At 62.4% G+C, this 57671-nt stretch carries 47 protein-coding genes, 1 tRNA gene and 5 pseudogenes (1 of these 53 running past the window's edge); 17 read left to right on the top strand and 36 right to left on the bottom strand.

Translation table 11 applies throughout. The features are described from left to right. Both G4Z14_RS16360 and G4Z14_RS16355 read right to left on the bottom strand, forming a co-directional pair. Positions 1 to 406, bottom strand: the 5' portion of a protein-coding gene (locus G4Z14_RS16360; RefSeq protein WP_164627640.1) for a DUF4411 family protein. 80 nt of this gene lie to the left of the window's left edge; 406 of the gene's 486 nt are visible here — the first part of the coding sequence; it begins with the start codon at positions 404 to 406; its stop codon lies beyond the left edge, outside the window. After that, entirely contained in the window at positions 406 to 1659 is a 1254-nt protein-coding gene (locus G4Z14_RS16355; protein WP_164627638.1) for an ImmA/IrrE family metallo-endopeptidase, read from the bottom strand. Before G4Z14_RS16355 ends, G4Z14_RS16360 begins: the two co-directional genes overlap by 1 nt. Positions 1660 to 2311: 652 nt before the next feature. Here G4Z14_RS16355 and G4Z14_RS16350 point away from each other — a divergent pair. Continuing rightward, positions 2312 to 2893, top strand: a complete 582-nt coding sequence (locus tag G4Z14_RS16350; protein ID WP_321573066.1) for a hypothetical protein — start codon at positions 2312 to 2314, stop codon at positions 2891 to 2893. A gap of 29 nt (positions 2894 to 2922) precedes the next feature. Here G4Z14_RS16350 and G4Z14_RS16345 read toward each other — a convergent pair whose 3' ends face one another. Next, positions 2923 to 4191 carry a tyrosine-type recombinase/integrase gene (locus tag G4Z14_RS16345; RefSeq protein WP_164627636.1) on the bottom strand — a complete coding sequence of 423 codons (1269 nt, stop codon included), beginning with the start codon at positions 4189 to 4191 and terminating at the stop codon, positions 2923 to 2925. Positions 4192 to 4281: 90 nt separating this feature from the next. Here G4Z14_RS16345 and G4Z14_RS16340 point away from each other — a divergent pair, with 90 nt between their 5' ends. The 11 genes and pseudogenes from G4Z14_RS16340 to G4Z14_RS16295 all read left to right on the top strand — a co-directional run bounded on the left by G4Z14_RS16340 (position 4282) and on the right by G4Z14_RS16295 (position 17882). After that, positions 4282 to 4422, top strand: coding sequence for a hypothetical protein (locus G4Z14_RS16340; RefSeq protein WP_164627635.1), 141 nt, complete (start codon positions 4282 to 4284; stop codon positions 4420 to 4422). A 426-nt stretch (positions 4423 to 4848) separates the two neighbouring features. Further along, complete coding sequence (locus G4Z14_RS16335) at positions 4849 to 5004, top strand: transcriptional regulator (protein WP_321573065.1); 156 nt, start codon at positions 4849 to 4851, stop codon at positions 5002 to 5004. Continuing rightward, positions 5001 to 5264 (top strand): hypothetical protein, encoded by a 264-nt coding sequence (locus G4Z14_RS16330; protein ID WP_227751815.1) that lies wholly within the window; start codon positions 5001 to 5003, stop codon positions 5262 to 5264. The genes G4Z14_RS16335 and G4Z14_RS16330 overlap by 4 nt, the downstream gene beginning before the upstream one ends. After that, the gene (locus G4Z14_RS16325) at positions 5261 to 5656 is read left to right on the top strand and encodes a VRR-NUC domain-containing protein (protein ID WP_164627633.1); all 396 of its coding nucleotides are present in this window, start codon (positions 5261 to 5263) and stop codon (positions 5654 to 5656) included. Before G4Z14_RS16330 ends, G4Z14_RS16325 begins: the two co-directional genes overlap by 4 nt. Further along, positions 5653 to 6615, top strand: a complete 963-nt coding sequence (locus tag G4Z14_RS16320) for a helix-turn-helix domain-containing protein (protein ID WP_164627631.1) — start codon at positions 5653 to 5655, stop codon at positions 6613 to 6615. The genes G4Z14_RS16325 and G4Z14_RS16320 overlap by 4 nt, the downstream gene beginning before the upstream one ends. A gap of 62 nt (positions 6616 to 6677) precedes the next feature. Next, positions 6678 to 7082 (top strand): annotated as a pseudogene (locus G4Z14_RS18980) (DNA cytosine methyltransferase); the annotation flags it as partial. A 49-nt stretch (positions 7083 to 7131) separates the two neighbouring features. Continuing rightward, positions 7132 to 7785, top strand: a complete 654-nt coding sequence (locus tag G4Z14_RS18975) for a DNA methyltransferase (protein ID WP_227751814.1) — start codon at positions 7132 to 7134, stop codon at positions 7783 to 7785. Beyond that, positions 7782 to 8444, top strand: coding sequence for a hypothetical protein (locus G4Z14_RS16310; RefSeq protein WP_164627627.1), 663 nt, complete (start codon positions 7782 to 7784; stop codon positions 8442 to 8444). The genes G4Z14_RS18975 and G4Z14_RS16310 overlap by 4 nt, the downstream gene beginning before the upstream one ends. Positions 8445 to 8535: 91 nt before the next feature. Further along, a complete protein-coding gene (locus tag G4Z14_RS16305) occupies positions 8536 to 11409 on the top strand; it encodes an SNF2-related protein (protein WP_164627626.1) in 2874 nt (957 codons plus the stop codon). A 33-nt stretch (positions 11410 to 11442) separates the two neighbouring features. Continuing rightward, a complete protein-coding gene (locus tag G4Z14_RS16300) occupies positions 11443 to 14565 on the top strand; it encodes a DNA methyltransferase (protein WP_164627624.1) in 3123 nt (1040 codons plus the stop codon). Beyond that, positions 14565 to 17882 (top strand): DEAD/DEAH box helicase family protein, encoded by a 3318-nt coding sequence (locus G4Z14_RS16295; RefSeq protein ID WP_164627622.1) that lies wholly within the window; start codon positions 14565 to 14567, stop codon positions 17880 to 17882. The genes G4Z14_RS16300 and G4Z14_RS16295 overlap by 1 nt, the downstream gene beginning before the upstream one ends. A 411-nt stretch (positions 17883 to 18293) precedes the next feature. Here the strand turns inward: G4Z14_RS16295 and G4Z14_RS16290 are convergent, their stop codons facing one another. The 9 genes from G4Z14_RS16290 to G4Z14_RS16250 form a co-directional block, all read right to left on the bottom strand. After that, positions 18294 to 19427 carry a fumarylacetoacetate hydrolase family protein gene (locus G4Z14_RS16290; protein WP_164627620.1) on the bottom strand — a complete coding sequence of 378 codons (1134 nt, stop codon included), beginning with the start codon at positions 19425 to 19427 and terminating at the stop codon, positions 18294 to 18296. A 13-nt stretch (positions 19428 to 19440) separates the two neighbouring features. Beyond that, on the bottom strand, positions 19441 to 20931 hold the full coding sequence (locus G4Z14_RS16285) for a sugar ABC transporter ATP-binding protein (RefSeq protein ID WP_227751813.1): 1491 nt from the start codon (positions 20929 to 20931) through the stop codon (positions 19441 to 19443). Positions 20932 to 20992: 61 nt separating this feature from the next. Further along, the gene (locus G4Z14_RS16280) at positions 20993 to 21973 is read right to left on the bottom strand and encodes a sugar ABC transporter substrate-binding protein (protein ID WP_164627618.1); all 981 of its coding nucleotides are present in this window, start codon (positions 21971 to 21973) and stop codon (positions 20993 to 20995) included. Between the two features lie 35 nt (positions 21974 to 22008). Continuing rightward, the gene (locus tag G4Z14_RS16275) at positions 22009 to 22974 is read right to left on the bottom strand and encodes an ABC transporter permease (RefSeq protein WP_164627616.1); all 966 of its coding nucleotides are present in this window, start codon (positions 22972 to 22974) and stop codon (positions 22009 to 22011) included. A gap of 24 nt (positions 22975 to 22998) precedes the next feature. Beyond that, positions 22999 to 23775: an enoyl-CoA hydratase/isomerase family protein gene (locus G4Z14_RS16270; RefSeq protein WP_164627614.1), complete on the bottom strand. Its 777-nt coding sequence runs from the start codon at positions 23773 to 23775 to the stop codon at positions 22999 to 23001. A gap of 2 nt (positions 23776 to 23777) precedes the next feature. After that, positions 23778 to 24905, bottom strand: a complete 1128-nt coding sequence (locus G4Z14_RS16265) for a carbohydrate ABC transporter substrate-binding protein (RefSeq protein ID WP_227751812.1) — start codon at positions 24903 to 24905, stop codon at positions 23778 to 23780. Continuing rightward, positions 24902 to 26110: a CaiB/BaiF CoA transferase family protein gene (locus G4Z14_RS16260; RefSeq protein ID WP_227751811.1), complete on the bottom strand. Its 1209-nt coding sequence runs from the start codon at positions 26108 to 26110 to the stop codon at positions 24902 to 24904. The genes G4Z14_RS16265 and G4Z14_RS16260 overlap by 4 nt, the downstream gene beginning before the upstream one ends. Further along, complete coding sequence (locus G4Z14_RS16255) at positions 26107 to 26826, bottom strand: SDR family NAD(P)-dependent oxidoreductase (protein WP_321573064.1); 720 nt, start codon at positions 26824 to 26826, stop codon at positions 26107 to 26109. The genes G4Z14_RS16260 and G4Z14_RS16255 overlap by 4 nt, the downstream gene beginning before the upstream one ends. 62 nt (positions 26827 to 26888) lie before the next feature. Next, on the bottom strand, positions 26889 to 28067 hold the full coding sequence (locus tag G4Z14_RS16250; protein WP_164627610.1) for an aldose 1-epimerase family protein: 1179 nt from the start codon (positions 28065 to 28067) through the stop codon (positions 26889 to 26891). Positions 28068 to 28309: 242 nt separating this feature from the next. On the opposite strand from G4Z14_RS16250, the gene G4Z14_RS16245 reads away from it, so the two are divergent. Continuing rightward, positions 28310 to 29311 carry a LacI family DNA-binding transcriptional regulator gene (locus G4Z14_RS16245; RefSeq protein WP_164627608.1) on the top strand — a complete coding sequence of 334 codons (1002 nt, stop codon included), beginning with the start codon at positions 28310 to 28312 and terminating at the stop codon, positions 29309 to 29311. 283 nt (positions 29312 to 29594) lie between these two features. Here the strand turns inward: G4Z14_RS16245 and G4Z14_RS18970 are convergent, their stop codons facing one another. Both G4Z14_RS18970 and G4Z14_RS16235 read right to left on the bottom strand, forming a co-directional pair. Further along, on the bottom strand, positions 29595 to 30335 hold the full coding sequence (locus G4Z14_RS18970; RefSeq protein WP_227751810.1) for a molybdopterin cofactor-binding domain-containing protein: 741 nt from the start codon (positions 30333 to 30335) through the stop codon (positions 29595 to 29597). Between the two features lie 844 nt (positions 30336 to 31179). Then, entirely contained in the window at positions 31180 to 32187 is a 1008-nt protein-coding gene (locus G4Z14_RS16235) for a Gfo/Idh/MocA family protein (RefSeq protein WP_227751809.1), read from the bottom strand. 152 nt (positions 32188 to 32339) lie between these two features. On the opposite strand from G4Z14_RS16235, the gene G4Z14_RS16230 reads away from it, so the two are divergent. Continuing rightward, positions 32340 to 33560 (top strand): ROK family transcriptional regulator, encoded by a 1221-nt coding sequence (locus G4Z14_RS16230; protein ID WP_164627602.1) that lies wholly within the window; start codon positions 32340 to 32342, stop codon positions 33558 to 33560. Here the strand turns inward: G4Z14_RS16230 and G4Z14_RS16225 are convergent. The 19 genes and pseudogenes from G4Z14_RS16225 to G4Z14_RS16135 all read right to left on the bottom strand — a co-directional run bounded on the left by G4Z14_RS16225 (position 33548) and on the right by G4Z14_RS16135 (position 52518). After that, positions 33548 to 34453: an ROK family protein gene (locus tag G4Z14_RS16225; protein WP_164627601.1), complete on the bottom strand. Its 906-nt coding sequence runs from the start codon at positions 34451 to 34453 to the stop codon at positions 33548 to 33550. The genes G4Z14_RS16230 and G4Z14_RS16225 overlap by 13 nt on opposite strands. Further along, positions 34450 to 35241, bottom strand: coding sequence for a 6-phosphogluconolactonase (locus tag G4Z14_RS16220; RefSeq protein WP_164627599.1), 792 nt, complete (start codon positions 35239 to 35241; stop codon positions 34450 to 34452). The genes G4Z14_RS16225 and G4Z14_RS16220 overlap by 4 nt, the downstream gene beginning before the upstream one ends. Beyond that, a complete protein-coding gene (locus G4Z14_RS16215; RefSeq protein WP_164627597.1) occupies positions 35238 to 36113 on the bottom strand; it encodes a sugar phosphate isomerase/epimerase family protein in 876 nt (291 codons plus the stop codon). Before G4Z14_RS16215 ends, G4Z14_RS16220 begins: the two co-directional genes overlap by 4 nt. A 20-nt stretch (positions 36114 to 36133) precedes the next feature. Beyond that, positions 36134 to 36973 (bottom strand): carbohydrate ABC transporter permease, encoded by an 840-nt coding sequence (locus G4Z14_RS16210; protein WP_164627596.1) that lies wholly within the window; start codon positions 36971 to 36973, stop codon positions 36134 to 36136. Between the two features lie 3 nt (positions 36974 to 36976). Further along, the gene (locus tag G4Z14_RS16205; RefSeq protein WP_164627595.1) at positions 36977 to 37867 is read right to left on the bottom strand and encodes a carbohydrate ABC transporter permease; all 891 of its coding nucleotides are present in this window, start codon (positions 37865 to 37867) and stop codon (positions 36977 to 36979) included. Beyond that, on the bottom strand, positions 37864 to 38883 hold the full coding sequence (locus G4Z14_RS16200) for an ABC transporter ATP-binding protein (RefSeq protein WP_164627594.1): 1020 nt from the start codon (positions 38881 to 38883) through the stop codon (positions 37864 to 37866). Before G4Z14_RS16200 ends, G4Z14_RS16205 begins: the two co-directional genes overlap by 4 nt. A gap of 72 nt (positions 38884 to 38955) precedes the next feature. Next, positions 38956 to 40179 carry an ABC transporter substrate-binding protein gene (locus G4Z14_RS16195; protein WP_227751808.1) on the bottom strand — a complete coding sequence of 408 codons (1224 nt, stop codon included), beginning with the start codon at positions 40177 to 40179 and terminating at the stop codon, positions 38956 to 38958. 316 nt (positions 40180 to 40495) lie between these two features. Continuing rightward, positions 40496 to 41068, bottom strand: a pseudogene (locus G4Z14_RS16190) (IS3 family transposase); the annotation flags it as partial. A gap of 385 nt (positions 41069 to 41453) precedes the next feature. After that, positions 41454 to 42254, bottom strand: a complete 801-nt coding sequence (locus tag G4Z14_RS16185; protein ID WP_164627592.1) for a 3-methyl-2-oxobutanoate hydroxymethyltransferase — start codon at positions 42252 to 42254, stop codon at positions 41454 to 41456. Position 42255: 1 nt separating this feature from the next. Then, positions 42256 to 42570 (bottom strand): MocE family 2Fe-2S type ferredoxin, encoded by a 315-nt coding sequence (locus G4Z14_RS16180; RefSeq protein WP_164627591.1) that lies wholly within the window; start codon positions 42568 to 42570, stop codon positions 42256 to 42258. Positions 42571 to 42573: 3 nt separating this feature from the next. Continuing rightward, positions 42574 to 43677, bottom strand: a complete 1104-nt coding sequence (locus G4Z14_RS16175) for a fatty acid desaturase family protein (protein WP_164627589.1) — start codon at positions 43675 to 43677, stop codon at positions 42574 to 42576. Positions 43678 to 43691: 14 nt separating this feature from the next. After that, positions 43692 to 44879, bottom strand: coding sequence for an aldose 1-epimerase family protein (locus G4Z14_RS16170; RefSeq protein ID WP_164627587.1), 1188 nt, complete (start codon positions 44877 to 44879; stop codon positions 43692 to 43694). 55 nt (positions 44880 to 44934) lie between these two features. After that, positions 44935 to 45849, bottom strand: coding sequence for a sugar phosphate isomerase/epimerase family protein (locus G4Z14_RS16165; RefSeq protein WP_164627585.1), 915 nt, complete (start codon positions 45847 to 45849; stop codon positions 44935 to 44937). Between the two features lie 14 nt (positions 45850 to 45863). After that, a complete protein-coding gene (locus tag G4Z14_RS16160) occupies positions 45864 to 46955 on the bottom strand; it encodes a Gfo/Idh/MocA family protein (RefSeq protein WP_164627583.1) in 1092 nt (363 codons plus the stop codon). A 15-nt stretch (positions 46956 to 46970) separates the two neighbouring features. Beyond that, positions 46971 to 47972, bottom strand: a complete 1002-nt coding sequence (locus tag G4Z14_RS16155; protein ID WP_164627581.1) for an ABC transporter ATP-binding protein — start codon at positions 47970 to 47972, stop codon at positions 46971 to 46973. Between the two features lie 3 nt (positions 47973 to 47975). Beyond that, positions 47976 to 49064 carry an ABC transporter ATP-binding protein gene (locus G4Z14_RS16150; RefSeq protein WP_164627579.1) on the bottom strand — a complete coding sequence of 363 codons (1089 nt, stop codon included), beginning with the start codon at positions 49062 to 49064 and terminating at the stop codon, positions 47976 to 47978. After that, positions 49061 to 49960, bottom strand: coding sequence for a carbohydrate ABC transporter permease (locus tag G4Z14_RS16145; RefSeq protein ID WP_164627577.1), 900 nt, complete (start codon positions 49958 to 49960; stop codon positions 49061 to 49063). Before G4Z14_RS16145 ends, G4Z14_RS16150 begins: the two co-directional genes overlap by 4 nt. Then, complete coding sequence (locus G4Z14_RS16140) at positions 49957 to 50817, bottom strand: carbohydrate ABC transporter permease (protein ID WP_164627575.1); 861 nt, start codon at positions 50815 to 50817, stop codon at positions 49957 to 49959. The genes G4Z14_RS16145 and G4Z14_RS16140 overlap by 4 nt, the downstream gene beginning before the upstream one ends. A 105-nt stretch (positions 50818 to 50922) precedes the next feature. Then, positions 50923 to 52518: an extracellular solute-binding protein gene (locus tag G4Z14_RS16135; RefSeq protein ID WP_164627573.1), complete on the bottom strand. Its 1596-nt coding sequence runs from the start codon at positions 52516 to 52518 to the stop codon at positions 50923 to 50925. Positions 52519 to 52874: 356 nt separating this feature from the next. On the opposite strand from G4Z14_RS16135, the gene G4Z14_RS16130 reads away from it, so the two are divergent. After that, positions 52875 to 53879, top strand: a complete 1005-nt coding sequence (locus tag G4Z14_RS16130) for a LacI family DNA-binding transcriptional regulator (protein WP_227751807.1) — start codon at positions 52875 to 52877, stop codon at positions 53877 to 53879. Between the two features lie 158 nt (positions 53880 to 54037). After that, a pseudogene (locus tag G4Z14_RS16125) lies at positions 54038 to 54387 on the top strand (transposase); the annotation flags it as partial. 37 nt (positions 54388 to 54424) lie between these two features. Here the strand turns inward: G4Z14_RS16125 and G4Z14_RS16120 are convergent. After that, a pseudogene (locus G4Z14_RS16120) lies at positions 54425 to 55285 on the bottom strand (IS3 family transposase); the annotation flags it as partial. Between the two features lie 81 nt (positions 55286 to 55366). Here G4Z14_RS16120 and G4Z14_RS16115 point away from each other — a divergent pair. Beyond that, positions 55367 to 56452, top strand: coding sequence for an IS110 family RNA-guided transposase (locus G4Z14_RS16115; protein ID WP_227751806.1), 1086 nt, complete (start codon positions 55367 to 55369; stop codon positions 56450 to 56452). Positions 56453 to 56683: 231 nt separating this feature from the next. Here the strand turns inward: G4Z14_RS16115 and G4Z14_RS16110 are convergent. Next, positions 56684 to 56947 (bottom strand): annotated as a pseudogene (locus G4Z14_RS16110) (transposase); the annotation flags it as partial. 600 nt (positions 56948 to 57547) lie between these two features. Beyond that, positions 57548 to 57624: transfer RNA gene (locus G4Z14_RS16105), tRNA-Met, on the bottom strand. Positions 57625 to 57671 lie beyond the last annotated feature (47 nt).

Here is a 57671-nt window from a genome sequence, read left to right as displayed (position 1 = left end):
GCACCTTCCTATTGGCCCGTTGCTTGGAGGGCTTGGATAACTCCTTCGTAACAACGGTGCGATCCGATTTTCCGAGAGCGTAGGCAACGAGGAACGGGTCTTTGCCGATCTTCTGCATTTCCGTGGCATCAAGATCGGGGGCATAGCCGCTGGCAACAACATGCCGCAGGGATGCGACATCAATACGCTCGCTCAAACGCAGAGCGGATTTCGCATCTTCGCCTTTCAACCAGTCGGCAACTTCGTCCCGTCCAGCCGTAACCTCGTCGGCAATCTCATTCGGAATTTTCACGCGCCCGGCATTCCCACATTCGATTAACCAATCCCAAAACTGCGGAATGCGCTCAATCGGATAATAGTCGGCATTTGCCCGAATCAATGTGTTCGCATCAAGAAGGTAGAGCACTAAGTCGCCTTCCTTCTCTGTGCCCCAGTTCCGAGGCCCAAGACACTAGAAAGCAGAGGCTCAACCGCCCCAGGGCGCACCCCGAGGATTTTCGCAGCTGTGGTATGCGTGACTGCATCCGCCCGAAGCCCATGCCCAACGAATCGCAAGAGCGCATCACCCAACCTGTGCCTCCGGACGATGTAGTAATTCGGCCCGCTCTCGCTGTTCCGGTTTTTCTCTTTATCGTTGGCGCGTTGTCGTTTCCATTGTTCGCCCAAGATGCGTACAACCTCTCCGTAGGTCTCTGCATCGGTCTTCTTCTCGCGCCAAAGGCGATAGGCCGCCATCGCTTTGCTGATATGCCAGTCCCGGCACAGCGTTTCCGCCTCCTGCATTACGGCCTCGATGGTTGCCAATCTGGGAACTCGGGCTAAAGCTTGATCTGGCAGAAGCAACTCGCCCGCAACATCGTTGCAGAACCGTTCTATGCGAGCGTTTGGCGTGTGAGGCTCGGCTGTCGTCGGGAGACCACTTACACCCGTGTTGCCGACGAAGATATGCGCCAGCTCGTGGATCAGTGTGAAAGACCACGCCGCCTTGGCGTCCTGATCGTTTATCACGATCATAGGCGCCAGATTGTCGGCAACTGCGAAGCCGCGAAAAACCTTCGGGGATATCGCAGTATGGTGACTTCCGAGGTCACCCAACAGAATTACGAAGACGCGAAGGGACTCGGCCCTGCGCCGCAACTCGGCAAAAAGATCCTGCGGGTCGCGCATGCCCCTCCGAAAGCCGCGGTCGTCCTCGATTCCGAGAGCAGCCTTGATCCTGCCTGCCGCCTGCTGAATCGGTGTCCTGACCGACAACGTCCCCACGAAGTTGATAGGCTCAGCGTCTTCGTCGTCTTCCATCATGTCGCGTAGGATGCTCTGCCTCGTCCGCACATCCCTGACAAGCGCGTCAAGGCGCGCAGCCTCCTGGGGCGCGACGGGCGTTCGCATTGTCCGGAAGTCCTCGCCCCTGTCTGCCGGGCGAGGTGGCTCTGCCATGTAAAGCGCAAGGAGCGGACGGTGATATGCGGAAGCCATCTTTGCCAACTGCGCTTGGGATGGCGCGCGCTCGCCTGTCTCCATCGCGGCGAGCTTTTCCGCATCCGTGCCGCGCGTGCCAGAAGTCAAACCGATCTTGTGCGCAGCCTCCTCGATGGAGAGCCCCGCCGTCTCGCGCGCCCAGACAAGGACCGCAGGATTGATCGCTTCGTCAATATTCATTCGCCCACTGCAGCGTCACATGCCAAACTAGTATCTTCATTCTCCCTAGATGGGCGTGAAATTCCAGTGAAGAAATCAGTCAATGGATTTTGGTCGGAGGTTCACGGCAATGTGAGTCTTTGCGGCAACCGCTGGCTCAGTACCTGCTTGCCGCCCGTAGGGATAGCTATTCACCCAAAAGCCTCTCCTTCTCCCAGCTGGCGCCAAAGGTCGACTGTAGCTGCAAGTCCTGCAAACCGCCGGTTGCGGTTTTTGTGAGGGGCAAGATCGCGCGCAGACCAAGCATCATTTCGTCCCCATTCGGTACAACTTCCATCGCGAGACCTGGCCGCGGTCGACATCGACGGGAGTCGCGTTAACCCACTACTAACCCTACGGAACCTTATCCACAGCTTCTTTTGCAGCCACCCCCTTGCCTCGAATCGAAGCCGGGTGCAGTCATGCACGTCTGAGGAGAGCAGCCCTCAACCAAGAAGCATAACAGGCTGAAACGACGGCACACCAGGTCGAAGAAGGCGCTTTGGCGTCCTGATCGGCTGTGCCGCTTTTTCCTGTTTTGCACATAGAAAAACCACGGCCAGCAGGCGGCACAGGCACGTTTCCTCCTCTGGTCTCTTTTGAGGACGGATTCATTGTGGCGTTACCACCCCGTGTGTTCTTTACACTTCACGAAGCCTCGGCCCGCTGGGGCTGTTCCATTGCCGACATCGCCGGTTGGGCAGCCGTCGGCAAACTGAAGATCATGACCGGAATCGGTCTTGTGCGCTGCGGCGACAGGATCGTCATAGGCCAAATCACGATCTCTCCCATGGACTTGCAGCCCTTGTTCCGGCGCTGCGGCACCGGGCCGGTCGAAGGGTTGGTGCGGCGGATCATGCCTTCCGATAGCGCGCACTGGCTGATCATTACCGAGCCGCCAACCGGTGTTATCGTCGCGGTGGCCGACATGCTGATCCTGGCGGAAGACGTGTTCGCCTTCGAGGAAGATCACGACATGGTCCGCCGCCCCGCGACCGGCGCCAATGGCGGAACATCCTATGCTTGGGAGGGCATGAATGTCGCTTTGATCCAACGGATCCATGATCGTGGCCTGCCTGCGACGCAAGCAGAACTCATCGCCGAAATGCAAGGCTGGTTCGCCGACCAATCCGACGGCATGAAGATGCCCGACAGCCGCAGCATTCGCAGGCGCATCACGCCGATCTGGCGGGCACTGCGAAAGGAAGATGCCTGAAGGATTGGACGCCACGCTGGGTGTTGGCGTCACGCGGTCTTGCGATCCACCGGCGTGGCATCGGCATCGTGCACCAGCTTCGGGCGCGGGCGGAACATGCTGGCGACGGCATCGACGCCCGCGCGCAGGGGGGAATCCATAAGGTGGGCATAGCGCTGGGTTGTCTGCATCTGGCTATGACCCAGCAATTTGCCGATCATTTCCAGCGAGGCCCCTCCACTGACCAGCAGGGACGCGAAGGTGTGGCGCAGGTCGTGGATCCTGACATCCGGCAGTTTGGCGTCCTTCTGGACGTTGATCCAGAACCGGCGGATTTCCTTCACTGGCTGGCCAGGCGTGTCGCCGGGGAACAGCCACGGGTTGCCCTTTGTCACCACCAGCTGGCGCTGGCGGACGATGGCGGCCACCTCGGCCGAGATCGGGATGCGGTGGATCTTACGCTGCTTGGTGCTGGCGGCGGGCTTTGACCAGCTGCCCAGCTCCAGATTGAACTGTTCAAACCGGGCCTGCCGCACCTCGCCGACCCGGCTGCCAGTCAGCATGCAGAGGCGGATGATCCCCGCCGCGCGCTGGTCCGTGGCGGCGTCCAGCACCTCGGCCAGCCTGCCGATCTCCTCCTGCGACAGGAAGCGTTCGCGCTCGTTCTCGATCCGCTTCTTGAAACCGGAGGCCGGGTTGTCCGTGCGCCACCCCCAGCTGATGGCGAGGGTGAACATCTTGCGCAGCACTTCGCCTACGCGGTTGGCGCGGATCGGTGTCGGCTTTGGCCCCTGCAGCTTGCGCGCCCGGTTGTTGGGCTTTTCCTTTGAGGGCCGCGCCCTGCCCTTGGCGATGATGTTCAGCAGCTTCGCGACATCATGCGGCGTGATTTCCGTCACCAACTTCCTGCCCCAATGCGGGGCGACCAGCTTGGTCAGCATCGACCGCTGGTCGGAGGCATTGGTCTTGGCCAGATGCGGCACATGCTCGGCCAGATAGCGGTCGATCATGTCGCTGAACCGTGGCGCCTCGCGCAGATCGTCGCGCGCGCCCAGCGGATCGCCACCCTCGTCAATCACCCTGCGCAGTTGGCGTGCCCGTTCGCGGGCGGCGGTCACCGTCCATTCCGGCCAGCGCCCGATGGCCATGCGGCGCTGAGCCCCGGCAAAGCGGTAATCCAGATAGAAGGACCGGTTGCCCGACCGGAGGATGCGGATCGAAAAGCCCCGCACCTCGGGGTCGAACACCTGGTAGTCCCGCCCGACCTCGGGCTCGCACTCCCGCACGGATTTATCGTTCAATCGCAGACGCTTGACCATGGATGGCTTCCCCTTTCGCCTGTGACACAGGCGTAGATTCGCAGGCTTATCAAGCGAAGCACGGGGATCAGGGTGGCGGGGAGGCGCAGGGTGGCGCTGAAACGCCGCATCAATGCCACCCCTTGTTTTATTGAGACTTTTGCAAAATCCGCAGCGGGCGCAGCCCGGAAGATGGACCAGTTCGGCGCGGCGCTTGGCACTAAGAACCGGATTCCTGAAGAAATCCTGTAAATCCTCAATGAAATCAGGGGGTGGCGCGGTTTCGGCGCATTAACGCCACCCTGCCACCCCCTGAATGTCCGCAAATGCTGGCAAATGTCGGCCAATGTGGGCGAAGCGCGCCGAACAGGTCAAATCCGATCCGGCGACGGGGTGGCGGGTGACGCTGCAGGGCCTAGAGCCCTCGCGCGGGCGGACGCCTGAACCCCGAAAACTTCAATGAAACAAGGGGTGGCACGCATTGGGCAATTCCAGCGCCACCCTGCGCCTTCCCGCCACCCCAGAGCGCCTGCGCTTCATGACCCCGAGAAATCAGCCCGCGCCGGGCGATGAAGGGGAAACAGAAGATGACGGCAACAGAAACATCGCGGCGATCCGCCGGGCAGGGACTTTTGGGGGGGCTGGATCAGCCGCCTCGACCTTGCGCTGGAGCTTGGCGTGACGGTCGAAACCCTGCGGCGCTGGGAGGCCCAGCGCTTTGGGCCGCCCTGCGTGCGGGCGGGTCGGAAGGTCTATTACCGCCGCGATGGCGTGCACGACTGGCTGCAGTTGCAGGAAGTGCCAAGCCCCCGGCGCGGCGGTGGCCGTCGATGAATGCCCCGCGGCCCCATTCCTTCGCCGCATCGGCCGGTTCCGCCGACTGGATGCACGACCGCTTGATAGAAGCCCGCGGCATCCTGGCCGACCCGACCCGGCACCCGTCTTCGCTGGTGATCATTGCCGCGCGCGTCGTCGTCGGCCTGACCGACGATTCCGCCGAATGCGCCGAGGCCGTCGACATGCTGCACGCTCGTGATCCACGCCCTCTGCATGCCATCGCCGCGTCGATGTTGCAGCACGGCGGTGCCGCATGAACCGCCGCAGTACTCCCGAGGCCGACGCCCAGCGCGCCATCGTCCAGGCGCTGCGCTTTGCGCTGCCCCGCGATGCCATCGTCCATCACTGCGCCAACGAGGTGACCGAGGCCGGGCCGCGCGGCGCCCGTCGCCAGGCGATCCTCGTCGGCATGGGTGTCCATGCCGGTTTCGCCGACCTGATTGTGATCTCCGGCGGCCGGGTTCTCTTCCTCGAGGTCAAGAGCCAGACCGGCCGGTTGCGGAAATCGCAGGAGGTGTTCCGCGACACGGTCGTCACCCAAGGCTTCGGCTGGGCGCTGGTCCGCACCATCGACGACGCGCTGGGCGTGCTCGCCGATCACGGCTTTACAAGCCGCGTGCAGATCCAAGGCCGGAGGGTCGCACGATGAGCCACCGCGCGACCATCTGGGCCATCCAGCAGCGCGGGCTGAAACCCGCCACCAAGATCGTGCTCTGGTTCCTCTGCGACCGGCACAACCCCGACTTCGGCTGCTTCCCGACGCAGGCCCGGCTGGCCGAGGACGCGGAAATGTCGATCTCATCCCTGAACGAACATCTGGCCCGGCTGCAGGAGCTGCGGCTGATCCACCGCGTCCGCACGCATGATCCCCGCACCCACAAGCGACAGGCCACCCGCTACATCCTGGGGTTCGAGGAGGGCTTCCCGCAAGAGCCAACTCCGGAAAGCGGAGACGGGTTCGACGGAACGGAGGAAGAACAGGAGAACGACCCATCTCCGGAATCCGGATACGGAAATGACCCCGGAGCCATCTCCGGATTTTCGGCAAAGCCATCTCCGGATTTTGCCGAAAGCCATCTCCGGAATCCGGAGACTAACCATGTAAGAGAACCCTTAAGTAAACCTGTAAAGGAGGAGGAGGGCGCGCGAGCCTGCGCAGCGATCTCGGATCAGGTTTTCGGGGAACTGCTCGACGCGCTGGGCCTCGATCCCGCCGCCCTGCCCGGCTGGTGGCAAGGCTGGCCGCCCCGGCTGCATGTCCAGCGCTGGCACGACGAGCTAGGGCTGACCGAGGCGGAGATCGTCGCGGTCGCCGAGGCCTCGCGCCAGGATCACCCCGAACCGCCCGATGGGCCGAAGGCGCTGGACCGCGCCATGCAGCGCGCCGCCCAACGCAAGGTCGAGGATACCGGGCGGAATCGGCGCAAGCCGAAAGCCCCACCCACCCCGGCCGCACCGCCGATCACCGATCTGCCCGCCTTCTATGCCGAGTTGGTCAACGGCGACCGCTACCTGCCGGTCAGCGCGATCAGCAACACGATGCGCGACGCCATGCTGGCCCGGGGACTCGTCACCGAGGATCGCCTTCGCGAACGGGGGATCCGGTGAATGCCCTGGTGTTTCGTCCCCGGCACGGATTGTCCCTCTGTGCAGGCGGCGGAGGCCTGGATATGGGCCTCATGCTCGCCGAGCCCGGCTTCCACACCCGCGCCTTCGTCGAATGGGAGGACTGGCCACGCGCCGTTCTCATCGCGGCCCAGCGCGCCGGGTATTTCGCCCCGGCCCCAATCTGGGATGATCTCCGCAGTTTCGATGCCCGGCCGTTCCGCGGTGCCTTCGACGCCGTCCTCGCCGGATATCCCTGCCAGCCCTTCAGCGCGGCAGGAAAGCGCGCTGGCGCCAATGATCCCCGCCACCTCTGGCCAGAGGTCGCCCGGGTCATCGGGGAATGCCGCCCGGAATGGGTCTTCCTCGAAAACGTCAGTGGCCATGTCACCCTCGGGCTTGAGACCGTCCTGCGAGAACTTTGGGGGCTGGGCTACACGCCTGCGGCGGGCCTGTTCAGCGCGGCAGAGGTCGGCGCGCCGCACAAGCGGCTCCGCATCTTCATCCTGGCCCACACCGATGAGCCTGCATCCCGGCACGGATCGGTACAACCCGGCCGGGAACAGCGACTTCACGAGGAAGGCCGAGGCGCTGGCGCTGGGCATCACCAACTGGTCGACGCCCAAGGCGACGGACGGCGCGAAGGGCGGCCCGGGTCAGAGCTATGGTTCGGGCGGGACGCCTCCCTTGCCAGCGCAGGCGGCGCAATGGCCTACCCCAGCGGCGCAGAACTGGAAGGGCAGCAGCGAGGCCAGCATCACCCGGGCCGATGGCAAATCCCGGATGGACCTCCTGCACTACCGGGCGGAGCAAGGCTTCACCCGCCCGGCCCCGGCGATCATGCTGGATGGGCATCGGTCCTCGCCACACGCCCCGATCTCGCGCCCGCTTTGGGCTTCGATGATTGCCTCGCATGGGCGCGTCGTCTCGCGGCGAATCCTCAAGGGCCGGTCGCGGCGGCGGCTGAACCCGCTCTTCGTCGGATGGCTGATGGGCTGGCCCATCGGGCACGCGCTTTGCGCCTGCTCGGCAACGGAGTTCATCCACTGGCAGCAGCGCATGCGTGGCGCGCTCTCGCAACTGCCCATGGCCTCGGGCCCGTGGATCTGGTGGCCGACGGACCAGGCCCAGCGCCCGGCACAGATGACCCTGTTTGAAGGAATGGATCCATGAGTTTTCAGGGAACGATCAGCCGCGCTGGCGGCACCAAGGTCAAGCGCGCGCTGGGCGTGCAGGCGGCGCTGGAGTGGGCGTTCCGGACCGAACAGGCCCAACTGGAACTGCCGCCGCCCCGGGACATCACCGACGAAGGCTTCGGCTTCGGCCTGGAATATGTCCTCCTGAAACGAGCCGCGCTGGGCTGCAAGGTCGACGGCGGCCAGCACAAGATGGGCAGCTACACCCATCCCGACGCCGAGGTGATCGCCGCCACCGTCGCCGGGATTCCCGACAGCCTCGGCGGCAAGCGCATGGCGATCCGGGTGGCGGAACTGGCGCGCGCCGGTCTGACCCCTGACTGGATGCCGGGCGTCGTCCCGCGCTGCGTCCCAGTAGAAACCAAGAACAACCAGCATGGTGAGCGGGCGACGACCATCGTCGTCGGCACCGAACGGGTGAAGACGCGCGGCAAGTGGCGAACGGTCGAGTTGCTGGCTTGCCCGGTCACTTGGCGGCCGCACCCTGAACAGATCGCATCCGCCCGGCGCGGCTATGCGGACTGGTGGCAGGCGCTGAACTGGGTCCGGGATTGGCTGACAGCGGGAGGGATGCTGCGGGATGTCGAGGTGACGGCGGGAATGCCGAAGGTGCGTCCGTGGGGAGATGGGTCATGATGCAGCACAGTTGCGGGGATTCTGACCCGTAGCATTGATCCGTTTGAAAGAATCTCTCGATGCCAACGCCTAGAGCGGCTAACCCTATGCCATGTTCACCGCATATCACAGCAAGTACACCGCCCACGACCTGACAAAGCTGGCGCCTCCAGGTTCCGACGATCAGCTTTCAATGTCGCTATTCGACGCATCAGTGGACCTTAACCCACACCAAATTGAAGCCGCAATGTTCGCTCTGCAATCACCGCTTGCGGAGGGAGCCATTCTTGCTGATGAAGTTGGTTTAGGTAAAACCATCGAGGCCGGAATTGTCCTTTGCCAGAAGTGGGCCGAGCGGAAACGAAAGCTGATCATCATCTGCCCGGCCGCGATCCGCCAGCAATGGGCGGCGGAGTTGACCACTAAATTCAATCTCCCAGCGGTGGTGATCGACGCGCGAACCTATCGCCAAATTAAGGCTGATGGCATTCCGCTCCCCTTGTCGCAGAAACGGATTATAATTCTCTCCTATCACTATGCCGCCAAGCTTCAGGATGAGTTGCGCCAGGTCGAATGGGACCTCGTCGTAATCGATGAAGCCCACAAACTTCGAAATGCCTATCGTCCAAGCAACAGAATCGGGCAGGCATTGCAGCGGGCTGTCGAAGGTCGGAAGAAACTGCTACTGACCGCAACACCACTTCAGAACAGCCTGATGGAGATTTTTGGGCTGACAAACTTCATTGACCCCAACATTTTTGGGGACGCAAATAGTTTCCGCGCGAAGTATGTGAATGCAGGGGGCGATCTTCCAGAACTTAGGGCCAGACTGGCGGATTTCTGCAAGCGGACGCTCCGGAAACAGGTGCTTGAATACGTCAAGTATACCCAGCGCCGTGCCATGACACAGCCGTTCTTTCCCGCAGAAAACGAACAGGCGCTGTATGACGGCATCACCCGTTTCTTACAACGGGAGGACACCTATGCAATTCCATCCCAGCAACGTCATCTGACTGTCCTGATCCTTCGCAAGTTGCTTGCTTCATCCACTCAGGCGATTGCAGGGACGCTCGAAACTTTGCGCGCACGTTTGGAGGCCCTTCGCAAAGGCGAGCCAGTCAAAGGGGACCTCGCGGAAGTCATATCCTTCGAAAACGAGCTTGAGGAGGAGATCTTTGAGGAGTGGGATGACCAAGATGAAACGCTCGAGGTTAGCCCAGACCAGATTGATTACGTCAAGCTTCGGCGTGAGATTGATGATCTCTCGATTTTGATCCAGCTGGCGCACTCCATCCACACTGATACCAAGTCGAAGGCCCTGCTAAAGGCGCTTGAGATCGGCTTCTCAGAACAGCAACGGATGGGTGCACATCGCAAAGCTTTGATCTTTACCGAGTCGCGGCGCACGCAGGACTACTTGCGCGACTTCCTGGAAAGGAATGGGTACGCAGGGCACGTGGTGACCTTCAGCGGTACAAATTCCGACCGCAAGGCGCAGGACATCTATGAACGCTGGGCTGCTGACCCCGCGAATAGGGAACAGATCACAGGGTCGCGGGCAATCGACGTCCGCGCCGCGCTCATTGATGGGTTCCGCGACCGCGCGCCGATCATGATCGCAACAGAGGCCGCTGCCGAAGGGGTGAATCTTCAGTTTTGCTCTCAGGTGATCAACTATGACCTTCCTTGGAACCCGCAGCGGATCGAACAGCGGATCGGCCGCTGCCATCGGTATGGCCAGACCCACGACGTCATCGTTGTGAATTTCCTGAACGAAAGGAACGACGCCGATAAGCGTGTCCACGCCCTTCTGACCGAGAAGTTCAATCTGTTTGACGGTGTTTTTGGCGCATCCGATGAGGTCCTTGGGACGATTGAATCGGGCGTCGACTTTGAAAAGCGCATCCTGGCAATTTATCAGGACTGCCGGACACCCGAGGCAATCGCCGCTGCTTTCGACGAGTTGCAGGCCCAATTGGAGGAACAGATCCGCAGCAGGATGGAAGATACACGGCGTGCGCTGCTCGAAAACTTCGACGAAGATGTGCACTCCCGACTGAAGCTGCGGCTGGCCGATGCGCGTGAACAGCTAGACCGTGTCGGCCGCAAGTTCTGGGATTTGACGGGCGCGATACTGTCCGACCGCGCGGAGTTTGATGAGGCCAATCTTGCCTTCAACCTTGTCGCACCGCCCGCGCCTGATCTTCGGCCCGGGCGCTATCATCTGATTTCGCGGAATTCTGCGGCGGATTACGCCACGAACGAACATGGGTATTTTCTATACCGTCTCTCGCATCCCCTCGGTGAGCATGTCATCGCTACGGCCAAAGCTGTGGATACGCCGGTCGCAGAGCTGCGCTTCGATGTGACCAATCACCCGACACGTGTGGCGATTGTCGAAACACTTAAAGGTCGGCGCGGTTGGCTAACCTTACGCAAGCTGACCGTCACGACGTTCGAGACCGAGGAATACCTACTCTTCTCCGGCATCGACGACAACGGTCGCTCCATCGACCATGAGGCCTGCGCCAAGCTGTTCTCAGTAGGCGCAGCCGTGCATCCAAATGAATCGCTGGCCAGCGCCATCGCCGACCGTCTTCAGGCAGAGGCCGAACAGCACGCCAAAGCCACCCTGAACCGGTCGCTGGATGCCAACAACAAGCACTTTGCCTCGGCCCGTGAAAGGCTGGAGCGCTGGGCTGAGGACAAGGTCTTCGCGGCCGAAAAGGCGCTGAAGGACACCAAGGAACAGATCAAGGCCGTGCGTCGCGAAGCGCGGGCGGCCACCACTCTCGAAGAAGAGGCTGCTATCCAGGCCAAACTGCAGGAACTGGAACGTCGCCAGCGTAAGCAGCGGCAGGAAATCTTCAACCAGGAAGACGAAGTGGCCGACAAGCGGGATGAGCTGATCGCCAACCTGCAAAAGCGTCTTAGCCGTGGCCATTCGGTTGAATCGCTGTTTACGGTTCGCTGGGCCGTCGTGTAGACCAGCCGGGTAACATCAAGGAAAACAAGAACAATGAGCAATTTTGACGCCCTCGTTGCCAAGCTGCGCGAAATCTTTCAGATTGACCGGCCTGACCTCGATTTCGGCGTCTACCGCATCCTCAACGCCCGCGCGGGCGAGATCGAGGATTACCTATCCAAGCGGCTGAAGGCACGGGTGGCCGAGGCGCTGGCAGCCGAGGCGGCGGCAAATACCGAAACGCTGAAGGATGAGATCGCCAAGGCCGAAAAATCCGCTCAGGAACTCGGCATCAGCGCCGACCAACTACCCAAGGTCCAACAGCTCCGCGCCCAGCTGGCCGCCGCCAGCGCAGGCGCGTCAGAGCATGAGAACCAGGTCTTCTCGCATCTGCTGACCTTCTTCTCGCGCTACTATGACAAGGGCGATTTCATCAGCCAGCGCCGCTACAAGGGCGACACCTATGCCATCCCTTATTCTGGGGAAGAGGTCGTGCTGCACTGGGCCAACCGCGACCAGTATTACACCAAGTCGGGCGAGTCCTTTTCGAACTTCAGCTTCAAGCTGGATGACGGCCGCGCCGTCCACTTCCGCCTCGTCGCGGCCGACACGGCCAAGGACAACCGCAAGGACAACGACAAGGAACGCCGCTTCGTGCTGGCGACTGCCCGCACCATCACCCGCACGGATGACGATGGCGAGACGTTCGAGGAAACCATCCAGCCGGTGGCCGAGGAAGATGGCGCGCTGGTGATCCGGTTCGATTATGCCCCGCAGCCCAAGGGCACCAAGCAAGAGGCGCTGGTGGATCAGGCCGTGACTGCCATCCTGGACGATGAAGCGGTCAAGGCGCGCTGGCTGACGCTCACCACCCGCGCGCCCACGGAAAAGAACCCCAAGCGCACGCTCTTGGAAAAGCACCTGACGACTTACACCCAGAAGAATACCGCCGATTACTTCATCCACAAGGATCTGGGCGGCTTCCTGCGGCGGGAGCTGGACTTCTACATCAAGAACGAGGTGATGAACCTCGACGATGTGCAGGGGGCCGGGGCCTTTGCTGCCATCGAGAAAAACCTGCGGATGATCCAGTGCCTGCGCGCCATCGCGCTGGACCTGATCACCTTTCTGGCCAGCATCGAGAATTTCCAGAAGAAGCTGTGGCTGAAGAAGAAATTCGTGGTGGCGGCGCAGTATTGCGTGACGTTGGACCGGGTGCCGGATGCGCTTTACCCCGCCATCGCGGCGAACCCGGCGCAATGGGCGCAGTGGCATGATCTGGGCACGCGGGGATCGAGCGCGGCGGGAACGGTCGAGGATCTGAAATCCGCGCCCTTCCTGATGGTGGACACTGCGCTGTTCGATGCGGGGTTCCGGGCCGATCTGCTGAAGGCGATCCCCGATCTGGATGCCAGCCTCGACGGGCTGCTGGTGCATGGGGACAATTTCCAGGCGCTCAGGCTGTTGGGTGAGCGTTTCGAGGCGCGCGTCGGAACCCTCTATATTGACCCGCCCTACAACACTGATGCTTCCGCGATCATCTACAAGAACGGCTACAAGGACTCGTCATGGCTTACGTTGATTGATCAGTCACTGCGTTCTTCAACGGCGCTTGCAAAGAATACTGCGGTGATCTGTGGTTCAATTGATGATACCGAAGTAAGCGGAATGCGTGAGGTGTTTGGGCAATCCTATACCAAGCAAATAGGGATCGGGATAGTTCGCGCAAATCCTCAGAGCCGGAAGACGTCCGGTAAGTTCTCACCCGTTCACGAATATGCGATTTTTTATGGACGCACTGACCTCGCGCAACCGTCGTCTCTGGGCTTTAGCCAGAAGAAAGCTGAACGATACCCCCTGGTCGATGAGATTGGACATTTTGCGTGGATGAACTTTGTTCGCGCAGGCAACGCAGACTTGCGAACGGATCGTCCAAAGTCGTTTTATCCCATTTGGGTTCATGAGGACGGAAAGCTTTATGTGCCCAAACTTCAATGGGTAGATGAAAATAACGCCTACGATGTTCTCGAGGAGAGACCGGCGGGGGTCGAAGAGGTATATCCGATCAAGTATGACGGCGCCGAGAAGATTGAGAAGCGCTGGCAAAGAGGACATGAACGTGTCCGCAAGGAATACGGTGAATATCGCGCAAGGCGTGACACTTCTGGCGTGTTGAACATCGACTTCAAGACCAGAATGGATGACGAAGCAGCCCCGACGACTTGGTGGGACAAGCCGGAATATGCTTCGTCCAACTTTGGCGCGGCCGAACTGGCAGATATCGTCCCAAGAAATGATTTCGACTATCCGAAAACTAAGGGCTTCGTCATGGACGCGCTTCGAGCAGCAGGCGCGACCGAGGATGATGCGATATGCATCGATTTCTTTGCAGGCTCTGGGACTACCGGCCATGCGGTTATCGAGTTGAACAGGCTGGATCAGGGCAAGCGGAAGTATATCCTTGTCGAGCAGGGGAGCTACTTCGGGACCATCATCAAACCCCGGATGCAGAAAGCTGCCTATTCGGGTGAATGGAAGGCGGGCAAGCCCACCGCCCCCGAAACCGGCATCAGCCATGCTTTCAAGGTGCTCAAGATCGAGGGCTATGAGGACGCGCTGAACAACCTCGACCTGAAGCGGTCGGACGCGCAGGCCAGCCTTCTGGAAGGGTTTAGCACTGAGGCCCGCGGCGATTACCTGATACGCTACATGCTGGATGTCGAGGCGAGGGGATCGCTCCTCTCCGTCCAGGATTTCCGCAAGCCCTTTGATTACACGCTCAAGGTCGCCGTCGACAGCGCCGGGGCCTGGGAGGAGCGCAAGGTCGATCTGATCGAGACCTTCAACTACCTGATCGGCCTGACCGTCCGTAGCATCGACATCCAGATGAAGCAGGGCTTTGTCACGGTCGAGGGCTGGCTGCCCACCGGTGAAAAGACCCTGATCCTGTGGCGCGACTGCGAAAAGATCGGCTACGAGGAACTCACGCGCCTCTGCGACAAGCTGGCGATCAACCCGGCCGACAGCGAATACGACGTGGTCTACATCAACGGCGATCACAACATCCCCTCGGTGGTGGAAACGACCGAGGAAGAGGGCAGCGTCATCAAGAAGCTGATGCTGCGCCAGATCGAACCCGCCTTCCTGGACGCCATGTTCAACGTGGATGACGTCTGATGGCGCGGACCCCGAAGAAGAAGCGCACGTTCCATCAGGAGCTGGTGCTTAACCGCTGGATGCTGAGCCATTTCCACGGCGACGGCCTGATGACACTGAAGGCGCGGCTGGGCGAGGATCGGCACGAAGGCATCGACGACGACGGCCAGACCAAGTTCTTCCACGAGCTGACGCGCAACCTGTTCAACATGGACCGGGTGACCGAGGCCGAGCTGCGCCGCTATGACCTGAACATCGTCGCCCACTGGCAAAAGATCACCCATCGCCGCAACGCCGCCGCCGGCGAAGTGCTGACGATGAAGTATTTCCAGTACCTGTCGCTCTTGTTTACCGAGATCTACCTCGACTGGTATTTCAACCGTCGGCAGGATCTGCTGGACGGCCTGAATGCCCAGATGGCCGAGTATCGGAAGGAGGACGGGGCGGAGGCGTTCAAGGACTACAGCGCCGACGACCTGAACAAGCTGGCCTTCTGGAACGCGACAGGCAGCGGCAAGACGCTGATCCTGCACGTGAACATCCTGCAGTACCTGCACTATTTCCAGGCGGGGAATGCCCACCTGTTCCCCGACCGGATCATCCTCCTGACCCCGAACGAGGGCCTTTCGCGCCAGCATCTGGAGGAGTTCCGCGAGTCCGGCATCAACGCCCATGTCTTCGTCAAGAACCAGACCGGTTCGCTGTTCAAAGGCTGGGTGGACGTGATCGAGGTCACGAAGCTGGCCGACGAGATGGGCGACAAGACAGTCGCCACCGGCGCGTTCGAGGGCAACAATCTGGTTCTGGTCGACGAGGGCCACCGCGGCACCGGCAGCGCGGGCGGCGTCTGGATGGCGCGCCGCGCGGCGCTGGTGAAGGGCGGTTTCGCCTTCGAATACAGCGCGACCTTCAGCCAGTCAGTCGCCAAAGGATCGACCGTCGCCAAGGCCGAAGAGGACATCCAGAAGGCCAAGGCAAAGCGGATGTTCGAGAAGACGCTGAAGCAGCTAGACGACACGGAACGTGCGCAGATGCAGCTGACGACCGAAGATCGCGCCCGCGCCCGGATCGACGGCATCCGCGAGGCCTATGCGAAAGCGGTGCTGATAGACTACAGCTACAAGTACTTCTACGCTGACGGGTACGGGAAGGAATCCCTGATCCTGAACCTTGACGACAAGGGCTATGACAAGCACGGCGATCTGTATTTCACGGCCTGCCTGCTCAGCTTCTACCAGCAGCTCTGGCTATGGGACACGCACCGCGACAAGATCAGGGACTTCAACATCGAGAAACCCCTGTGGGTCTTCGTGGGCAACACGGTGGCCGGGGAGGACAGCGATATCCTCGAGGTCATCAGGTTCCTCGCGTGGTTTCTGAACCATCCGGGGGAAGCCACGACCTGGATCGCCGACCTCGTCGCCGACAAGGCGCGCTTGCTGGACCCGAAGGGCAACGACATCTTCGCTGGCCGCTTCATGCCGCTGATGCAGCGCGATGCGGCGGCGATCTATGACGATATCCTGAAGCGGCTGTTCAACGCCGATGCCCGGCAGCGGTTGAAGCTGGTGAACCTGAAGAACAGCAAGGGTGAGCTGGCCCTGCGGGTCGGATCGTTCGATCCCTTTGGCCTGATCAACATCGGCGACGATTCCGGCTTCTTCAAGAACGCCGAGGACAGCAGCGACTTCGATACCGAAGCGGACGATTTCGGGACCGGGCTGTTTGGCACGATCAACCAGAAAGACAGCAAGCTGAACATCCTGATCGGATCGCGGAAATTCACCGAGGGCTGGTCAAGCTGGCGGGTATCGACGATGGGCCTGCTCAACATGGGGCAAGGTGAAGGTTCCCAGATCATCCAGCTTTTCGGCCGCGGCGTCCGCCTGAAAGGGCGCGGGATGTCGCTGAAGCGATCACTTCCCGCTGAGCGCCCCAAGGGAACGCACATGGAACGTCTTGAAACGCTGAACATTTTCGGCGTCCGAGCGAACTACATGGCCACCTTCAAGGACTATCTGAAGGAAGAAGGCATCACGCCGAGCGACGAGATCATTCAGCTCGATTTCCCGACCAGAACAAACCTGCCGTCTGGCACACGGCTCAAGACGCTGAAGCTGAAGGACGGCTACAAGGACAATCAGATCAAGGGGTTCAAACGCGTCCACTTTCCGGCGCTGTATGATGTTCCGGCAGAATTTGCGGGCAAGATAAAGCCTCCGCACGTCGTGCTCGACCTCTATCCACGTGTCGAAGCAATCACGACCACAGCGAACGCAGCGGCGAGTGCACCGGACAAGCGCAATCGCGGCAAACTGAACAGGGCGGCAATCGCTAGCTTTGACTGGGATGCTGTATTCACCGCTGTTCAAGAATACAAGCTTCTGAAAAGCTGGAGCAATCTCAAGGTTGACCGCGAGCGCCTTGCCAGCTTCTGCCTTGGTGATGACAGCTGGTACACCCTTTTGATCCCCCAGGCGGAACTGGAACTGACGGGCTTTGCAGCCGTCGTGCGTCAGCAGGACATCATGCTCCAGTTGCTCACTGACTACACTGACCGCTTCTATCAGGGGCTGAAGGCGGCCTATGAGGGCAAATTCTACGACGTCGCCCCCGTAACAGAGGACTCCGGCTCGATCATCAAGTTGTACCAGTTCGAGATTGAAAACTCTGATGTCGGCTTGGAGTACAAGGCGAAACTTGAGGCCCTATCCGCCCTCGTTGCGTCCGGAAAGCTCGGCGAAGCCAGTAAGTGGAACGCACCTCACATGGTAGCGATCAGCTTCGGCCAGCATCTGTATTACCCCCTGCTCTCACCCATCAAAGATGCGGTCGTCCCTCTCAAGATGCGACCGCTCGCGATTGGAGAGCCGAGCGAAGTGCAATTCATTGACGACGTCATGGCGTTCTACGACTCCCAGGCAGGGAAAGAGAAGCTAAGGGGTTACAGCCTGTACCTGCTTCGCAATGCTGACAATCGGGCCAAGGGGCTTGGTTTCGCTCTGGCGGGCAACTTCTATCCTGACTTCCTTCTGTGGCTGGTGGACGACAAATCCGGCAAGCAGTGGCTGTCGTTCATCGATCCAAAGGGGATACGAAACCTGAACATTTCGGACCCGAAGTTCGGCTTGCATAAGGAAATTAAGCAGATCGAGAAGCAGCTTGGCGATGGGATGATCAGCCTCAACTCCTTCATCCTGTCCATCACGACCTTCAATGACTTGCTTAATGTCATGGGCACGACCTCGAAATCGGACCTAGAGGATCGGAATGTTCTGTTCATGGATGACGGTGGACCGGCATATCTTGGCAAGCTGCTGACCAAAGCACTCGCCTGATCAGCGGCATAGCCAACTTCATCCCTCCCCCCTCCCGATGGTTCCTCCCCGGCCCTGAACGTATGCGGGGGGGCGCAGCGCGGCGTTTCGCTAGCGACAGGCAGTTTCACCGGGGAATCCACTTGGAATCCAGGGCGCGGAAGTCGTGATTTTTAATGTTGTAATATCAGAGTGTTACGAAATCACGATCTCGCCATGCTGGATTCTTTTGCGGAATCCAGCAGAGCCAATTCGTGATTTAAGAATCCAGCGAGGAAGCCAGGCCACGGAAGGCAGTGCGCAGCCGGCCCGGCATGGCCGGGAGAGGGGGACGAATGCCGGCAAGGACGCAGGGGGAGCAGGGCCCACCGAACCCGGGTATCGCCGTCCCTCAGGGTCAGAATCGGACAGGCTCCAGCCCCACCGCGTCGTTCACAGCAAGCCGCGCCGGGCGAGGTTGGTCATCAACGCCCGCACGCCGAACGTCCAGTCCGGGATCTCCGTCGACAGACCAACGGTATTGGTCAAGCGGCCGAGTTCCGGTGCGGCGATTGTCACGACATCCCCGAGATGATGGGTGAACCCGCCTCCGGGCACGTCGCGGTCCTTGGTCGGAGCAAACAGCGTGCCGAGAAACAGCATCAGCCCGTCCGGATACTGGTGATGCCGCCCAATCGTCTGGCTGACGAGGTCTTCGGGGTCGCGGCTGATTTCCGCCATCGACGAGGCGCCGTCGAGAACAAAGCCATCGGCCCCCTGCACGCTCAGCGTCAGTTCGAGCCGCCGCACGTCATCGAGCGTGAATTCGCTGTCGAATAGCCTGATGAAGGGTCCGATGGCACAAGACGCGTTGTTGTCCTTGGCCTTCGACAGCAAGAGCGCCGAGCGCCCCTCGATGTCGCGCAGGTTCACATCGTTGCCCAGACTCGCGCCGACAATTCGGGCTTTCGAGGACACCGCCAGCACGGCCTCAGGCTCCGGGTTGTTCCACTTCGAGGCGGGATGCAGGCCGACCATTGCGCCGGGCCCCACGGAAGACAGCACCTGCGCCTTGGAGAATACCTCGGCATCCGGACCGATCCCGACCTCGAGATACTGGCTCCAGAGCCCCTCGGCGATCAGTGCCGCCTTGACGGCCACCGCCTCGGGTGAGCCGGGGCGAATGTTGCGCAGGCTGTCGCCAATGATCGCACCGACACGGGCGCGGATCGCCGCGGCCTTGCCCGGATCGCCCGCAGCGCGCTCTTCAATCACCCGCTCGACCATGGATCCGGCGAAGGTCACCCCGCAGGCCTTGACCGCCTGCAGATCGCACGGCGCAAGCAGATGCAAGGTTCGGGGATCGGCCGCCATGCCCAGAATTTCATCCACGGGCCCCAAGACTCTCCCCTCCGCCCCACGCACGAATGCCGCCGGATCGTCCATCTCGCAGATGTCGCGGACCAAAGGCGCATCCCGCGAGGTAATGTCGACAAGCACGCCGTCGCGGACCGTCACCACGCAGGGGCCCGCGACAGCCGGGTTCCAGACCCGACCCAAAAGCGTACCGGTTGAGCGAGCGTTCATGCGCGTTCCTTTCTCAGTGATTGGCGAAGGCCAGGCGCAGGATGTCGTGTTCCGTCATTTCGGCGCGTCCGAGATTGCCCACCAGATCGCCGCGCGAAAACACAACGCAGCGATCGGCAATTGCAAACACTTCCGGCAATTCCGACGATGACACGACAACGGACATGCCCTTCCTGGCAAGATCATGAATGATCTCATAAATTTCCGACTTTGCCCCCACATCGACCCCATGGGTCGGCTCGTCCAGCAGCAGCAGGCGCGGCCCGGCCATCACCGCACGCGCAAAGATCGCCTTTTGCTGATTGCCGCCTGACAAATCGGTGATCTGCTGATCGGCAGTTGCCATGCGGATGTGCAACGCCCGGGCCAGCCGCGCGGCCCCGGTCCGCTCGGCAGAGCCGCGGATGAAGCCAAGGCGGCTCAGGCTTTCAAGGCAGGACAAAGTGATATTGCGCTCGACGCTGTGGCTTGGAAGAATGCCGCGCTTCTTGCGGCCCTCGGGCACCATCGCAATGCCGTTCCGAACGCTGGTCGGCACATGGCCCAGACGCAAGGGAACTCCGCCGATTGAAATCGAGCCGGCCGCCGCGCGCCGGAACCCGAACAGCGTTTCCATGAACTCGGTCCGGCCCGCCCCCACCAGACCGAATAGCGCCACGACCTCGCCCGCGTTGAGGTCGAGGTCAATCGGCTTGAGGTGGTGCTCGTCGCGCAGCCCGCGGATCTCGACCTGTGGCTGACCGGGTTGCATGACGCTGCCCCCCCATTCGAACACCGAGGTCTTGCCGACCATATGCTGAATGAGCCGCGCCTTGTCGGTTGCCTTGGCCGCTTCATCGCTGACCAGCTTGCCGTCCCGCAGGACCACGATCCGGTGGCAGTTCGCAAGCGCCTCTTCCAGTTTGTGGGTGATGAAGATCACGGCAACACCCGACGCGGACAACTTGCCGATCAGCTCGAACAGTTTTTTCGCCTCGAAGGGCGTCAGCGACGAGGTGGGTTCATCCAGGATAAGAAGCGTCGGCTCAACCACGATCGCCTTGGCAATCTCGATCAACTGTTGTTGGCCCGGTCGCAATGTGTCCACATCCGTCTTGGGATCGACATGCTCCAGACCGACCGCCGCCAGCGCCTCAAGCGAGCCTTGCGTCATCCTGTTGCGGTCGACCAGTCCGGACCTGCCTGCAAAGTAGTCGCCCAGAAAGATGTTCTCCGCCACGCTCAGCGAGCCGATGGTGGACAGCTCCTGATGCACAAAGCGGATGCCGGCCTCGATCCCGTCCCGGACAGAGCCGAACTGCACCTCGCGCCCGTCCAGCAGCACGCGGCCGGCATCGGCTTTGAGGCTGCCGCTGACGATGTTCATCAAGGTGCTTTTTCCGGCGCCGTTCTCGCCCAGCAGTCCGATCACCTCGCCCGGCGCGATCGACAGGTCGACGCCGTGCAGCACCTCAACCGGTCCGAAAGACTTCTTGAGGCCAGAGATTTCAAGCCGAGGTTTCATGATGTCATTACCCTGGAGGATCGGCACCGGCCCGAAGGCCGATGCCCCTGATCGCGTGGGATCAGTTCTGCATGCCTTCCGGCGTCAGAAGGTTGCCCTCGACATAGCGGACGGCCTCTGCCGGGGCCTGGCCCGTCACCAGCATGTTGTAAAGCGTGACCACCCCGTCGAAGGCTTGGGTGAAGGGCGCCTGGTCGATCAGGCCGGCCATCTCGCCGCTGCCGATGTATTCGACATTGTCCGGCGTATGGTCAAAGCCCACGACGCCGACCGTGCCGGTCAGGCCAAGGTCTTTCACCGCGCGCGCGGCTCCGAAAGGCCCACCCGCCGTCACATAGACCATCTTCAGATCAGGATTGGCCGTGTACATGTCCTGAACCTGCGAATAGGCCAGCTCCGCCTTGTCCTGGTTCTCGAACGGTCCGAGGATCTCGATCTCCGGCGCGTTCGCCTTGATCCAGTCCAGGGCGCCGTTCATCCGGTCGGCGTGCTGAACGGCACCGAAATAGCCGGTGATGACGCCGAGCTTGCCGGTGGATCCCATCTTTTCGGCCATGAACTTGCCCAGTTGTTCGCCGGCCTGCTTGGCGTTCTGGCCGATGAACTGAATGCGCTTGGAGGGGTTGTTGCCCTCGGCGATGATGTTCAGCACCGGAACGCCTGCGGCTGCCGCCTCGTCAATGGCGCGTTCCGTTCCATCAAAGATCGGAACAGTGACAATGCCGTCATAGCCTTGTGCCACCGCGCTCTCGATCCCGGCGATCACGGCCTCGGCAGTCAGGTTGTCGCCGAGGTCGATGTAATCGACCGTGGTGTCACGCGCGGCGAGGAAGTCCTTTGCCGCAGTTGCGCCTTCGGTCACCGGCACCCAGAACGGGTTGTTCTGGAACGACAGGAATGCAATGCGCAGCGGGCCTTTGGTGTTTTCCACGGCCGCAACGGTGGCACCCGCCGGCAGATCCTGCGCCCCGGCCGGCAGCGTCCAGGCCAGCGCCAGCGCGGCGGTTGCCCCCAGAATTGTCCGTCTCGTGAATTTGGTCATTCTTCTCTCCTCCTGCTTGTTGATCGGCGGCGCATTCAGTCCTCCCGCCCGCGACGCACGCCGTCGATTGCGACGGCGAGAATGATGACGAGCCCCTTGGTGACCACCTGCCAGTGCGATGAGACCCCCAGAAGCACGAAGGCGTTGCCCAGAAGCGCCATCAGCAGGGCCCCCAGCAGAACGCCCGGAATCGAGCCACGCCCCCCCGCGAGCGCGGTGCCGCCCAGAATGACGGCCGCAATGACATCGAGCTCGTAGCCGCGGCCAAGGTCGGGCCCGGCGGAGGCCAGATTGCCGGCCAGGATCAGCCCGCCCAGCCCCGCCACGAGGCCACTGACGGCGAAGACCAGCCCGCGGGTGCGATCGACATCGATCCCGGCAAGGCGCGCTGCGGTGGGGTTGTCGCCGGTGGCATAGATGTTGCGCCCCACCCGCGTGCGCGTCGCCAGAACGTAGAAGATCACGGCAAGGAGCAGCATCAGAAGCAGCGACGCCGGAATTCCCCAGATCCGTCCGGCCCCGAACCACGAGGCCCAGCCGGAAAAGCTGACCGGGATTCCGCCCGTCATCAGCAGCGAGATGCCGCGCGCGATGGACATCGTGCCAAGCGTGGCAATGAACGGGTTGATGTGGAAGCGGGTATAGAGAACGGCGTTGAAGATGCCGCAGGCCAGCCCCGCCGACAGCGCCCCGCCAATTCCCAGAACCTGACTTCCGGTTTCCTGGGCAACCAGAGCTCCCGTCACCGCCGAAAGGCCGATCACCGAGCCGACCGAAAGGTCGATGCCGCGCGAAATGATCACCAGTGCCTGAGCCAGCGCCACCATCGCAACCACGGACGCCTGCCGGCCCACATTCAACAGATTGCGCTGGGTCAGGAAGAACTCGTTGGCGAGGGTCATGAAGATCAGGACAAGCAGCAGGATCAAGGCGACGGAGGTTTCGCGCCGCGCAAGGATCGCTCCAAGCCGGGAGCCCGCGTTGGACGTGCCATTACTCATCGGAAACACCTCATTTGATCTTGCTCACCGGCCGCGAAAGGCGGGCGCGCGTTTTTCGGCAAAGGCTTTCCGGCCTTCGGCGGCATCCTCGGTGGCAAGGCAGATGGTTTGCAGGTCACGCTCGTAGGCCACGGCCTCGGCCAGCGGCAGCGACATTGCGGCCCGCAGATTGGTCTTGAAGGTTGCCGCCGCCACCGGCGCGCGCGATGCGATGGTGCGCGCGAGATCCATCGCGCGCTCGCGCAGGTCGGCGCCGGGACAGACATCGCTCACAAGGCCCCAGCTACAGGCGGTGGCCGCATCGATCGGATCGCCGGTCAGCACCATCTTGGCTGCGTTCGACGGACCGATCGAGTGCGTGAGATGCACCACCATGCCGCCACCGCCGATCCAGCCCAGCTTGATCTCGGGCGCCGCAAAGCTGGCGCTGTCGGCGGCAAGGCGAATGTCACAGCTCATCGCCATTTCGAGACCGCCCCCGAAGGCATAGCCATTGACCGCCGCGATGACCGGCTTTCGCAGCGCCCGCAGGGCATCGCAATATTCCGGTCGGTTGCGGAACTCCCACGGGCTGTCGTAGCGATCGAGTTCCTTGATGTCGGACCCGACGCAAAACGCCCGCGTGCCGGACCCCGTGAGAATGACGCAGCGGATGTCGGGGTCGGCATTGCACTGGGCCACCGCCGCGATCATCGCCTCGGCCATCTCGGGCGTCATGGCGTTGAGCTTCGCGGGTCGGTTGAATTCGATCACGGCCACATGGCCAGTATGATGGAACAGCAGGTCGGACGCGGCGGTCATGATCAAACCCTTCGATTTGCGGGAAGCGAGGCTGCGAACATGTCCGCAAGACGCCCGGCGACTGCGGCCGGCGGCAGGCCGGTCCGCAAGGCCTCGCGCAGGAAGGCCGAAGCGGCGGTCTGAAAGGCGATGTAGCCGTCATGGCGCGGGCGCAGCGCCGCGGCCTCCAGCGTCGCAGCGGTGGCGCTGTAGAAACCCCGCACCGGCGCGTTCACATCCGGGTCAGCCCAGGCCGCCCGATTGGAAGGCTGGCCGTCATTTTCGGGAATGAACCCCGTCTGGACGCCGGGGCTCATCAACCAGGCGAGATGGTCGCGCAGGGCGTCCGAAGGCGTGCAGCGTCTGGAAATGCCGATTCCGGTTCCGCCCAGGATCGAACCGTGCCGCCCGCCGATGCGACTGCGCGGCGCGTTGCGGAACAGCACTGTCCGGGGCGCCGGACGCGCGGCATAGGGCACATAGCCATAGACCAACGGGCAAATCCGGATCCCGGTCCCCGAGGACATGGCCTCCAGAAGGCCGATCGGGTTCGCCTGCCCGAAATCGGGGTTCGCGTGGGCATTGAGGTCGGACAGGATCTCGTAGGCCTCGACGCAGAGCGCGGCCCCAAGCCAGCCCCCGTCGGCCAGATCAAGCCCGTCATCCAGCGAGGCCGCGATCGACATGAGGCTGAGCGCGGCATGGGGCCCGGCAAGCGACAGCGCCAGCCCGCCCTCGTGCCGGGCAAAGTCCGACACCTCCGCCCATGTGGCCAGCGGCGCGTCCGCGATTTCGGGTCGCAGCGCCATGACCTGACTTGCCGCATCCAGCGGCAGCGCCCAGGCACGGCCCGCCATCTCGTAGCTGCGAAAGCTGGGGCCGATACTGTCTGCCGCGAACCGTTTCAGCGCGACGGGATCGAACACCTCGTCAAGCGGGCACAGGCAATCCTGCGCCAGCGCTTCGCCCAGATGCGGATGGTCCAGAACGACCAGATCATAGGCGGCGCAAAGATCGGCGATCGGGGCGCTTTCAAACCCTTCGAGCGGTTGGCGATCCCAGGCAATCAGGCCACTCTGCCGTCCCGCCCGATCCAGCGCGGTGAAGCCGCGCGGGTGATCCCAGGTAAGTCCCTTGAACGGCAAGCTCATGGCGTGCCCCGCATGGCGATGGCACCTGCCGAAACAAGGCTTTCGATTTCGCCGACGGAATAGCCCGCCTCGGTCAGGATTTCCCGGCTGTGTTCACCCACAAGTGGCGCCCCTCGCACCACTTCGCTGGGCGTTCGCGAAAACCGGATCGGAAAACCCGGGGTCTTCACCCGGCCTTCGGTCGGATGGTCATACTCGACGAACGTGCCGTTATGCGCGATCTGCGGGTCGGCCACGAGTTCGGCATAGCCATAGACCGGCGCGGCCCAGATGCCATTCGCGTTGAAGGCGGCCATCCATTCGGCGGTGGTCCGGGCGGGCAGCGCCCCCCGCACCAGTCCGAACAGCAGATCACGCTGGTCCCAGCCTGCGGTCGCGGCATCAAGACCCGAGAGCCGGGGTTCATCGAGCACGCGCGCCAGCGTATCGAGGTCGGGCATTGCCAGCGCAACAAAACCGTCCGACGTGGCGAAGGTGCCATAGGGCGAACGGATGTAGACATGCGCATGCGGCTCTTTGCTGCGCGTCTGCGGCTTGCCCCCGACGGTGAAGACCGACAGTTCCTGCATCTGGATCGTGGTGATCGCGTCCAGCATGTTGACCTCGACCTTTTGTCCCTCGCCTGTCCGCTCGCGGTGCAGCAGCGCGGCCAGAACCCCCTCGAACGCCGAATAGGCTGTTACGGCATCGACCAGATATTGCCCTGCGGCCATGGGCGGTTCGCCGTCGCGCCCCGCCGACAGCATGGCGCCGCTCATCGCCTGCAACAGCAGGTCCTGACCGGGGCGGAGCATGTAGGGGCCGGATTCACCGTAGCCCGACATCGACACGTAGATCAGGCGCGGATTGAGGGCGACCAGCGTTTCATAATCCACGCCCAGCCGTTTCGCGACACCCGGACGGTAGTTCTGGATGAAGACATCCGCCTCGGCGGACAGCCGGTGAACCACCGCCCGGCCGGCGTCGCTTTTCAGATCCACCGCCAGCGAGCGCTTGTTGCGGTTGAGCGACAGGAAGGAGACGTTGATCTGATTGCCCTGCGCGCCGCCCGCCGGCATGTGGCGCTGCCATTCGCCGCTTGTCGGCTCGACCTTGACGACATCGGCGCCCAGATCACCCAGCCGCTGCGCCGCAAAGGGTCCGGCCATGGCGATGGAACAGTCCAGCACCCGGTATCCCGAAAGAATGTTGTTGTTGCTTTTCAATTCATGCTCCAGCCGCCATCGACGGCGATGTTCTGCCCCGTGATGAAACCCGCGCCGTCCGAAGCCAGAAACATGACCGCAGCGGCGATATCGTTTGGTGTCCCGCGCCGTTTGACCGCCTGATGATCCAGCACAAAGCGGTTGTAGGCTTCGGGATCGGGGTGAATGCGCTCTGCATCGGTCGGGAAAGCCCCCGGCGCGATGGCGTTCACGGTGATCCCCCATTTGCCGAATTCGCGCGCCCAGGCGCGCGTCAACCCCAGCAGCGCGCCCTTGGACTGCACATAGGGCGAGAGGTTCTCCCAACCGCCGCCCAGCGTGATCGAGGTGACATTGATGATCCGGCCCCAGTTTTGCGCCCGCATCGCGGGCAGGACTTCGGCCGTGCAAACCAGCGCGGCGTCGACATTGACGGCCTGCACGGCGCGTTGCTCTTCCAGCGTGAAGTCCTCGAACGGCTTGGTCGGATAGATCGCCGCATTGTTGATCAGGACATTGATCGCGCCGCCTTTCACGATGTCGCGCAGGCAGGCGCGGACGGCATCCGTGTCGGTCAGGTCGCGTTCGATCAGGTGCAGGCGCGCGGCATGCGCTTCGGAGCGGAGGCTTTCGTTGTGGGCGTGATCGCGGTCGATCGAAAAGACCTCGGCTCCGGATGCCAGGAGGGCCAGCGTCGTGCCATGGCCGAGACCACCCGCCGCGCCTGTAAACAGCACCCGAAGTCCCGAAAGTGCGCCGGGGGCTTTGGGTCCGGATTGCCGCAAATGCAGGGAACCGTTCATTGCCGACCTCCGATCGGCCGGAACACTCCGGACAGCGGGGGGTAATCCATGTCCGGTTGAGTTGCGACGCCCCGGATGCGGGCCTCGGCAGCCGCAATGGCATCGGCATCGGTCAGCACGCTGAACACCGTGTCATAGCGGCGCGTGTCGCCGTGGTTCAACCAGATGAGCTCACCGCGCGCGCGGGCCTCTCCCTGCCCCAGAACATGATTGGTCGATGGCTCGATCCCCAGGGCGTATTGACCGGACTGGAGGTTCTGCCACTCGTACTGGCAGGGAAACTGGTCCTTGCGGGTCGTCACCATGAACCCCAGGCCCAGCCGGTCGTTGACCAGCGCCACCGGGACCTCGCCCTTGCTGTCAGCCGCAAGTTCGTGCTGCCAGACCTGTTCGCGGAAATCCATCCGGGGGCCGGGCAGCCGCCGATACCCCACGCCCTGCGCCTGATAGCTGCCCTCATGCGCCGCCCAGACCACATCGGCAATCGGCGCGAGATAGCGTGCACCGGCTTCCAGCACCGGATGGCCGACGTTGATGTGATAGCAGAACATGTGGGGCGTGCGGTAAAAGCCTCGATTGACCACACGGTCGGTCAGGCGGATATCGTTGCCGCCCAGATCAACCTCGATGCGCCGGTGCAGCTCCAGATGCTCACCAAAGACCGTGCCCTGACTGACCACGCCCTCCGCCCAGAGCACGCATTGATCGCCGTCCCAGCTCTCGCCATAGCCCGTCAGCCGCGCCGGAATCGTTCCGACACGGCCGTGAATTGACTGCGAGACCTTGCGACGCGGACCATAGAAATAGTTGTCGGCCGGGGCGTCATACATGAACAGGATATGATCAAGCCCGCAGGTCACCATCAGCCCGGAGAATGAGCGAAGCCAACCCAGCCCGCCCTCGCCCTCGTAGTCGTGAAGCCCCGGATTGCGGAACCCCGCTGGCGAATGCCAGCCGATCGCCACACCGCGATAGTCGCAATCCGCGATGTCCATCGCCCGGTCGATCAGCACCGAAAAACGCAAGCCGGACCCGGTCCGGAACTCGAGCATCCGAACGCCTCGTTCCAGCCCGTCGCCCAGCGTCATCAACCGGACCCCCGCGGCATGCTGCAGCGCACCGCTTGCTGCCTCCAGCTCGGCCCGTGAGATATCCTTGTTGTAAAGCCTGGGCATGCCTCGGTCCTTTGCCGATGTCGGAATGTCCGCCCGTCGTTTTGACCCGGCGCTCGCCGTGGGCGTCATTTGAGGCAATGTCGACCGCAACATGATGTTAATCAATCATCAATACGCCTATTTATTCATCAAAAGAAATCATTATTGCAAAACTATTTAGATATTGAAGATACATGATGTGTTTGAGGTGGAAAAACAGCGCAGATTGGCTTTACTGTTCACGGAACATCAGGAGGTCCGCCATGAAAGCTACCCTCGCCTCGATTGCCGAACGGGCAAGAGTGTCCATCGCCACCGTCGACCGCGTCCTGAACGATCGCCCCGGCGTCAAAGAACGCACACGTGCAGCGGTTCTGCATGTCGCCCATGAGTTGGGGTATTTCGGACCGCAGGCAACCGGCGCACCGACGCGCGTGCGCATGGATTTCGTGCTTCCGGCGGGGCAAAACAGCTTTATCTCGCTCCTGCGCAGCCATCTCGTCGAGGAATTGGCCGCGCGTCCAGAGATCGACGGCCACCTGCATCAGGTCATCGGTTTTGACGAAAATGCGCTGGCCGAGAAGCTTGTCGGACTGTGCGGCAAATCCGATGCGGTTGGCGTGGTCGCCATCGACCATCCGATCGTATCCGAAGCTCTTGAAAAATTGACCGCCAGCGGCACCAGGATTGCAACCCTGGTCTCGGACATTCCGCGGGTGCGGTCGGTTGGATATATCGGCATCGACAATCGCGCGGCGGGCCGTCTGGCGGGCTACCTGATCGGACGCTTTCTGCCCAGAAACCAGCCCGCGCGCGTCGCCGTCCTGATCGGCTCGCCATCCTACCGCGGCCATGAAGAACGCGAAATGGGCGTGCGTTCGATTCTCTCGCGGGAGTTTTCACATTTGACGGTGTCCTCGATCCATGAAATCAACGATGATCGGGAAAAGGCCTACTCTGTCGCCCTTGACCTGCTGCGACGGGAACGGCCGGACGCAATCTACAACATCGGTGCGGGAAATCAGGGCGTCGCGCGGGCATTGAAGGACACTGGCTTGGCCGGAAAAGTCGTCTTCATCGGCCACGACTTGACTAGCGCCGCACGGTCGATGCTGCTGGACGGCACGATGGACGCCGTGATCGACCAGAACGCACGCGTCGAGGCCCGCGAGGCCGTCAAGCTCCTGCTGTCTGCCGTCAAGGGCTCGAACGAGGCCGAGTATCCGCCGCGGCTTCAGGTCATCTTTCGCGAGAACCTGCCTTGAACGCACAACCGTGGCTATGTGATCCGGCATCCCGGTCAGCGCGGAGGCCGAAAAGGCCGCGCGCCAGCCGTCCGCAGGCCTGGGGTCAAGGTCGCCGTAGCCCAGCGGCCGACGGGAGACAGGCCGCTGTCGGATCGGATCGGCGGGTCTTCCCCGCCGATTCGGGATCGCTGTGCGTCGGCCAATGCCACCCCTTCCGCAGTTGCCGACCAATTCTGCAACGCCAAGATGATCCGTTCGGGCAGCAGCGGCGATTCCGACAGCAGTGTGCCAAGCGCCGCATTCACCGCGTTGACCAGCGCCAGCGCCACCGGAACGGTCGGATCTCGCCAACAGCCTTGGCACCGAACGGCCCGGTTGGCTCGCCATTTTCCACCAGGAGCGTGCGAAGGAGCGGCATTTCCGGGGCATTTGCCAGCGTGTGGCGCGCAAAACTGTCGCCGCGCACGCGGCCCGTGAGGGGATCGACCGCCACCTCCTCCTTCAGCGCATAGCCAAGGCCAATCTGGATGCCGCCGTGGACCTGACCATCCACCAGCATCGGATTGATGGCCCGCCCGATGTCTTGGGCGGCAAGATAGTCCAGCACCGGCAGCACCCGCCCGGTCAACGTATCGACCGCGACCAAGGAAAAATGCGTGGCAAACGAACCGGGATTGGCCGAGGCGCGGTGGGTCGGCGTGGCGATCAGCAGCGGGGCGTTGCGCGCGGCCAGCCATAACGTTGTGTCTGATCCGCTGCCCAGATCATCTAGCGCACAGTGAGCATGATACGACCATCGGCTTGCAGGCCCACCAGTGCTACGGTGGTGGATCCATCCTCGCCGGGAAAGCGCCCGTTGAGATGCGTCGCGGCAGCCATCCCGACGCCGCGCCGAAAGCGGCCGGTGTAAGGTGCCAGCTTTGCGCGCGCCGTCCAGCCAATGGCCCTGGCCCCCGCGCCGCAGACAATCGTCCCCGCGGGCATTGCCAAGGTTCAGGCCTTGCCAAGGCTCAACCGCGCCCGGACCAACGATGTTGCCCAACCGAAGCGCAGCCGGATCAAACCGTGAATCGCGCGCGGCCGGAACCTACACCACGCTCAGGGACAGCATCTGAATCCGCGACGAGCTATAACCGCAAAAAGCTCCAGTCGGCAGGTGTTCGTATAGACAGCACAGCCGCGACACCGTTCGGCCGGCACCTCATAGAGCCGCGCCAGCCGTTGCAGCACCGATCCCGGCAGATTGGCGCTTCCGGTACAATCGACGGTCACCTCGACATCGTGCCCCAGCATGCGGCCTTCAAGCTCAATCCGCATCCGCCCCTATATCGTAGACCTTGCGCGGATGGCGGTGAAGGTTTCGTGCCGCGAAAACCGCAACTGTACCACATGCCACTTGGCCTCGACCTGGCCCAGGTTACGCTGAACAAACAGACGTAAACCGTTCCAGCAGCAGTCGAATGGAGTTGATCGCCCACCGATCTGCTGGGCAGGCCCTGCCGAAATCGGAACTGCCCAGCATGTGGTCATGCAGGCCGTCCAGGGATGTGTTCAGTCGCCCGTGCGACTGCGTTATGCCGGAGTGGGTTGAAAATGCTGACGCTGGACATCGGCACACCGCGACGGGCGCAACAGGCCGACTGCCCGGACCTGTCTGGTTGAGATCGGGCGTTTGCAACGGCGCCGCCGCCCTTGACGGACTCTGGGCCGCCCGCGATTACGAAGCGGCATGCCTTTCGCCAAGGGACTGCCTCAGAACCTCAATCAAAGTGACTGAGATCGGCATCTCCATCATCTGGCTAACACGCCCGAAGCTTGAGACGCGCCTTACCCGCGGGCCGGTTTCCGAAAGACCGCCCCGCCAGTGCCAGGGATTGCGGTCCGGCTCAAACCGGTTCGATCACGACAGGCTGTTTGGACTGCATCGAAAGGATTGCCGCCTCGGCAATCACCGAAGCGCGCAGGCCATCAAACGCATTCGGCGTGACGGGGTTGCCACTGGCCACGGCCTCAATGAACTGCAACATCTCGGTCCGATAGGCCTGGGCATAGCGTTCGGGATAGTTCCACAACGGCTTTTCAGCGGTAATGCCCATCTGATCGGACAGCACCACCAGCGATTGTGCGACATTGCCGACCGCCGCCTGACCCAAGGAACCCAGCACTTCGATGCGCTGATCATAGCCAAAGGCTGCGCGCAGGCTGTTCAGGATCGTGACATGGGTGCCCGACTTCATGCGCAGGGTCGTGGTCGCCGTGTCGATATGGCCGATGGTCAGGTAATCCGGGTTGATCAGCGCATCGGCCATCACGAAAACCTCGACGGGTTCGTCATCCAGGAGCCAGCGCAACAGATCAAAATCATGGATCGCGGTTTCCTTAAGCAAGCCGCTGCTATGGGTAAACCCTTCCAAAGTCGGGGCTTCGGGGTCGCGGCTGATGATCAGAACCTGCTCGACGTTGCCGATCCGCCCGTCGGTAATGGCCTGCTTGAGCTTGGCAAACTGAAAATCAAACCGGCGGTTGAAACCCAGCTGCACCTTGTGTTCCCGCCCGGCCAGCTTGGTCAGGCAGGTGCGGATCCGACCGATATCGTGGTCGATCGGCTTTTCGCAAAACACATAGGCCTTGGTCTGGGCCGCGCGCTCCAGATAATCGGCATGGGTGCGGGGAGGGCTGGCGATGACAAACGCGTCGATCTGCGGGTCAGCAAAGGCCACATCCGGGCTTGCCACTATGGCGCCATGGGCCATGGCAAGTGCCTCGGCGCGCTCGACAGCGGGATCAATGACATAGCGCAGCACCACGCGCGGATCACTGGCAAGATTTGCTGCGTGGATCGCAGCCATTTCTCCGGCGCCAAACAGGCAAACATTGATCTTGGATATCGGCATGGTCGTGTGATCTCCTGTCATGGCCACCGCTTCCGGGCCTGTGTTGCGGCAAGATTTCCGCTCCTGCGCCGGTCTTGCCTGCCGCTTGCATATGACAGCGACAGAGCCTACCGTACGACACAACAGAGAAAATCAAGTTACTTGAGTTTATAATGAAGTTCCTCGACCCGCACAAGTTGGGAAAGAACAACGAGCACACCAAACGGCTGAACCGGGCGACAGTGATCGCCCTGTTGCGCCAGCATGGTGGGCTAAGTCGTGCAGACCTGTCGCGTGAAACCGCGCTGACCATGCAGTCGATTTCCAACATCATCGGCGGGCTGGAAGAAAGCGGACTGATCGAAGCCACTGAAAAGGTCTATGGCGGCAAGGGGCAGCCGCCACTGCCCTATGCAATCCGGCCGTCTTGTGGCCACGGCATCGGCATCAACCTTGATGACGGTCGGATTTTTGGCGCTGTGATCGACTTTGGTCTGAACCTGGTGTTCAGTTGCGAAGAACCCCATAGCCTGACGGACCCCGCCGAAATCCTGACGCTGGTCGAAGCGATGACCCAGCACTTGATTGAAGGCAGCGGCGTGAACCCTGCGACGATCTGGGGCATCGGTCTGGTGTCGCCGCGGCTGGTGGATCATGGCGTCGATGACGCTCATCTGGTGGAAAGTTCGCTTTGGGCAGATATTGGTGATTTCGGGATCGAAGCCCGGCTCGCGGCATCAAGCCGGCTGCCGGTCTTCGTCGAGAACGATGCCAATGCCGGTGCGCTGGGAGAGCTGACCTTCGGGGCGGGAAAAAAGCTTGAGAGCTTTTGCTATCTCCACATCGCGCGCGGCCTTGGCTGCGGCATCATCCATGAGAGCCAGATTTTTCGCGGTGCCTGGGGGAACGCCGGTGAATTCGGTCGCTTTCCAATTCCAACCGCGAACGGTGAGCAACATCTGGAATCGATTCTGTCGATCGACGGGTTGTTCGCGGCTGCCGGTGAAAGACCCCCCCAACAGCTGACCTCGGACGGCTTGGCGGCGTTTTCACATCGGCATTGCGATCTCGTTGACAGTTGGGTGGTGACAGCCGGGGGCTGTTTGCGCTGGCTGATGAGCATTGTCGAGAATGCCTATGACCCGCAAACCGTCCTGATCGGCGGGCAGTTGCCCGAATCCCTGCTGCGACGCGTGGTGGAGGCCGCCATGCCTTTGCACCGCACCATCTCGGAGCGCCCGCGCCAGGAAATCGACCGCCTGCAACTGTCGCTGCTGAAAGATCAGGCGGCGGTCTTGGGGGCGGCAACCATCCCGGTTCTGGCCACGATCCAGGCGGTTCCTGAAGACAACTGGCGCTTCAGTGGCCGGATCACCGATGTCTATCCGGCGTGACTTTGCTCCAGCAGGCATGCCGCACCGATCATTCCGGCCATTGCGCCAAGCTGGCAGGACAGGATAGGCAGCGCGCGGCAGGTTTCGGCCCAGATATAGCCGGGAATCTTGGCCCGCATTTGCGCCATGTAAGAGGCCGAAGCGCCAAGTCCGCCGCCAATGATCAGGGCCTCTGGATCAATCATGTTGATCATCTGCCCCAGAAAGCTGGCCATCGCAGTGGTGGATTGATCCATCAGTTCCAAACCCGCCGCTCCAGCCGAACCCTCAATCATCTCGCGGGCCGTCACACCTGCGATGCCGGTTCGGGCAGCGTAGACCGCCGACAGCCCAGCGCCCGATGCAAAGGCTTCAAGGTTGAAGGCCTGCGGCCCATCTCTGCCGACCGTCACCAGATCACCGCTACCGAAATGGATCGCAAAGCCGTTGGCCCCACGATGAATCTGCCCGTCGATACACTGAATCGCCGAGATTCCGGTGCCAATGGAGACATAGGAGAACGTCGCATGGTTCCGCCCGGCGCCAAAGCGCTGTTCGCCCAAGGCGCCACAGCGCACGTCGCTGTCCAGCACCAGCGGCAGATCAAGCCCCAGGTCAGCCGCCAGATCAATGCCCTGCCAGTCAAAGTTCCAGGCGCTGGCCACCCGGCCATCGCGGGTCACCAGCTCCGGAAGCCCCATGCCAATACCCACTGGCATCAGGCCAAGCCGCCGCGCTTCGGTCTGCAAATCCTGCAAAACCCGTGCCACCCGCCCGATAACCGCAGGTCCGCCCTCCTGGGCCGCCGTCGCCAGGGTCCGGGAGGCCAGCGCCTTGCCGGTTGCAAGATCAACCAGCGCGGCGGCGATCTTGGTGCCGCCGACATCCACGCCCAAGGCACAACGCGGCGTCATTCCGGCTGTCCCACGGCCGCCCGGTCGGCATAGAGCGTGGCATTGGCGCAGAGCGCATAGATGGTTGCCGGCCAATCGGGATCATAGCTTGCCGCACTGGCAAGGCGGCGATAGGCCGCGCGCTTGCCCGCGCCCCAGACCACCATGCCCACCGCCCGCGACTGGGCGCGGATCGTCTCGATGCCGACGGTGACGCCATACTGCGGCACCGCCTCGATCGAAGCGAAATCCGGGAAGGTCTGCAAATTGTCGCGCCGGGTCTGTTCGGCCAGTTTCACCACGCGGGTCAGGCTGTCCTTGGGCGAACCCGGCGGGTTGAAGGCGATATGGCCATCGCCAGCCCCACTCGCCAGCAGGAAATAATCCACCCCGCCCGCTGCTGCGATCCGTCGGTCATAGTCTTGCGGGGCGGCCGGATCAGGAAACCACACATTGGCGGCCGGAATCCGACAGGCTTCATCAAGCTGCGCGTTCAGCACCGCCTGAATGTCAGCCCAGGCAAAACGGCGGCAGCTGAAATGCGCCCCGGCATCGACATGCGCAAAGCCGGTGGCCGTTTCGATCACATAGTCATCCATCATGACAATGACCAAGCCCGACAGATCCAGCCCGCGTTCCGCGACCAGCCCTGCCAAAGCGGCGTAAACCGGCTGCGGGCTGCGTCCGCCGGGGCAGCCCAGCAGGAAGCGCTGCCCTTTGGCGGCGGCGATCCGGTCGGCGATGTCGCGGGCCACAGCAAGGCCAAGCGCGGCGGGCGTGTCGAAAATACAGGGGTTGGCCGTGGTCATTGCTGTTGCTCCGCGCGGTCCGTAATGGCCGTCAGATAGTCCAGATTGCTGCGCGCCAGCGCATCGGGCGACAGGGCGGCATCCTCGGCAGGGTCTTGTTCGACGATGGCGTAACCGTCATAGTGCCGCGCGATCAGCAGGCGCATCACGGCCGCAATATCGACGGCGCCTTCGCGCAACGGGCTCATCACCCCCTCGGCGAAGGATCGGTTGACGCCAAGCTGACCTGCCAGCACCCGCGCCCGTACCACAGGGTCGACATTCTTCAGATGCATGAAGCCGATCCGGTCCCAGACCCGGTCCATATAGGCCAGCACGTCCTGATCCCAAAACGCGTGGTGGCCGGTGTCAAAGCACAGCGAAACCTCGGTTTCCTCCAGCATCCGGTCGATCTGGGCCTCGCGCTCGATACAGGTGCCGACATGCGGATGCAGATGCAGCCTGACGCCATATTCCTCGCGCATCAGCCGGTCCGCATCACGGATCATCGTCATCGCCACCTGCCAGCCCGCGGCATCGACAAGGCCTTCTGCCGTCTCGGGATACCATTCGCTTTCATCCATCAGGATCAGGTCGCGCGACCCAAGGGCGCCAAGCAGCCGCCCGATCCGGTGCAAAGATTCCGTAAGCCCGCCTGCGGTCGCCGGATCGGCCAGGGTATGCACATGCGCGGCCCCTGCCAGCTCCAGCCCGCGTGTCGCCAGGGCATCGGCAATCCAGACCGGGTCTTCGCCCAAAAACCCCAGGGGTCCAAGCTCGGTCACCCGATAGCCCGCTCTGGCGACCGCATCGAGATAGCCCTCGGCGGTGATGGTGTTGCCGGTGGAGTAGAATACCCCCCAGGAGCAGGGCGCATTTCCAAGTTTGATCATTTCGACTTCCGTTATCTGTTTTAGCCTTTGACCGCCCCTGCGGTCAGCCCCGAGACGATTTTGCGCTGGAAAATCAACACCAGAACGATCAGCGGCAATGTTACGATCACCGAGGCCGCCATGACCGGCCCAAAGGGAAACTCGTAGCGCGAATTGCCGGAGATCAGCCCGATCGCCACAGGGATCGTGCGGTTTTCATCGGTCAGGATGAAGGTCAGCGCGAAGAGGAATTCGTTCCAGGCCGCGATGAAGGCCAGAAGCCCGGTGCTGGCCAGCGCCGGCCCCATCAGCGGCAGATAGATCCGCGTCAGGGTTCGCCAATGCGAACAGCCGTCCATCATCGCGGCCTCGCTCAACTCGCGCGGGAATTCCCGCATGAAACTGGTCAGCACCCAGATGGTGAAGGGCAGCGTGAACAGCAGATAGGCCAGCACCAGCGATCCGACATGGTTATAGAGGCCAAGCCAGCGGATCAGCTCGAACATGCCCGAAAGCACGGCGACCTGCGGGAACATCGACACCGACAGGAACGCCAGCAGCACCGCCCGTTTGCCGGCAAACTCCAACCGCCCCAGCGCATAGGCCGAGAAGGTGGCCAGAGCCAGCGCGATGAAGGTGGTGGAACTGGCGACGATCACCGAATTGAGGATGCTGCCGATGAAATCCGGATCACCCATCAAGGCCCGGTAATGGACCAGATCTAAGCTTGGCCAGAGATTGACCTCGAACAGTTGCTGCCCGGATTTGAAGGAAGAGTTGATCGCCCAATAATAGGGAAAGATCGTATAGATCACGGTCAGGGCGACGGCGAATCCCTTCGCCCATTGGCCGGTTTTGCGACGTGCTCGTTGGGACAGCATCGTTCAGCCCTCCGCCGGTTTGTGCAGTTTCAAAAGCCCGATCAGAAGGATCGCGGCCAAGGCCACCAGAAAGAACACCCAGGTCGATGCCGCAGACCCCAGGCCCATTTGCTGAAAACTGACCAGTTGGTTGCGGGCATAGATTGAAACGGTCATGGTCTTTTGGCTGTTGCCGCCCAGCACATAGCTGAGGTCGAACATACGCAGCGCGTCCAGCGTGCGAAATAGCACCGCCACCCCGATAGACGGGCGCAAGAGCGGCAGGGTGATCGAGATAAACCGCCGCCAGGCCGGCACACCGTCAACATAGGCGGCCTCCAGCACCTCCTTCGAGATCATCTGCAATCCGGCCAGGATCAGCAGCACCATGAAGGGCGTGGTGATCCAGACATCGACAAAGACGATCACCCACAGTGCCAACCCCGGCTCGGCCATCCAGGCCAGACCGCGCTCGATCACCCCCAGATGGATCAGCACCGCATTGATGACGCCGAACTGGTCATGCAGCATCCACTCCCAGATCTTGGCCGACACCACGACCGGAATCGCCCAGGGGATCAGGATCGAGGCCCGCAACATGCCGCGCCCGGGGATCGCCTGATTGAGCAGCAGCGCAATCGCAATGCCCAGCACGGTTTCGATGCCCACCGAGGCCACGGTGAAAAACAGCGTATTTGACAGCGATTTCCACCACAGCCGGTCATCCAGAACATCGGCGTAGTTGCGCAGCCCGACAAAACCATACTGATCGGGGTTGCCGAAATTGGCATCGGTCAGGGACAGATAGAACGTCTTGCTCAGCGGCCAGGCCGCTACCAGCAGCAACACGACAATCGCCGGGGCCAGAAACAGCCACGCCGCCCGCCGCTCGCGCCGCGCCAGAACCCGGCTCATGCTGCAGACCTCTGCACGGCGCGGCCAGCGGCATCAAAGCCATAGGTCGCGGCATCGGGCCAGTCGAGGAAGATAGGCGCCCCCGGTTGCGGCACATCAGCGTCCTTGGCGGCGCGCAACGTCCAGAGCCTGCCGTTTTCCAGCCGGACATAGATCAGTTGCTCGTGGCCCAAGTCCTCAACCCGCTCCAGGGTGGCGGCAAGCCCGGACGACGAAAGCAGGATTGCCTCGGGCCGCACCCCCAGCTTGACCGCCCCGCCCATCCCCCGCCCCGGCACATCGGCGGCAGCGGCAAAATTCATCCGTGGCGAGCCGATGAAACTGGCGACGAATTCATTCGCCGGATGGGCATAAAGCTCGGCCGGCGTGCCAACCTGCTCAATCCTGCCCTCACGCAGCACCACGATCCGGTCGGCAAGGGTCATCGCCTCGACCTGATCATGGGTCACATAGATCATGGTGACGCCCAGCTCCTTGTGCAGCCGCGCGATCTCGGCGCGCATCTCGGTGCGCAAATCGGCGTCAAGGTTCGACAACGGTTCGTCGAACAAGAACACATCCGGCGAGCGAACCAGCGCCCGACCAATGGCGACACGCTGGCGCTGCCCCCCCGACAACTCGCGGGGTTTGCGGTCCAAAAGCTTTCCGATTTTCAAAAGCTCAGCCACTTCCCGGGTTTTCCGGGCAATCTCGGCGCGTGGCATGCCATTGGTTTCCAAGGCAAAGCCGATGTTCCGCGCCACGGTCATATGCGGGTAAAGCGCGTAGGACTGAAACACCATCGCCACGCCACGTTTGGAGGCCATCACGTCCTCCATATGTTTGCCGCCAATCTGCAAGGATCCGCCAGAGAAGTCCTCCAGCCCTGCAATCATCCGCAGCAAGGTCGATTTCCCGCAGCCTGACGGCCCGACGAACACCACGAACTCGCCATCGGCGATCTGCAAATCAACACCGGAAATGACGGTGACATTGCCAAAGCGCTTCTGCGCGCCAGTCAGGGTAACGGAAGCCATCGGGGCAGGTCCAATCTCGATACGGGGGACGGCCTGCGGCAGAACTCGTGCCGCAGGCCGGGAAAATGTGGGTTACCAGCCGCCGCGCGCCTTGATCTTTTCAAGGTCGGCCTGCAACAAGGACATCGCATCGGTCGCGGTGGTTTCGCCGGCCAGAACCGAATGCACCGCCTGATAGAACGCCGAAGACACCTGGTTATAGTCGCCCAGCGTCACCGAGGACGGCCGCGAAACGGCCTGGTCAAAGGCGGCCCTCGCGTCGCCAAGGAACGGCACGGCGGCCAGAACTTCTGCATCCTCGTAAAGCGTTGCAATCGTCGGGTTATAGGCCGCGTCGATTGTCCGGCGTTTTTGTTCGGACAGGCCGGTCATGAACCGCAGCAGGCTGGCTGCCGCTTCGGGATGCGCTGAATATTTCGACACGCCCATATGCGCCGTGCCCATGCAACCCGCAGACGGCCCGCCTGCGCTGCCCGAGGGCAGGGCGGTCACGCCAACCAGACCCTTCAGTTTGCTGTCCGCCCCCTGCGAGGTTCCCCAGACATAGGACCAGTTGCGATGGAACACCGAATTTCCGGTCTCGAAGACCCCACGCGAGGATTCTTCGTCATAGTCCAACACGCCCTTGGGGCTGATCGTGTCAACCCAGGACGCCGCCAGGTCGACCGCCTTGATCGCATCGGCGTTGTTGACCGTCACGGCACCCGCAGCGTCGACAATCGTTCCGCCATTTGACGACGCCAGCCATTCGATCGCATCGCATGACAACCCTTCGTAAGACTTGCCCTGCCAGACATAACCCCACATGTCGGGGTTTCCAGCAGCACGCTCGCCCTCCATGATCACCTTCGCAGTGTCGGTCATCTCGGCCCAGGTTTTCGGCACCGGCTTGCCATACTTCTCCAGCAAGTCTTTGCGGTAGAACATCAGCCCGGTATCGGCATACCAGGGCATCCCCACCAGCTTGCCATCCACCGAGCCCGCCGCCACGGTCGAGGCAAAGTGCTGTGCGATCTCTTCCGCCGGAACCACCGTGTTCAGATCCAGCAGTTGATCCTTGAGCATCCCGACCCAGACCACGTCCAGCAGCATTACATCAATGTCGGGTGATTTGGCCGACAGCAGTTGCTGATAGAGCGGCAGCGCCTCATCCCAAGAGGCGGGCATCTTGTTGATCTTGACCTCGTTTCCGGTGTCTTTCGCCCAGGCAGTCGCGGCATCGCTGCATAGCTGATACTCGGCCCCCGAAGCGCTGCAGAACAGCGACACAGTGTCAGCACCGGCCGCAGAAGCCATTGCAACTGCGACGCTGCCGCACAGAAGTGATGTCTTGAATTTTGAATGAATCATCGGCTCTTCCTCCCTGGATACAGGTTTCCTAACATGTCTCGACGATTAAATCAAGTAAGTAGAGTTTAGTTGTGACTCAGGCTTTGACGCTCCCCCGCCCTCCGCCATGATGCGATATTTCACCAGCGGACTTCGCCCACGCTGGCGCGCTCAGGGGGCGCGACTGTCGATCCGAAGACGCCGGCCTGAACAGCGCCCGTGAGCTGTCCCCGATCGTCCCTTGTGAACCGCGCCGGGTTTGCCTGAGGCTGATTGACGTTAGTTACGCGGCCATGGCTTCGGTTTCCAGAGCTGCGTAGAAGTTTGCTTCGGCTTCCGCGGGTGGGATGTTCCCGATTGGCTCGAGCAGGCGGCGGTTGTTGAACCAGTCGACCCATTCGAGGGTTGCGTATTCGACGGCTTCGAAGTTGCGCCATGGGCCGCGACGATGGACGACTTCGGCCCTGAAGGGGCCGTTGATCGTCTCGGCGAGGGCGTTGTCGTAACTGTCACCGACATTGCCGACCGATGGTTCGATGCCTGCATCGGCCAATCGTTCGGTGTATTTGATCGACAGGTATTGGGATCCGCGGTCGGAGTGATGGACCAGCCCCATTCCCTTGACCGGGCGGCGTTCATAGACGGCCTGTTCTAGGGCATCGAGAACGAACCCGGCATGAGGGGAGGTGCTGACGCGCCAGCCGACGATGCGGCGGGCATAGGCATCGATGACGAAAGCGACATAGACGAACCCCTTCCACGTGGCGACATATGTGAAGTCCGAAACCCACAGCATGTTGGGCGCTGACACGCGGAACTGGCGGTTCACCTTGTCCAGCGGACAGGCGCAACTGCGATGCGGCCTCAGCCCGAAAGCGTACCCGATGCGAAAAAGCAAGAAGCTGCGGGCCTGATCCGCTTGGCACCGGTAAAAAACTGGCGGTTCCACGAGCAGGATCTCGAACGGTGCATCGACCGTCAGGCCTACGCCGAGCGCGTAAAGGCTATGCGGGAACGGCTGGGGATGAACCGATGTGGCGCGGCCTTGGCGGTGCATGGCGAGGCTGTGAAGCAACGGGAAATCCGAGCTTGAAACCCTGTTTCAGCTCTGCCCCCTTTGGCCGACCGAAGCCCGTCGAGTCGATCGTAGATCATGGCTACAAATGGTGACGCTACAGGTGGATCGCGGCCATATTTGCCGCCAATAATTTGAAGGAAACCTTCGATTACACCCTGTTGGATCAGGCTCCCAGACCCGATAGGAAACGCTCCAGTTCTGCCCGGTCCATTCGCTGGATATAGCGGTCTTCAGGGAAGCTGCCACGCTCGACATCCTGCCGGAATTCGTTGAATGCCGCGACCCTTTCGCGCTGCAGCCGATCATACTCGGCGGCAAAGTTACGGTAGACCTTGGAGTGGCGGGGCATCTTGCCCCGGTGTTCACCCAGGATGTCCATGGCGAAAAGGTACTGCACATCGCAGCCCGCGCCCGACCCCATGGACCACAGCAGCAGGCGGTCCATCCGGCGGCTGATCTCAGTTGCCACTTCCTCGGGCACCACCTCGATTTCCACGGCGAAGGCGCCCGCCACCTCATAGGCCTGGCATTCGCTGTATAGCGCCAGCGCCTGATCGGCGGTCTTACCCACAGCCTTGAAACCGCCGGTCCAGGTAGCGCGGCTGGGGACAAGGCCAACATGGCCCACAACGGGGATATACTCCGAAGCCAAAAAGCGTACGGTGTCCAATCCGGCCGAGCAATACATCGCATCGGCCCCGGCGGACAGCAGCTTGCACGACAGGCGCAGATAGTCTTCACGGCTGCCGGCGCTTAGGTGATCAAGGCCCGACATAGAGAAAAGCGACGGCGCGGCCTTGCGATAGTCGGGGTGCAGGATTAGTTCAGGCGGAACCGAAACAACGTCGATCCCGGCCTCTTCTGCTGCCGCAGCCTCATCGATGCTGAAGACGCGCAGCATGGTTAACTGGCGCTTGCCCTTCCAGGCACGCAGGTCAGCAACCGTGGGGCGAGTGCGTGTCATGTCAGTCCTCCATTCCGATCTCGACCATGCCGTCCACGACGCGCACGGGATGAGTTTTCAGGTCGCGCACGCAAGGAAGCCGTTCGGCCGCGCCGGTCTTGTAATTGAAGCGGCCGTTGTGCTTGGGGCATTCGATCTGGCTACCCATGACCAGCCCGTTGCACAGATGGACATGCTCATGGGTGCACAGCCCGTCGGTGGCAAAGACCGCGCCGTCTTCGTCACGGTAGATGGCATAGCTCTGGCCCGCGTGGTCGAAGGGCGCCAGATCTTCGGGGTCGATGTCATCGACCGGGCAGACGGTAATCCAGCGCATGTCTTACTTCCCTTTGTCCGAACGGGCGGGGGCGGTCTGGTGAAAGTCCTCACGGTAGGGCCGGGCGCTGGAGGGCAGCTTCTTGCGCAGGAAATAGCCCTTCTCGTGGCGCTGGCGCAGGATCGCCGGGACCATCTCGGCAAAGGCGGCGGGGATCGAGGGGCAGGCGGCGGGAAGGTCGTCCTTGATCAGCGCATGCAGGCGCGGCAGGGCGTGATAGGGCACCATCGGGAACATGTGGTGTTCGACGTGATAGTTCATGTTCCAGTAGATCCAGCGGCTGGCCGGGTTCATCAAACAGGTGCGGCTGTTGAGCCGGTGGTCCAGCACATCCTCGGCAAGGCCGCCATGCTGGATCAGCCCGGTCATGAACATGTGCCAGGTGCCGTAGAAGCGCGGGCCGCCGATCAGCATGAAGGGCAGGACGGACTGCATCCAGACCGCCGCGACAAGGGTTGCGGCATAGATGGCGACATGAACGCGGGCCCAGAAGATCGCCTTCGGCACTTCGGCGTCGGGGATATAGTTGCGCTCCTCGGCGTTCAGATTGCCGGTCGCGTTGCGCGCGAGGATCTTCAGCCATTGCCAGACATCCACCACGCCGATGAAATGCAGGATGTTCAGCGCGATCGAGGTCGGATGCATGAAGGCAATCTCGGCATCGCGGCCGACGATGATGGTGTCGGTATGGTGGCGGGCATGGCTCCAGCGCCAGGACACCGGGTTGCGCATCACCATGAAGCTGGCGATGTGGTAGACCACATCGTTCATCCAGCCGGTCTTGAAGGCGGTGCCATGGCCGCATTCGTGCCAGCGGCTGTCGCAGGCCGAGCCGTACAGCACGCCATAGACCGCCCAGAACGGCACGCAGGACCAGTTGCCCCAGAACTGGATGCCGCCCCAGGCCGACAGGCCCAGCAGCGCAAACCAGATCAGCGTATCGCGGATCGCCGGGCCGTCGCGGCGCTGCATCAGCTCTTTCATCACCTTGCGCGGCACTTCGGAGTGATACCACTGGGCCGAGGCCAGCCCCAGCTCGATGGCGCGCTGCGCCGAGGGGCCGGTCAGCGAGTAGTCGCGTTTTTCGACAAAGGTGTCTTTCGGCATGGCAGGTCTCTGGATCAGAAGGGTTGGGGTCGCCCGGTGAGGGGCGGGAACCGGCCCGAAGGCGGCGGAAAGTCATCGGCGGGCTGGGGCGCAATCGCGGCAATCCGCGCCTCGGCGGCTTGCAGGGCCGGGGCGCCGTCCAGCACGGTGAAGCGGGCGTCATAGGCGCGGGCCTCGCCGGCAGAGAGCCAGATCATCTCGCCCCGGGCGCGGGCGGCGGAATTGCCCAGCACGTGATGCGTGGAAGGCTCGATGCCCAGCGCATAGGCCCCGGCCTGCAGGTTCTGCCACTGGTAGAGGCAGGGCATCTGGTCCTTGCGGGTCGTCACCTGAAGGCCCAGCGCCAGCCGGTCGTTGACCAGCGCCACCGGCACCTCGCCCGCGGCATCGCCGGCGGTGTCGTGCTGCCAGACCTGTTCGGCGAAATCGGTCTGCGGGGCGGACATGCGGGCATAGCCGACGCCCTGATCGCGGTAACGGGTCTCGTGCCCGGCCCAGAGAACCTCTCGGATCGGCGCCAGATAGCGCGCGCCGGCGCCCAGCAGCGGCGCGCCGAGGTTCACATGATAAAAGAACATGTGCGGAGCGGGCTGGAAGCCTTCGTTCACCACCCGGTCGGACAGGCGGATTTCATGGCCGCCCAGATCAACCTCGATCCGGCGATACAGCACCAGATGTTCGGCAAAGGTCGCGGCCTGACGGATCTGGCCTTCGGCCCAGAGGATGCAGCGCTCGCCCTCCCAGCGCTCGCCATAGCCGGTCAGCCGCGCGGGCAGGTTCGCCACCCGGCCATGCAGGCCATGGCGCGCCGTCTGGACGCCGGGATAGTTGTAATGCCGGGCGTCCACCTCTTCGGGGCCAAGGATATGATCCATGCCGCAGGTCACGAGAAAGCCGCTGAAGCTGCGCGCCCAGCCGAAACCGCCCTCGCCCTCGGGCTCGTGCAGCGCGGGGTTGCGCAGGCCGGTCGGCCCCTGCCAGCCGATCGAGGCGCCCTTCCATTCGACTTCGTCGATGTCCATGGCGCGGTCGACGGCGACGGTAAAGCGCAGGCCGGCGCCGCTGCGGAATTCCAGCAGGCGAATGCCGCGCTCTTGCCCGTCGGCCAGCTCGACCAGCCGGACGCCACCATAGGCGCGAAGCTGGCCGGAGCGTCTCCGGATCGCCTCGCGCGTCAGATCCTCGCCAAAAAGCATTGTCATGGTTGCACCTTGCCGGAAGCGGCGCCCCGGACTGCCCCGGAACGCCGCGGGATCGTCACAGCCCGTTCGCCTTGAACTTGCCGTCGAGGAAGGCCTTGGCCCGCGGAATGTCGTCTTCGGACAAATGCTCGATGATGACCGGGATGTTCGGATGCTTTTCCGCCAGCCGCTTCAGATAGAGGTCATAGTTGAGCGACCCAAGCCCCGGCGCCGGAAGCTCGATCTCGCCGACACCGCGGAAGGTGTGGCTTTCCAGCGCATCGGCATCGCCGATGTCGGCGTGCTTTTCGCTCTTGTCGTCGCCCGAGCGTTTCACGTCCTTGGCATGGGCGATCTTGATATGCGGCGACAGCGTGTCGAACACCTGATTCAGGATCTGGTCCATGCGGTCGATGTTGTGGGTCTCGAAATAGTTGGTCGGGTCCATCAGCAGGCCCAGCCCCGGATGATCGACCTGCGCGAACATCTTCACCGTCTCCTCGACGCTGCCGACGACGTTGTTGACATAGGTTTCCAGAAGGAAGGTCGCGCCATGGTCATAGGCGGTCTGCGCCAGATCGGCGATCACCGAGCGGCAATCCTCGAACCCCTCTTCGGTCTTGTTCTTCGGATGATGCACCCAATCGCTTTCGGTGTTGAAGGTGCCGGTTTCCGAGATGACATAGGGCGTGCCGAACTGCCGGGCATTGCGGATGATCTCTTTCAGATAGCCGACGCGCCGGGCCCGCTCGTCCTTGTCGGGATGAACGATGTTGGTATAGGCCGAAATGCAGCAGATCGGCAGGTTGTGGTCGCGGAACGTGTCGCGGACCCGCTTGGCCTTGTCCTTGGTGATCTGGCCCGGCCCAAGGTCGACATCCTTGAAATGCAGGTCCAGTTGCACCGTGGTAAAGCCCTGCTTCTGGATGCGCTTGGCCGTTTCTTCCAGCCCGTAGGGGTAGTATCCGGTAAAGATCCCCGCGTGCAGCATGATGTGTTTCCTCCCTAGTTCGTTGAAATTTCTGAAAGTTTGACCGTGCGCCCCTCGGCGATCGAACGGTAGCCCGCCTCGACCAGCGCCACGGTCCTGACGTTGTCGGCCACCGAAAGCGCGGGCGGCGTTCCGGTGCTGACGGCGTGTTGCAACTGTTCCATCACGCCGACGAAGGCATGGGGGAACCACATCGTGTCCCATGTCGGGCTGACCCATTCGCCGCCGGTGGTCCTGGTGGAAGCATAGCTCAGCGTCGAGGCGGCCCCGGTGGGCCAGCCGATGGTGCCCTTGGCGACGCCCTCGGTGCCGTCGACGCGCCAGCTGATGTGCTGGTCGTCCTTGTAGCCCTCGCCACGCGGGCCGGACCAGACGTCCTCAAGGCTGACCGCCAGCACGCCCGAGGGGAAGCGCAGGGTGCTGACGGTGATGCCGTCCTTGTGGGGGAAGCTGGTGCGCGGGTCGGTGCGGGTCTGGGTGGTGATCTCGTCCGGATCGCCGAAAAGGAAGCGCAGCACGTCGAGGTGATGCACCGACATGTTCGACAGGGTCAGCCGGTCATAGCCCTTCAGGAAATCCTGCCAGTGCGGGATGGCGTGCATGTCGATCTGGGCAAAGACCGGCGTGCCGATGGCGCCGGAATTGAGGATCTCTTTCAGCACCCGCATCGACTGGTCGTAGCGCATGTTCTGGTTGACGCTAAGGATCTTGCCGGCTGCCGCCGCCTCGTCGCGCAGGGCAATCGCCTCGGCCAGGGTCAGGGCCAGTGGCTTTTGCGCCAGAATGCCCTTGATATGCGGCGCCTTCAGCGCGGCGCGGATCAGCGCGGGCTGCTGGTCGGGCGGATAGGCGATGTCGAGGATCTCGATGCCGGGATCGGCGATCAGCGCCTCGGGCGTGTCATGCACCTTGGCAATGCCCCAGCGCGCAGCGACCGCTTCGGCCTTGGCCTTGGTGCGGCTGGCGATGGCGGCCACGGTAAAGCCGGCCTCCTTGTAGGCGGCCAGATGGCATTCGGCCATGATCATGCCCGCGCCGATGGCCCCGATCTTCAGCCCTTTCGTGCGGACCGGCGGGTCGGGTGTGAAACCCAGTGCGTCACTCATGTCAGTCTCCCTGTGTCAACCGGCCAGCCGATGGCCGTCGGCGGCGAAATGGTGAAGCCGCTCCTCGGCGGCATCGAGATGCAGGCGCTGACCGGGCGCAAAGGCGGGCTGGCCGCGCAGCAGCACGCGCAACTGGCTTTCGCCCGCGCGCAGGGTCAGCACGGTATAGCCGCCCAGCGGTTCCACGCCGGTCACCTCGGCGCGGCCCGCCGGATCGGGTGTCACGCGCAGATCCTCGGGCCGGACGCCGACCAGTGCAGCCCCCGGACGGGTGGCAAACAGGCCCGGCGGGATCAGGTTCATCACCGGCGCGCCCAGAAGCTGCGCGACATATGAGGTCGCCGGGCGGTCATAAAGCTCGGCCGGGGTGCCGATCTGGCGGATGACGCCCTGCTCCAGAATGGCCATGCGGTCAGCGACCGACATCGCTTCTTCCTGATCGTGGGTCACATAGATCAGCGTGCGGCCCGCCTCGCGCTGCATCCGCTTCAGCTCGACCCGCGCCTCCTCGCGCAGCCGGGCATCCAGCGCCGAGATCGGGTCGTCCATCAGATAGGCCGCCGGATCGCGCACCAGCGCCCGGGCGATGGCGACCCGCTGGCGCTCGCCGCCGGAAAGCTGGCCGGGATGCTTGTGCAGGATATGACCGATGTGCAGCTTGGCCGCGACTTCCTCCAGCCGGGCGGTGATCTGCGCCGCAGGGACTCCGCGTTCGACCAGCGGAAAGCGTACGTTGTCGCGCGCGGTCATATGCGGAAACAGCGCGAGGTTCTGGAACACCATGGCGATGTTGCGCGCCGCCGGTCCGGTCCGGGTCACATCCTTGCCGTCGATCAGGATGCGGCCCTCGTCCGGCACCTCCAGCCCGAGGATCAGGCGCAACAGCGTGGTCTTGCCCGACAGCGGCGGGCCGAAGAAGCAGAAGAACTCGTTGTCGCGGACGGTGAAGCTGGCCGCATTGACCGCCACGGTGGCGCCGAAGCGTTTGGAGACATTGTCGAAGGTGATTTCGGCCATCTCTCACACTCCCCGGATCGCGCGGCCCGTCGCCGCATCGAACAGCCTGACCGCCGCGGCGGCGGGTTGAAAGCGGACAAGACCCGCCTCGGGCAGCGGCTCGCCTGACTGGAACACCGCCCGGACCGACGTTTCGCCCTCGCCCAGATGCAGGATGCTCCGCGCGCCGATCCGCTCGGTCACGGTCAGCGGCAGGCCAAGCGGGGCGGCCGGGTCAAGCTGCACCTCCTCGGGGCGGAAGCCATAGATGACCTCCGCAGGGGCGCTGGCGGCAGCGGCGGCCAGCGGGCCAGGCAGCGGGGCCGAGATGCCGAGCGGCCCGAGATCGACGCAAAGCCCCCCGGCATGCTGCAGCAAGCGGCCCGGCAACAGGTTCATCCCCGGCGCGCCGATGAAGCGGGCGACGAAGGTGTTCACCGGGTCATTGTAGACCTCCAGCGGCGTGCCCACCTGCTGCAGCACGCCGTGGTCCATCACGGCGATCCGGTCGGCCATGGTCATCGCCTCCAGCTGGTCATGGGTCACATAGACCATGGTCTGCCGGAACTGGCGCTGCAAGGATTTGAGCTCGGTGCGCATCACGGCGCGGAAGGCGGCGTCGACGTTGGACAGCGGTTCATCCAGCAGGAAGATCGCCGGCTCCATCACCGCCGACCGTCCGATCGCCAGCCGTTGCAGGATGTTCACCGAAAGCCCGGCGGCGGGGCGGTCCAGCAAGGCGGTCAGACCCAGCATCTCGGCCATGGTGCCGGTGCGGCTGGCAACCTCGGATGCCGGTCGGCCCATCATCCGCAAGCCGTAGCTCAGGTTCTGGCGCACCGTCATATGGGTGAAGATCGCGTAGTTCTGGAACACGAAACCCACCCCGCGCCGGCCCATCGGCAGGCCGGTCACGTCCTGATTGCCGAACAGGATGCGCCCCTCGCTGGGACGCTCCATCCCGGCGATCATGTTCATCGTGGTGGACTTGCCGCAGCCCGACGGCCCGAGAAGCGCCATGAACTCGCCGTCGGCAATGGCAAGATCCATGGTTTTCAGCGCGGTGAATTGCCCGAACCGCTTGACCAGCCCCTGCAGGTGGATCGCGCTCATTTCGCCATCCTCCGCATCGCCCAGACCGCCAGCAGCGACAGGACCAGAAGGATCGCCAGCGCAATCGCCGCGACATAGCCCCAGATCAGGTCCTGCGTGGTGATCTTGTAGATGTAGACCGAGATCGTTTCGGTGGCCACGCCAGGCCCGCCGCCGGTCATGATGTAGAGCGTGTCGAAGATCTTGAAGGCCTCGATGCAGCGGATTGCCAGCGCGATGACGATGATCGTCTTCATCCGCGGGATGACGATGGTCAGGAAGCGCTGGACCGGCGAGGCCCCCAGCAGGGTTGCCGCCTTGATCTGGTCATCCGGCACGCCGACCAGCCCGGCCAGGAGGATGAGGAACATCAGCGGCGTCCATTGCCAGATGTCGGCCGCCATGACCGCAATCAGGGCCAGGGTCGGGTCGGACAGCCAGGCGATGCTGACTGGCTCGGCGGTGAACCATGACAGGATGTCGTTCACCGGCCCTCCGGACTGGAACAGCATGAAGAACATGTAGCCGGCCACGGCGGGCACCACCATCATCGGCATGATCAGGATGGAATAGGCCACGCGCTTGCCCGGAAAGTCATCGACGAACAGCGTGGCCAGCGCGAGACCAAGGCCGAATTCCAGCGGAACGCAGACTGCCATGACCAGCGCCGTCCGCCCCAGCGCCGACCAGAGCCGGTCATCGCTGACAAGGTCGAGGTAATTGGCGAAGGTGTTCCAGAACTCCCAGGCGCGCGGCCAGGCCATGCCTGAGAGCGGCGACCAGTCGGTCAGCGAGATGTAAAGCTGCATCAGCAGCGGGAACAACGAGATGAACAGCACCAGCACCTGCGCGGGCAGCGTCAGCCGCAGGCCCAGCCCGGCGCCGTCGTCCTTTTCGGGGGTCGGTGCGGATGTCATTGCTTCAGGGCTCCGAATGTCAGGCCACGGACAAGATGCTTCTGGATCATGATCCCAAGGATCACCGGCGGCACGGCGGCAATCAGCCCGAGCGCGGCCTTGGCGCCGTAAAGCTGCCCGGTCATCGAGGATGACAGCGAGGCCATGTAGACCGGAATGGTCACCCATTCCCGCGTCGTCAGCAGCAGGGCGATCAGATAGTCGGACCAGTTCAGGATGAAGACGAACAGGGCAGCGGCGGCCAGAGGGGCGGCCATCATCGGCAGCGTCACCCTTGTAAAGACCCGCAGCCGCGAGCAGCCTTCAACCAGCGCGGCTTCCTCGATCTCTTTCGGCATGTCGTCGAAGAAGGTCTTCATCAGCCAGAAGGCGAAGGGCAGCGTGACGATGCCATAGATCAGCGCCAGACCCCACCAGGTGTCCATCAGGCCCAGAAAGGCCCACATCATCATCACCGGGATCATCACCGCCATCGGCGGGAACAGGCGAAGCTGGATCAGCGCCAAGGGCAGGTTGGCACCCGAGCCGAAGCGCGACAGGCCATAGGCGGCGGCGGTTCCGGCAGTCATGGCGATGACGGTGCCGATGGTGGCCGACAAGAGCGAGGACAGGATCGGCTTGCCCGCCGTGCGGTCCAGCGCCACGATCAGGTCAGAGCCGCTGTCGCCAAAGAGAAAGCGGAAGTTGTCCAGTGTGGGCGCGTTCGGGATCCAGGTCAGGTTCGCGCCGGCGGATTGCCATTCGCTGAACGGTTTGAAGGCCATCGACACCATCCACAGGATCGGCACCAGCGTGATCGCCAGCGCCAGCGCAATGGCGGCATATCGGAAAAGCTGGAAGGGCAGGGAGCGTTGCATCTCGATCTTCGTGCCAAAAGGTCCGGGGGCGCGGATTGCAACCCCCGGTTACCCCACAGCCGCGGGAGGTCCGGCCATGGGGAAAGTTTCAAGGTCAGTCTGGTGTCAGATCGGGTCGACCAGCGTCGGCCAACCGGCACGGCTGGCCTTGATCGCCTCGATCACCTTGTCCTCACCGGTGCGCCGGGTGATCTTTGCCCATTCGTCCGAGGCATCGGCCATCGCCTGTTCGGCGGTCTTGGCGCCCGTGAGCGCGGCCATCAGGTTTTCGTCCAGCGCATTGTGATAGGCGGTTGCCCCGGCATAGTTGATCGTCGGCACCGTCCGGGCGACCGTCTCGCGCACCATGTCCATATGGTAATCGTGATAGGTCTGCCGCACGAGCTTGTCCGAGAAGTCCGACAGGCGGAACGGGTCGAAATAGCCGCCGGGGTTCGCCGTCATCCAGGCGTAGATCCGGGCCGAGCCCAGCCATTGCAGCAAGAGATAGGCCGCCTCGGCGTTCTTCGACTGCGCCGAGACCATGCCGGTCAGCGAGAACCACAAGACCGACCGGCGGATCAGCCCGCCGCCAACCTCGCGGCCCGGCGGCAGCATCGAGCCGACCTTGCCGGTGACGACCGAGCCGGTATTGCCGGCATTGTCGAGGAACTTCGGCAGGTTCGAGAAGGCGCAGGTCATCGCCGTGTTGCCCGCCCCGAACGAGCCGTATTGCTCGGGCCAACCCCAGCTGATCGCATCCGGCGAATGGTGGGACAGCGAGGCGACATATTCCGTCGTCGCCGCCACGCCTTCGGCCGAGTTGATGAGCGGCGTGCCGTCCTCGGCAAAGAGATACTGGTTCGGGTTCGCCATCGAGGTGAAGCGCTGATACCAGTTGGTATAGCCCCAGCCCTGATTGCGCAGGTCCGAGCAGCCGACCATGCCCTTGTCGGGCCGGTTGAAGAAGGCGGCAATCTCGTCCAGCTGTTTCCAGGTTTTCGGCGGCGCAAGGTCATAGCCATGCTTGGCCTTGAAATCGGCCTGTTCCTTGGGGTCGGCGAACAGGTCGGTGCGGTAGACCCAGCTCTGGAAATCGCCATCCAGCGACACGCCATAGGTCGAGCCGCGATACTGGTTCAACAGCGCGACACCCTGCGCGCCGCCGACATAGCCGCTGGCCCCGTCGTCCCATTCGGGTTTGTACTGGGCGACGAAATCGTCCAGCTTGGCGATCCCGCCCGATTCCGCCAGATCCCCCAGCCGGTTCCAGTCGGTCGAGTAGATGTCGAAGCCGCCCGCGCCGGTGGAAATGTCCTGCATCGTCTTGGTGAATTCCTGCCCGTTCGGCAGGCCGACGATCTCGATGGTGATGCCGGTTTCCCGCTCCCACAACTCCTTGATCGAAGGGGCGCCCGCCGGGAAGGGCTGGGTCAGTTGCCCGATCGAGCCGTCGGACAGGCCGAGGACGATCTTGTCAACCTTGCCCGCGCCCTTCAGGGCCTTGGCGCCCTCGATGGCGCGGCCCTCGGGGGTGTCCGGGCCGTATTGATAGGCTTCGCAGCCGTCGAACCCCGTGGGTCCGCCGATCATGCCTGCGGCAAGGTCCTGGCCCCAGGCCTGCCCTACCCAACGCGGGGCAAACAGCGCGCCCGCTCCGACAATTCCCATCTGAGCGCCGGTCCCAAGGAACCCGCGCCGCGTCATGCGACGAGTGATCATGAAATCCTCCCTGCAGCCCTCTCCCGGAGCTGATGTCAAATGTATGCTGGGGACTCAGCAAGCAAGTCAATCAAAAAATTGCGCAATGAACATCAATTTGATTTTGCAATCCGATCATATCGCGGGAAGTATGGCCTTGGATGGCCGCCGAGCACGCTAGAATCGCGGGGTCAGAGGCGGTAAATCGCCATGTTGGCAAAGAAATTCATGGCTTCGGGCTTGGGTGCCCGGTGGTTTGTTACAAGAGTGGCTGCAAAATGATTGAAATGGCATCATTTTGATTGCTGAAAATGAGGCTCGGATGGTTGACCGCCCGATGCCCTGAGTCTTATCTGTCGAAAAAGGAAACCGCCAAGATGCTGCGCACCCGACTTGCCGACATTGCACGCGAAGCCGGCGTCTCGTCGGCGACTGTCGACCGCGTGCTGAACGACCGCCCCGGCGTCAAGGAACACACCCGCCAGCATGTCCTGACGGTGGCACGGCGCCTTGGCCTGATCTCAGGCCCAGCCCAGCAGCCGGATCTGCGGCTGGCTTTCCTTCTGCCGCAGGGGACCAACACCTTCATCAAGATGCTGCGGGCGCAGATCGAGCAGCAGGCGCAGGCCTTTGCCGGCGTTGCAACCCAGGTCGAGACCATCGAGGGCTTTGACCCGGCGGTGCTTTCGGAACGGCTTTCCGAGCTGAACGGCCAGATCGACGGGCTGGGGGTCATCGCGCTGGACCATCCCATCGTGCGCGAGGCGCTGCGCAAGCTGGCCTCCTCGGGGGTGCAGATCGTCACCCTGTGTTCCGACATCCAGAACGTTCCCCGCGTGGCCTATGTCGGCACCGACAACCGGCAGGCCGGGCGGCTGGCGGGCTATGTCATGGGCCGGTTCCTGCGCCAGACGGCAGCCAAGGTCGCGCTGTTTGCCGGCTCGCTTTCGTATCGCGGGCATCAGGAGCGCGAGATGGGCTTCCGGCAGGTGCTGCACGAGGAATTTCCCGGTGTCGAGGTGGTGGAAGTCCGCGAGATGCTGGACGACCGCGAGAAGGCCTACCGCGAAACGCTGGCGCTGCTCGACCGCCACCCGGACCTTGCCGCGATCTACAACGTCGGTGGCGGCAGCTATGGCATTGGCCGGGCGCTGAAAGACCGCGGCCTCTCCGGGCGGATCGTGCTGATCGGGCACGAAGCGACGCCCGGCAACAAGGCGCTGATCCTTGACGGCACGATGGATGCCGTCATCGATCAGAATCCGCGTGTCGAGGCCCGCGAAGCGCTTGCCGTGCTTTCAGCAGCCGTTAGGGGCGAAGAATACCGACCTGTCCCGCCGCGCCAGCATGTCATCTTCCGCGAAAATCTTCCGGATGACTGATCGGGAATATTCTTCTCTGCGCTTGCTCTGCATCAGACAGGTCACCGCCGATTTCTCGCCCGAATTTCTCTCTCAGCTGATCTGATCCCCGCAAACTGGACCGTTTGAAGCTGGAGTTTTCGGCTACGCTTTCCTGACTGGGAGATGAGCGGAATCGGATGAAGGCGAGCAATTTCTCGGACGCCCAGAAGGCGTTCATCATCAAGCAATTCGAAGACGGAACGCCGGTTGCGGAGATCTGCCGGAAGGCGGGGATCAGCCAGGCGACTTACTTCAATTGGAAGAAGAAGTATGCCGGTTTGCTGCCGACCGAGATGAAGCGGCTCAAGCGGCTCAAGCAGCTCGAGGACGAGAACAGTCGGCTGAAGAAGATCGTGGCGGACCTGACTTTGGATCGGGAGATGTTGCAGGATGTGATCAGGCGAAAGATCTGAAGCCTGGTCGCATGCGCGAATTGGTTCGCGGGATGTGTAGCGATTGGGCGGTGTCGATCCGGCAGGCTTGGGGGTAATCCCCCCATTCTTAGTGGGGCGCATCGGTAGAATTCATGCGGCCATTTTCAGTTTCTGGGCGGGCGTGACGCCGCCGATGCCCATGTTCGGGCGGTCGTTGTTGTAAGTCCAGAGCCATTGCGTGGCGAAGTCTTGAGCCTCCTCGATGGTTTCGATGATGTATTGGTCAAGCCATTCATGCCGGAGTGAGCCATTGAAGGCGCCATTGGTTCGAGCCCAATGGCGAACGCGGTTGTAGCGTTCGATGTAGGCGTTCTGCTGCGGCTGTCCGGGTTGGATGTGCTGGATGGTGATGCCGCGTTCCTCGGCCCAAATCAGCAGCTTGCCACTGATGTATTCCGGGCCGTTGTCGACCCTTATGGTGCCGGGTTTCCCTCGCCATTCGATAATTCGGTCAAGGCTCCGGATGACCCGTTCGGCAGGCAGCGAGAAATCCACCTCGATGCCCAGCCCTTCCCGGTTGAAGTCGTCCAGCACGTTCAGCAGCCGAAACTGGCGACCATCGCCGAGCCGGTCAGCCATGAAGTCCATGGACCAGGTGATGTTGGGTGCATCCGGCACGGCCAAAGCTTCAGGTTTGTCGCGCTTCAGCCGTTTGCGTGGCTTGATCCGCAGGTTCAGCTCCAGCGCACAATAGATGCGATAGACGCGCTTGTGGTTCCAAGGATGGCCTTTGACATTGCGCAAATGCAAGAAACACAATCCGAACCCCCAGGTCTTGCGGGCGTCGGTCAGCCCGACCAGCAGATCGGCGATCTCTTCGTTCTCGGCCTTCAGCTTCGGGCCATAGCGATAGCAGGTCTCGCTGACCCCGAAGGCCCGGCAAGCCAGCGCAATGCTGACCTTGTGGCGCGCCACCGCTTTCTCGGCCATCTCGCGGCGTTGACCCTGTCGCGGTTTGCACGCAAACCGCTGTCGGGCAGCGGATGGCCGTGTCATTAATGGGATGGTCCGCCCCGCACCCCAGCGTCAGTATTGCGGCATCGCAAAAACGAAAGGAGAGAAAGGATGCGAACCAAACCAAGTCCAGAGACTGCTGCCTTCGGCATCGATATCGGCAAGAAGGTGTTCCACGTTGTCGCCCTGAACGCCGCCGGCGCCGTGATCCAGCGCGCCAAGTTCTCGCGTGACACGCTGATGGCCTTCTTTGACGCGGCGCCGAAGGTGCTGATCGGCATGGAGGCCTGCCCGGGCTCGCAGTGGCTGGCCTGGCGGCTTGTCGCGATGGGCCATGATGCACGGATCATCCCGGCGCGCTTCGTGAAGCCCTACGTCAAGTCCAACAAGACTGACACCGTCGATGCGGCGGCGATCGCCGAAGCCGTGACGCGGCCGACCATGCGATTTGTCGAAGTGCGGACGCCCGAGCAGGTCGATCTTCAGGCGCTTCACCGCATCCGCGACCGGCTTGTCGGACAAAGAACCGCGCTGATGAATCAGGCGCGCGCTTTCTGCATCGAATATGGGCTGGCAATGCGGGTCGGGGCGGGTGGCTTCCATGTCGACATCCGTCGGCATCTGGCGAATGCGGAGAACGATTTGACACCTGCCATGCGGGTGCTGCTTGAAGAGCTGCTCGATGACCTCGCCTATACCGAAGGGCGCATCAAAGCCGTGAACGCCAAGGTCGAGGCCTATGCCAGCGAACATGAGGCCGTCAGTCGTCTTGTCACCATTCCGGGCATTGGAGCACTTGGTGCAACCGCGCTTGTTGCTGCTGCAGGTGATGGTCGGCAGTTCAAGAAAGCGCGCGATCTGGCCGCGTGGCTGGGGCTCGTTCCGGCAGAGCATTCGACCGGAGGCAAGCAGACCCTGCTGGGCATCAGCAAACGCGGCAATCGTTATGTGCGGCGGCTGATCATTCACGGCGCGAGGTCATGCCTTTTGCATCTGAACCGCACAAACCACGCCCTCGGAAGCTGGCTCTCTGCACTTGAAGCACGAATGCACCGCAACAAGGCCGTGGTCGCCTTGGCAAACAAGCTGACCCGCATCGTCTGGGCCATCCTGACGAAGCCTGGCACTGTCTATCTGCAGTCGAAAGGCGCAGTTGCGAGCTGACCCCTTCACCGCAGAACCGATTGCAGGGGACGTGATGACCAAACGGTTGATCGACCACGGGTAAGCCACGCGCAAAAAAACGGGACTGTATCCCGCGCCACTAATCTGGAACCCGAGGGGCGGATCTCATCAAGGCCTTGTCGCCAAAAGCGGCTGACTGATCAGAGGCCGGATACATTTACGCAAGCCGGTGCGTCATCCACGAAAACCTTGCAATAGCGGGGCGGACCATACATTTTTTCCCAGAGCCTCCTTGAGCAGATCGGCCTGCATGCTCAGGTCCGCATACATCCGCTTCAGGCGCCGGTTCTCATCCTCGATGGCCTTCATCTGGCTGATCAGCGACGCATCCATGCCGCCATACTTCGCCCGCCACTTGTAAAACGACGCGCTGCTCATGCCATGCTCACGGCACAGCTCCGCCACAGGCATCCCGCCTTCGGCCTGCCGCAGGATCGCAAGGATCTGCGCCTCAGTGTATCTGCTTGTCTTCATTCAGAATCTCCTCGTTCATCTTGCCGAGAAAATTCTACTTATGCAGCCCCTTACTTTCGGGGGGGATTACCATGGCAACGCGCCCGGCGCGCTTGCCAGACCCAAAACCGATGCCTGTCACCCCCAAGGACTCTCGTTATGAACGAGGGACGACCGGGGGGCAGGTCAGATGGAACACGCTTAAAGCGGGACCTGGATTTCTTTGCGCAGATTCGGTTTCATGAGCGGTCTGGCCCCCGGCAGGACGTGGTCCCATTCAATTGGCGGGTACCTCAGATTACTCGACGCTGGGACGAGAGCACTAAGCTCGTCTTCCTGGACTTCAACGACGATCATGTTTGGTGTGTTCCTCCAATCACGAACGTCTGGCGCAAGTACGCGACAAAGGTTCCCAAGGATGAGTTCGTTTCCGCGTTGTTGGCAGGCTCACTCCCCACCAGGATATTTCACTACGAGCACGTAGAAAGTGTTCCACAGCGTGGGCTGGCGTCCGCTTGGTACGGCGCTCGTAAAACGTTGACATGGCGTTGACACGTTTTGCATAAGCAAAAACCCGACCGTTTACGTCGGGCTCTAAGCATCTGATATGTTTAGTAATTTTGGTTGCGGGGGCAGGATTTGAACCTGCGGCCTTCAGGTTATGAGCCTGACGAGCTACCGGGCTGCTCCACCCCGCGCCATTGCCTTTCGGCGGTCCCTTCCGGGTTATTTTGGGAAGGGTTTG

The sequence above is a fragment of the Tabrizicola oligotrophica genome (assembly GCF_011008935.1).
GTDB classification, from domain to species: Bacteria; Pseudomonadota; Alphaproteobacteria; order Rhodobacterales; family Rhodobacteraceae; genus Tabrizicola_A; species Tabrizicola_A oligotrophica.
The sequence above is the reverse complement of the archived record's forward strand: the minus strand, read 5'-3'. Positions and strand labels throughout refer to the sequence as shown.

Bases quoted from the DNA above. Each gene is read 5' to 3' on its own strand.
- G4Z14_RS16355 (WP_164627638.1), bottom strand. From the start codon at position 1,659: ATGAATATTGACGAAGCGATCAATCCTGCGGTCCTTGTCTGGGCGCGC.
- G4Z14_RS16345 (WP_164627636.1), bottom strand. From the start codon at position 4,191: ATGGTCAAGCGTCTGCGATTGAACGATAAATCCGTGCGGGAGTGCGAG.
- G4Z14_RS16330 (WP_227751815.1), top strand. From the start codon at position 5,001: ATGAATGCCCCGCGGCCCCATTCCTTCGCCGCATCGGCCGGTTCCGCC.
- G4Z14_RS16325 (WP_164627633.1), top strand. From the start codon at position 5,261: ATGAACCGCCGCAGTACTCCCGAGGCCGACGCCCAGCGCGCCATCGTC.
- G4Z14_RS16320 (WP_164627631.1), top strand. From the start codon at position 5,653: ATGAGCCACCGCGCGACCATCTGGGCCATCCAGCAGCGCGGGCTGAAA.
- G4Z14_RS18975 (WP_227751814.1), top strand. From the start codon at position 7,132: ATGAGCCTGCATCCCGGCACGGATCGGTACAACCCGGCCGGGAACAGC.
- G4Z14_RS16310 (WP_164627627.1), top strand. From the start codon at position 7,782: ATGAGTTTTCAGGGAACGATCAGCCGCGCTGGCGGCACCAAGGTCAAG.
- G4Z14_RS16305 (WP_164627626.1), top strand. From the start codon at position 8,536: ATGTTCACCGCATATCACAGCAAGTACACCGCCCACGACCTGACAAAG.
- G4Z14_RS16300 (WP_164627624.1), top strand. From the start codon at position 11,443: ATGAGCAATTTTGACGCCCTCGTTGCCAAGCTGCGCGAAATCTTTCAG.
- G4Z14_RS16295 (WP_164627622.1), top strand. From the start codon at position 14,565: ATGGCGCGGACCCCGAAGAAGAAGCGCACGTTCCATCAGGAGCTGGTG.
- G4Z14_RS16290 (WP_164627620.1), bottom strand. From the start codon at position 19,427: ATGAACGCTCGCTCAACCGGTACGCTTTTGGGTCGGGTCTGGAACCCG.
- G4Z14_RS16285 (WP_227751813.1), bottom strand. From the start codon at position 20,931: ATGAAACCTCGGCTTGAAATCTCTGGCCTCAAGAAGTCTTTCGGACCG.
- G4Z14_RS16280 (WP_164627618.1), bottom strand. From the start codon at position 21,973: ATGACCAAATTCACGAGACGGACAATTCTGGGGGCAACCGCCGCGCTG.
- G4Z14_RS16275 (WP_164627616.1), bottom strand. From the start codon at position 22,974: ATGAGTAATGGCACGTCCAACGCGGGCTCCCGGCTTGGAGCGATCCTT.
- G4Z14_RS16270 (WP_164627614.1), bottom strand. From the start codon at position 23,775: ATGACCGCCGCGTCCGACCTGCTGTTCCATCATACTGGCCATGTGGCC.
- G4Z14_RS16265 (WP_227751812.1), bottom strand. From the start codon at position 24,905: ATGAGCTTGCCGTTCAAGGGACTTACCTGGGATCACCCGCGCGGCTTC.
- G4Z14_RS16250 (WP_164627610.1), bottom strand. From the start codon at position 28,067: ATGCCCAGGCTTTACAACAAGGATATCTCACGGGCCGAGCTGGAGGCA.
- G4Z14_RS16245 (WP_164627608.1), top strand. From the start codon at position 28,310: ATGAAAGCTACCCTCGCCTCGATTGCCGAACGGGCAAGAGTGTCCATC.
- G4Z14_RS16235 (WP_227751809.1), bottom strand. From the start codon at position 32,187: ATGCCGATATCCAAGATCAATGTTTGCCTGTTTGGCGCCGGAGAAATG.
- G4Z14_RS16230 (WP_164627602.1), top strand. From the start codon at position 32,340: ATGAAGTTCCTCGACCCGCACAAGTTGGGAAAGAACAACGAGCACACC.
- G4Z14_RS16225 (WP_164627601.1), bottom strand. From the start codon at position 34,453: ATGACGCCGCGTTGTGCCTTGGGCGTGGATGTCGGCGGCACCAAGATC.
- G4Z14_RS16220 (WP_164627599.1), bottom strand. From the start codon at position 35,241: ATGACCACGGCCAACCCCTGTATTTTCGACACGCCCGCCGCGCTTGGC.
- G4Z14_RS16215 (WP_164627597.1), bottom strand. From the start codon at position 36,113: ATGATCAAACTTGGAAATGCGCCCTGCTCCTGGGGGGTATTCTACTCC.
- G4Z14_RS16210 (WP_164627596.1), bottom strand. From the start codon at position 36,973: ATGCTGTCCCAACGAGCACGTCGCAAAACCGGCCAATGGGCGAAGGGA.
- G4Z14_RS16205 (WP_164627595.1), bottom strand. From the start codon at position 37,867: ATGAGCCGGGTTCTGGCGCGGCGCGAGCGGCGGGCGGCGTGGCTGTTT.
- G4Z14_RS16200 (WP_164627594.1), bottom strand. From the start codon at position 38,883: ATGGCTTCCGTTACCCTGACTGGCGCGCAGAAGCGCTTTGGCAATGTC.
- G4Z14_RS16195 (WP_227751808.1), bottom strand. From the start codon at position 40,179: ATGGCTTCTGCGGCCGGTGCTGACACTGTGTCGCTGTTCTGCAGCGCT.
- G4Z14_RS16185 (WP_164627592.1), bottom strand. From the start codon at position 42,254: ATGACACGCACTCGCCCCACGGTTGCTGACCTGCGTGCCTGGAAGGGC.
- G4Z14_RS16180 (WP_164627591.1), bottom strand. From the start codon at position 42,570: ATGCGCTGGATTACCGTCTGCCCGGTCGATGACATCGACCCCGAAGAT.
- G4Z14_RS16175 (WP_164627589.1), bottom strand. From the start codon at position 43,677: ATGCCGAAAGACACCTTTGTCGAAAAACGCGACTACTCGCTGACCGGC.
- G4Z14_RS16170 (WP_164627587.1), bottom strand. From the start codon at position 44,879: ATGACAATGCTTTTTGGCGAGGATCTGACGCGCGAGGCGATCCGGAGA.
- G4Z14_RS16165 (WP_164627585.1), bottom strand. From the start codon at position 45,849: ATGCTGCACGCGGGGATCTTTACCGGATACTACCCCTACGGGCTGGAA.
- G4Z14_RS16160 (WP_164627583.1), bottom strand. From the start codon at position 46,955: ATGAGTGACGCACTGGGTTTCACACCCGACCCGCCGGTCCGCACGAAA.
- G4Z14_RS16155 (WP_164627581.1), bottom strand. From the start codon at position 47,972: ATGGCCGAAATCACCTTCGACAATGTCTCCAAACGCTTCGGCGCCACC.
- G4Z14_RS16150 (WP_164627579.1), bottom strand. From the start codon at position 49,064: ATGAGCGCGATCCACCTGCAGGGGCTGGTCAAGCGGTTCGGGCAATTC.
- G4Z14_RS16145 (WP_164627577.1), bottom strand. From the start codon at position 49,960: ATGACATCCGCACCGACCCCCGAAAAGGACGACGGCGCCGGGCTGGGC.
- G4Z14_RS16140 (WP_164627575.1), bottom strand. From the start codon at position 50,817: ATGCAACGCTCCCTGCCCTTCCAGCTTTTCCGATATGCCGCCATTGCG.
- G4Z14_RS16135 (WP_164627573.1), bottom strand. From the start codon at position 52,518: ATGATCACTCGTCGCATGACGCGGCGCGGGTTCCTTGGGACCGGCGCT.
- G4Z14_RS16130 (WP_227751807.1), top strand. From the start codon at position 52,875: ATGCTGCGCACCCGACTTGCCGACATTGCACGCGAAGCCGGCGTCTCG.